The sequence below is a fragment of the Polaribacter sp. ALD11 genome (assembly GCF_002831685.1).
In the GTDB taxonomy this organism is placed as follows: domain Bacteria; phylum Bacteroidota; class Bacteroidia; order Flavobacteriales; family Flavobacteriaceae; genus Polaribacter.
This window is the reverse complement of the sequence record NZ_CP025119.1, coordinates 1533667-1591337: the sequence shown is the minus strand read 5'-3', so window position 1 is coordinate 1591337 and position 57671 is coordinate 1533667. Positions and strand designations below refer to the sequence as shown.

The window sequence follows — 57671 nt, the reverse complement described above, 5'->3', positions numbered from 1 at the left end:
TACAAATTTTGTTAAAGGTTTTTTAACCATCATTGCCATCATTGGGTTAAAATCACCATTAAAACTTAAAGCAACTTCACTTTTGTTTTCTTCAAGCTTCGTAATATCTGCAGACAATGTAAAAGATAATTTACTACTTGCAGCACCTAACGTAATGTTCGAAAAAGGTGTTTTTTCTTTTAAAACCAATCTAATTTCTGGCATACCAGGTAAACCGAATAAGAAAGAATCACCATCAACTTCAAATTTATTGGTGTTTTCTGGCATAATTTGTTTAAAATTATTCAAATCACTAAAAAAGTTGAACAATTCTTCTTGAGACTTTTCTAAGATAACTGTATTTCCTTCAATATTCATTTTATATCTATTTTATTGTTTCCAAGTACTTGGTTCACTTCTCCATTCATGCAATGTAGTCAATTCTTTTTCAGAAATATAATTACTATCTAATGCTTGTTCTAATAAGCTTTCATAATTACTTAAGGTAACTAGCTTTATATTTTTATTCTTAAAGTTTTCAGTAGCAACCTCAAAACCATAAGAAAAAATAGCAACCATTCCTTTAACAACTGCGCCAGCCTCTTTAAGAGCATCAACCGCATTTAAACTACTGTTACCAGTACTTATTAAATCTTCAATAACCACAACATTTTGTCCGCTTTCTAGATGCCCTTCAATTTGGTTTTTTCTACCATGTTTTTTAGGCTCTGGTCTCACATATACAAATGGAACACCTAATTCTTGAGCAACCAAAATACCAATAGCAATGGCACCTGTAGCAACCCCAGCAATAACGTCTGGTTTACCGTATTCTTTCTCTACAATTTTAGCAATTTCTTCTTTTAAGAAAATACGAACTGGTGGATAAGAAAGTGTCACTCTATTATCGCAGTAAATTGGCGATTTCCAACCTGAAGCCCAATTAAATGGGTCATTTGGGTTTAGCTTTATAGCCTTTACTTGTAGTAAAAGTTCAGCTGTTTTTTTTGCCGTATCTTTGTTTAAAATCATACCGCAAATGTATAAAGTTTTTGTAAATGATACCCCAATTATTTTAACATCTTCACAAATAAAAGAGAATAACTATCCTGTTTACATTCTTAAGAATAGTATTACAGAAGAAATTGTTCACAAACTTAAAAACAAGAAGATTAAAGGAGTGAACTTATATACCCCTGATTTAGAGAAGGGTTGGCAAGACTTTTTAAAGACTTTTCATATTGTTTCTGCAGCTGGTGGCTTGGTTTTAAACACTAAAAAAGATATACTATTTATTTATAGATCTAAAAAATGGGACTTGCCCAAAGGTCGAATTGAAATAGGAGAGTCTATAGAAGAAACCGCTATTAGAGAAGTAGAAGAGGAGTGTGGTATTTATGATTTAAAATTGATTAAACCTTTGTTAACAACCTATCATGTCTATTTTCAAGAAGGAATGAAATTAAAAGAAACCTATTGGTTTTTAATGACTTCGGATTATGATGAAGAACTGGTACCGCAATTAGAAGAGGGAATTACAAAAGTGCTATTTAAGAATAAAGAGGAAGTTGTAAAAGCGCTTAAAAATTCATACAAAAATATTGAGTTGGTGTATGATAGCTATCTTAAAATGTGATATTCCCCAAAAAACATTCTATCTTTGCCGACTTCTAAAAAGGCACAAAAAAGATGACTGAATTTATTAAAAAGATATTACCCAATGCAAAAGATGACGTTCTTGCAGGAATAACCGTTTCGCTAGCAATGATACCCGAAGTTGTTGCTTTTGCTTTTGTGGCACAAATTAGCCCAATAGTCGCTTTATTTGGTGCTTTTGTAGTTGGAATTATCTCTGCCGTTTTTGGTGGAAGACCAGGTTTAATTTCTGGAGCAGCAGGAGCAGTAGCTGTTATTTTTGTACATATGATACAAGAAGGACATGCAAAAGGCTTATTATTTGATACGCCTGTAGAAAATATGGGGTACTTTTATCTCTTAGCAGCCGTTGTTTTAATGGGAATTATACAGGTATTTGCTGGTGTATTTAAGCTAGGGAAATTTGTACGTTTAATTCCGCATCCTGTAATGATGGGATTTGTAAACGGATTAGCCATTGTTATTTTTATGGCGCAATTAGGCATGTTTAAAGAAAATAAAAAAGATTTCTTCGGACAAAATATGCGTAAAACCGAATCGAAAGACTTGGTTTACAAAGTATCTGATAACCAGGTAAAAGATTTAGCATCAAATACTGTATTATTTTCTATTGATGGAAATTCAGTAATAAATAGTAGTACAGACGAAGAAGTGTTTTTAGTGTCAGATGGTCAAGTTTTTGATATAAAGACTAAAAAAGTTGTTTATAATGCTTCGGAAGAAGGCTTTTATTCAGTAAAAGATAGTGGCGTTGTAAAATCTTCACTGCAAGGAGAAGCTTTATACACAATGATTGGTTTGGTGTTATTAACCATGTTAATCGTTTGGGGCTTACCCAAAATAACAACAAAAATACCAGCTGCACTAACTGCTATTTTAATTGTTACTTTAATTTCAATTTTTAGTGGTTTGAGCTCTATTAATGTAGGCGATTTTATTAGAGATGGTGGTGGAGCAGGTTTAAACGGAATAGCAGAACTTTCTAAAAATTTAAACGTCTTAGAATTATGGAGCAACCTTCCTTTTAATTTAGATACTTTACAATTTATTGCGCCGTATGCATTTTTAGCAGCATCGGTTGGGTTGATAGAAACGTTAATGACCATGAATTTGGTAGACGAATTAACAGAGTCTAGAGGTAACGGAAACAAAGAATGTGTTGCACAAGGAGCAGGAAATATTCTTAGTGGCGCATTTGGTGGAACTGGTGGTTGTGGTATGATTGGCCAAACAGTTATAAATATTAATGCTGGCGGGCGTGGTCGTTTGTCTGGTGTAATGATGGCGTTAACACTGCTTACCTTTATATTATTTGCAGACAAATACATAGAGCAAGTGCCTATTGCAGCCTTGGTTGGTGTAATGTTTATGATGGTTATCGAAACATTTGCTTGGTCTAGTTTTAGAATTTTAAAGAAAATACCAATGTCAGATGCATTTGTATTAATCATTGTTTCTGCAGTAACCGTTTTCTTCGATTTGGCAATTGCTGTATTTGTAGGAGTTATTATTTCTGCATTGTCTTTTGCATGGACAAGCGCTAAGAAAATTAGAGCGAGAAAGCGTTTTAAAGCAGACGGAACAAAGGTTTACGAAATCTGGGGACCATTGTTCTTCGGAAGTATTACCGATTTTAATGATAAGTTTGAAATTAAAACAGACCCAGAAAATATTGAAATCGATTTTGTAGAAGCACGTGTAACAGATCACTCTGCTATTGAAGCTATTTTTGCTTTGGTAGAAAAATACCAAGCTGCTGGTAAAAAGGTAACGCTAAAACATTTAAGTGAAGATTGTAAAGTACTCTTGTACAAAGCGTCTCCTATTTTTACAGGCATTATAGAAGAAGGAATCGATGATCCTCGCTACCACTTAGCAGCAAATCCAGAAAAGTTTCCCAAGCCATTAGGGGAGTATAAGTTTTAGGGGATAAATATTTTTTTCATAAGAAGTGAGTGCCTTTAATAGCTGTTTTTGCAGAGTATAAAGAAAGAAGTTCTAAATCTTTCAATATATTACCGTACAACGATGCAACTAGATATTTTCTAATTGCATCGTTTTTATTTGTTGCAGTTTCATTTCCTAAATGAATATTCTTCTTGTAAATTGCAAATATTCTAAGTGTTTCTTTTTTCATTTTAATTATCCTATTGATAATTTTGCAGCATCTTTCCATAAATAATGTGGCATTGGCTCGTTTAATTCCCAATTGATACTCATTGGTTTTGAACCTTGATAATCTTTTAAACTTCCTTCTCCAATAAATACATAGCCTAAACTATTACCGTATTCATTTTTTGCTTTTTCTCGCACAAAAAGTAAAATTCGTTTTTCTTGTTCTTTATGTTTTATATATGATAATCCTTTACCCAAATCTGGTCTAGCAGAATTTTGAGTCTGCCAATGAAACAGTAGCTCGTTTACAGCATAATCATCATACATAGTTGTAGGTGAAAAGTTTTCCTCAGACTTTATCAGATTTATAAATAATATTTCTGTCTTTAATTCTTTTTGTTCTGCCGTTCCTTCTCTGTTAGATGATTTTTTTTCAAAACTACTAAATCTAAATGCTGATAAAATTTGGTCTCGGGTATAACGACTGTGCAGATTTAGAGGCTGTTCATAAGGCAGTTTGATGGGGGTTTCTTTAAAATCTATATTCTCTATTAATATTTCTAATACTTCTTTTATTTCTTCAACTAAAATAATGTTTGCTCCTATTTGTTCAATGCTTTTTTCTAATGAATCAAAACCACCTTCTTTTTTCCAAACATCATAATGTAACATTAAAAGCATTGTTTTTTCATTTTCATTTAATTCAGAGATATTTATTTTAAAATTTAGATTTGCAATCTTTAGTATGAAAGAAAAATAGCTTAATGAATTTGTTGAAAACCATTTATTAGAAATTGCCGAAACTATTTGTTTTTCATTTTCAGAATTAAAATCTTCTATTTTTCCTGCTAATTGGCATAAACGCTTCCAACTTCCTCTTCTATAAATAGATTGCAAAGGAATATTGTAAAAAGTACTAAAATTACCAATAGTTAAAGGTAAATTAGTGTCGTACTGAAAACCTTTAATTTTATTAATCAACTTGCTTTTATTTAAAGATGTTGCTGCTGCAATGTTTTTAAGAATAGTTTCTTTTGTCTTTTTTTCTAAGATTATAGAACATCCTAAAGGAAGGTGAGGGAAATCGTCTTCAATTTCTTTTACAACTGTTGTATTTGTTTTTCCTATTAAGGCTCTAAATTTGCTTTCAAAATTGTATTCAGGTTTAGAATTACCCACAAAATCTAAAACGGTTAAACAATCTTTAGATTCATGTAGTCTTAAGCCCCTTCCTAATTGTTGTAAAAAGACAGTTAGACTTTCTGTAGGTCTTAAAAAAAGAACTGTGTCAATTTCAGGAATATCTATACCTTCATTAAACATATCAACAACAAAAAGGTAATTGATTTCTTTTTTTTCTAATTTTTGACGAATTGATACTCTATCGGTGCTATTTTTACTTGTAAGATAATCTGCCTTTAATCCAAATAAGGTGAATTTTTCTGCCATAAACTTGGCATGTTCCATTGAAACACAATAACCTAAAGTACTAACGTCATTTATATCTTTGGTATATTTCTCTAAAGCGTCAATTATTTCTCGAACCCTTCTATCATTTCCCGTATACAAGTTGGTTAACTCACTAGCAACATATTTACCTCTTACCCAATTAACATTAGTTAAATCTACACTATCAGTAATTCCAAAGTATTGAAAAGGACAAAGTAATTTTCTATTCATCGCTTCAGGTAATCTTATTTCTGCCGCAATTTTGTTGTCAAAGTCTTCCAAAATATCGCCACCATCCATTCGTTCTGGTGTTGCGGTAAGTCCAAGAAGTACTTTTGGCTTAAAATAATTGATTATTTCTCTATAACTGTTTGCTGTTTGGTGATGGCATTCGTCAACTATAATATAATCGTAAAAATCAGGTGCTAAATTGAAGTTCTTAAATTGATTTTTTACAGTTTGAATTGAAGCGAAAACAACTTCAAAATTATCAGGAACTTTTCCTCCAACCCATAGTTCTCCAATATTATTGTTTTTTAAGATGCCTTGAAAAGTATAAAGCGATTTTTTAATTATTTCTTCTCTATGAGCAAGAAATAGTAGTTTTGAAGACTTATTATTTTGCTTAAACTGTTTGTAATCAAATGCAGAAATCACAGTTTTTCCAGTTCCTGTTGCTGCAACGATAAGGTTTCTAAATCTATTATGTACTGTCCTTTCTACTTCTAATTTTTCTAATACTTCATTTTGATACGGAAATGGTTTGATATCGAAAATAACAGTGTTGTTTTCATATGGTTTACTAAACTTACTTTGTTTTAAAGCATTTTGAAGCTTTTCTTTATGGATAGAATCATCAAATAACTCGAAATCATCACTTTGCCAATAAGCATCAAATGTTTTCTGAAATTTATCAATTATGTGGCTAACTTCTTTTGTTGTTACTTTTAAATTCCATTCCAAACCATCTGTTAATGCAGACCTAGAGAAATTAGAAGAACCTATATAAGCAGTGTGAAATCCCGTGTTTCTATAAAACAAATATGCTTTTGCATGTAGTCTCTCGTTTGAAGTATTGTAAGATATTTTAACTTCAGTGTTTGGAAGTTTCGAAAGCAATTGTATTGCTTTATAATCTGTTGCACCAATATATGTTGTTGTTATTACTTTTAATTTACCACCGCGTTCAGTGAATTCTCTTAATTCTTTTTCTAGAATAATTATTCCTTTAAACTTTATAAAAGAGACTAATAGATTAATTTTATTAGAAGAAAGAATTTCTTTTTTAAGTTCACTTTCTAATGACAAGCCTCCATTGCCACCAGTAAATAATTCACTTTGTGTTAATCTTGTGTATGGTGTTATTTCTTTTAAATGAAGGTCTAAGTTAGTAAAATAAGCGTCTGTTTTAGAAAAGATAGCTTTTAGAATTTCGCCTTCAATATTAACTAAATCATCATCAAATTCCTGTTTGTTTAGTTCTTTTTTTAATAATTTAATTATTTTATTTGCAATTTTAATTTGTTCGTCTACTTTATTTTTTCCTATAATATTAAAAGCTTGCTTTAACGTTCTTGCTAAATGTTTTGAGAGAACATTCGAAGCTTCTTCCTTATCAATTAAATTTTTCTTTAAATAAAATTTATCATTGTCAAGAGTTTCTAACTTTTCAGATACAAGTTGGGTAATTAATTCTTCGTAAATTCCTTGATTCATAATGTTAAAAATTCTTTTAAAATTGGTAAATCGGCTTCTGCCCAATCTAACTTAAGTAATTCTTCTGTATTGGCTAGAAGGTAATTGACATGTTCTCTTAGTTTTAATTCGCCAGAAAGATACTTAGCAGTGAAAGGAATTAATTTAATCTTGAAGTTTGGGTATTGGTGAGTTACAGGAGTTAGTCTTTCTTTTATCTCAATAGAAATATTTAATTCTTCAAATATTTCTCTTTTAATGCAATCAATTTCAGACTCATCAGGTTCAATCTTTCCTCCTGCAAATTCCCACTTCAAAGGAAGTTTCATTGTTTGACTTCTTTGAACAGCTAAAATTTTATCATCAAAATGAATAATTGCACACGTAACAGTAATTGTTTTATTTTTCAAATTTCTTTTTTCTTATAGCTTTATTAAAATAAAATTTTTTCTAAACAAATGTCTTATTTTTCAACTTTTAATCCACCCATAATTCAATCAAAGTCAAATTTTCCACACGTTCTTCAATTTAACTAAAGATTACGTTGTTGTGTATTGAAAGTTATGTTTAAAGTGAACGGCTATTTTCCGAAGGAAAATAGAAGTATACAGAAATGCAACTACTTTTAATAAAGCACTAATTTAGTAATTTTTATTACACGGTGTTGGCAACTGTTTTTTATTCCGTAATTTCAATTCGTTTTTTTGATATATTATAATAATTCGGCTTATTACTTATGTGATTATTAAGTTTTTCAAAATCCCATTTCAAACTATCTGGAATTTTATTAATTAAATTACTTTTATTGATAATGTTTATTCCGTAATTATTTTCATCAAATACTACTATTGCATTTTGTTTAAAGATAAAATAACCATCAGGGTTTTCCTCTGTAATAATTTCTTCATTACCTTCATTAATTGATGAATTTAATGGGTTAAAACTAACCAAAAATGGATTCAGTCTAATTTCAATAATTGAGTCTAATCCTTTTTTCCAAAAATAAAGATTATATGATGGAGTTGCAGATTTCCTGTCTTCAGTTGTTTCTAAATATTTAGGAATTGGATTTTTTTTGATGTAATCTTCTAAAAATTGTTCAAAATCAGCGTTAATTATGACCTCATTTTTTAAGTTGCATGAGGAAATCAATAATATTATCAGAATCAATAATGCTTTCTCAATTTTCTTCAAACTTTTCATTTGTTATTGTAAATTGTTTCTTTTTAATTTTGAAATTAAACTTTCAGGATTTGAGTGAGTAATAGTTGCCAACAGGTATTATTCCATAAATAATTTGGTAGTTATTACACTTTATCTACAATAGTAAGGTTTATAGTTCCGTTTACAAACCTATTTTAAGAATAAAAAAAACAGGGAAAATAATTTACGAGTACACTTCATAAACAAACCTCAGTAACTTTTTTAACAAAGTATCTATAGTTTTAGAGCAGACCTCAGTATCTTTTTTATAAAAATACTAATATAGTTTTATAAATATACTAGTATATATTTACAAGCATACTAGAATAAATTGAAATAAAATGTAGTATTTTTACAAAGAAGGCAAATAATATGCCGTATATAAGGTAGTACCCTTATAAAGTTAAAGATACAAAAAAAATAAGACAATTATGGCAATTCGTTACAGAATTACAAAAAGAAGCAACAGCATTCAAAATAAAAAAGAGCAGTTTATAATGCAAGCTGTACACACCGGTAAAATAGATTTAGACCATATAAGTAGTGCTATTAGCAATGAATGCACGTTGCATGAAGTAGATGTAAAAGCGGTATTAATGGCGTTGGGCATGAAGCTAGACTTTTACTTACAACAAGGCAATGTGGTAGATTTAGGTGATGTTGGCAAATTTAAAATGGGCTTTAAAAGTACGGCAGAAGAAGATGCATCAAAACTATCACCTAAAAGAAATATTATAAAATACCATATCAATTACCAGCCTTCCGTAAAGTTAAAACGAAAATTGAAAGGAGAAATTACTACCTATAAAGAAGGTAGTAGTAGTGTGTAGTTTGCAGTAAACACCCTTACAATCTATAAAAATTACATCTAAAGTTATTTCACACTATCAGAGTACCATCAAAATTAGGAAGGTACAAGTAAGAATAAATAATAGCATTAGGTTTTAACTTTTTTAGCAGCATTTGTTTTTTAAACCCAACCAGCATCTATTAAAGGCAAACTTCTTACACGTTCTCCCGTAGCATTAAAAAGAGCATTACAAATGGCAGGTGCCATTACAGGAACACCAGGTTCACCAACACCGGTTGGCGGTTCTTTCATAGCATCTACAATATGAATATGAATCTTTGGTGCGTCTTTCATTCTTGCCATTTGATAATCGAAGAAATTATGTTGTTCAACAGCGCCGTTTTTGGTAGAAATTTTACCATACAAAGCCAAAGACATTCCAAAAATAGCAGCACCTTCTAACTGATTTTTAATATTGTCTTTGTTTAAAGCCAAACCACAATCGATGGTTGTCCAAACATTTTCTACTTTTACTTTCTTGTTAAGTACAGAAACTTCTACAATAGTGGCTACATAACTGTAAAAACTATAATGAATAGCAACACCAAAACCATGATTTTTAGTAGGTTTTACACCCCAATTTGCCATTTTAGCAGTGGTAGTTAAAACATTTTTAAAACGTTTAGAATTAAAAGGGAATTCTGATTTTCCTGTAATAATCCGATCTTTTCCAATAAGGTCTAAACGAAACTGTACAGGATCTTTCTGTGCTGCAAACGCCAACTCATCTACAAAAGAATTAATACCAAAACCACTGTGAATATGCACTACAGAACGCAACCAACCAATTCTTAGATTGGCTTCTGCTTTTATACTTTCGAGTCTAAAGTTTTCTAAATCATATGGGTTGTTTACAAAACCTTGTCCAAGTTCAAAACCAGAGGCATAATCAGACAATGGTTTAAATGAAGACACAATAGAAGGAAACCCAACTCTTTGCAGCCAACCAGTAACCTTGCCGTTTTTGTCTAAACCAGCTTTTAAATATTGTGCACTTGTGGCATGGTAAAAACTATGTTGCACATCATCTTCACGCGTCCAAACTACTTGTACAGGCGCATTTATTTTCTTAGAAATGGCAACGGCTTCTACCACAAAATCAGATTTTGATTTCCGACCAAATCCGCCACCTAAAAAAGTAACGTTTACAATAATATTTTCTAACGGAATTTCGAAGAAATGTGCTAATTCGCTTCTTGCCGTTTGCGGATCTTGCACAGGGGCCCAAACTTCTATTTTATCTCCTTGAAACCAGGCAGTAGCATTGGGCACTTCCATAGGCGCATGTACTAAAAACGGAACGTGATACGTTGCTGCTACCGTTTTTTCTGCAGCATTAAAAGCAGTTTGTACGTTTCCGCGACTTCCAGGGACTAATTTTCCCGTCTTGTGTACCCGTTCTGTGAGTGTTTTTTTGAACGCTTCGGTATCAAAAGATTCGTTCTCGCCATTATTCCATTCAATATCTAAGGCTAGCTTTCCTTGAAAAGCAGCCCATGTATTGTTGGCAATTACGGCAACACCGCCAAACATACCAAAGAATTTTCCTGTAGGAGGAATGAGTCTTGGCATTTCAAAAATAGCTTCTACACCGGCAACTTTTTCAGCGTTGTTTTTGGTAAAACTTTTAACCGTACCAAAAGTTACAGGACATCTTGCAATGGCTGCAAATTTCATATCTGGTATGCGAACATCAATTCCGTAGGTTGCTGTACCATGTGTAAAGTCGTTTAAATCGACACTTTTCAAGGTTTTTCCTATGAATTTAAAATCTTCCACTTTTTTTAGTTGGATGGTTTCTTCCGCAGGTATTTCAACTTTAGCAGCAGCTTCTACTAAATCTCCAAAGAATATTTTATCGTTTGTATTTTTATTAATGATGTAATGGTTTTCTGCTTTACAAGCGGTTTCTGCAACATTCCATTTTTTTGCAGCGGCAGTAATCAGCATCATTTTTGCAGCAGCGCCCATGTTACGCATTGGCTCTAATTTTGTTCTTACGCTTCTAGAACCATCAGTATTCTGATTGCCGTATTTCTCATGTCCGATTGCTTGTTTTACAGAAACATATTGCCAATCGGCTTCTAATTCATCTGCAATTGCAGACGCCAAAGACGTTCTAATTCCTTGTCCCATTTCCGAACGAGACGCAATTAAGGTTACGTTACCGTTTTTTTCTAAATGGACAAATAAATTCGGCGCAAAATAATCTTGATCTATGGCAGGTTTAAATTTCTTATCTACTGTGGTAGCTGTACAGCCCAAAATGATGCCACCAGAAGCCAAACCAAATAACTTTACAAAATCTCTTCTGTCTATTTTTAGAATCTTGCTCATATTGTTTCGTTTTTAAGTGCAACTGCTTTGTGAATGGCTTTTTTAATTCTTGTGTAGGTTCCGCATCTGCAAATATTAGCACTCATGGCTTCATCTATATCTTTATCGGTAGGTTTTGCTGTGGAATCGAGTAGGGAAGTAGCAGCGATTAACTGTCCCGATTGGCAGTAACCACATTGCGGTACGTTTCCATCATTCCAAGCTTGTCTAAGAAATTCTAAGTTTTCTGAACTTCCTTCAATCGTAAAAATTTCTTTTCCAACTACAGATACAGCTGCGATGCCACAAGACTTTGTGAGTTTGCCGTCTATGAGCACAGAGCATGCGCCACATTGGCTTACACCACAACCAAATTTGGTTCCTGTTAGGCCAACAATGTCTCTAATTGCCCACAATAAAGGCATGTCTTTTGGTACTTGAACTGCGTACGATTTTCCGTTAATTGATAAGTTTGTTTTCACCTGTAGAAGTTTTGAAACTACAAGTTACGAATAAAATGATTTTAATTGATTTTTTTAACTTTTAATGTTTTCGATACAATTCCGAAGAAAAATCAGAATCACTCGAACTTTCATTGCGTATCAATAATTTTCGTAAACACAATATTACATAGATTCATGTTGCTTTTAGGCAAAATTGTATCGAGGTGTATTTTAAATTTTGTGCCACTTCGTAAAATTCGTGTTTAAAAATTAAAACAAAATACAAACAGGCATTGGCGCCGCAACTTCAGCTACAAAAGTTAATTTTCCTGTGGTGGCATCTCGTTTAAAAGAAATGATATTATCGGTGTCTTGATTGGCAACTAAAAGAAACGCTTCATCTGGTGATAAAGAAAAATTACGAGGATTTTTACCTAAAACCGATTGGTAACCTACCGTTGTTAAAGTTCCGTTTTCTGAATTCAACTTAAAAATAGCGATCGTATCATGTCCGCGATTAGAAGTATATAAGAATTTACCATCTTTAGAAATATGAATATCTGCGGCACTGCTAATACCTGTAAAATTTTCTGGTACTGTAGCAATTGAAGTTTCTACAAAATAGGTGTCATTTTTTTCCTTTACTAAAGAAACGGTGTTATTTAGTTCGTTTAAAACATAAAACCACTTGTTATTCGGGTGAAACGTTAGGTGTCTTGGGCCAGCACCTTCTGCCATTTTTAACTTTTTTTGATCCGTAAAAACAAGTTCCTTCTTGGTAGTATCAAGGGTAGAAAACCACAATTCATTGGTTCCTAAATCTACCGAAATAACTTCATCTTTTGTGGGATGAAACCAAGCAGAGTGCGCATGTGGTGTTTTCTGTCTATCTGTAATTCCTTTACCTATGTGTTGTTGTACAAAAGAAAGTGGAGCAATGTTACCTTTTTTATCTGCTTTTAATAAACCGATATTTCCACCAGTATAATTTGCAGTAAGTAGATAATTATCTTTATTAACAGCAACAAAACAAGGATGAGCGCCGCCAGTTTCTTGTTTGCTTAAGAATTTTAAAGTATCCTTTCTAACTTCATAAGAACTAATAAATCCTGTATTATTTTCATTTGTTTCTTCAACAGCAAAAAGTGTTTTTCCATCTTTTGATTTTGCTAAAAAACTAGGGTTTGTAATTGCAGCAGCTAGCCCTAAATTTTGTAGTTTTCCTTCTTTGGACAGTCTGAATTTATAGATTCCTTTGCTATCTTTTTTAGTATACGTTCCAACATAAAAGATGTTTTCCTTTTCCATTTTGACAGATGGATTTTTACATCCGAAGAAAGTCAATACGAAAAGAATAAAAGATACATATTTCATAAATTAAAAGAGTTTAAAAACGGGTAAATACAAATGAGCAGGTTCATAATGAGGTGAGTTTTTATAGACAAAATCTAACTGAGCTCTTGGGTTCCCTGCAAAAGAGGCATCGTTCTTAAGTTTCTCATCAAATTGCTTTTTAACTTCTGGGTTTTCTGCCAAAAAAGTTTCGGCAATATCTTCGAAAACATAGGCAGAATAGCCTTCCTTTTTTTGTAAGATGGTGTCGAAAAAATTCCAATTAAAAAATGAATCTGTAGCTTCGGCTTCTAGAGTTTCTAATAAATAACGCACTCCATTTTGATTGGTAGGAATCAATAAATCGCCAGCTTTAAAAGAGACTTCTTTGGTGGTTTTAGAAACTTCGGTATTGTAATGTAAATAATGCCCTTCATAAGCAGCACTTCTTGTTTTGTAAGTTGAAATATGTTGTACCTGTACAGTAATTGTGGTGTCTTTTTTAAAACGTGTAAATTCAATATAATTATTTTCTAATCGATCTACAACTGTATGCCACCCTTGCTGTAAAATATAGGCATTCGGAATCGTAATTTCTTTATCGGCTATAAAGTTATTGTAATAGTTGGTTTGCTTTTCAAAAGGTTTTGTGGTGTCATAAAACAAGCGTTTACCCGAAGTAACTTTACTGTTGATTGTTGTTGCTTCATACCCTTTAAAGTTTAAAATTGTTGGGTTTTCCTTATCAACGGTATAAGAAATAGGATATGTTTTCTTCGCTATAATTTCTGCCACTGCTTTTGCACGAAGGTTTTTTATGGTTTCTGAATTTTTTTCTGTAAAATCGATGGCAGAAAACATTAATTCATAGGTTTGCGCTACTCTAATTTTATAGGGTTTTAACATGTGTGTTTCCACCATCATTCCTAAAGTATTAAACAAGGTTGTATAACCTGTAGAATATCTTGGCGAATCGAAAAACTGAGAAAACCCTGCTTCTGGTGTATTACCCCAAACGTTTACATAAGGTGTAATAATTATGTCTTTTTTTAGTAAGGACTTTTCAATTTGAGGGCGCATTTCAGTTTCTATAAAGTTTCCTAAATTTCCACCTAACTTATTGTGCTGCGTAAATAAATGGGTGATGGCATATTGATAGTCTGCGCCATTGCTAACATGGTTGTCTATAAAAACATCTGGATGAACAGCGTGAAAAATCTCAGCAAAAGCGGCTGCATTTTTGGTGTCTTGTTTGATGAAATCTCTATTTAAATCGAAATTTCTGGCATTTCCTCTAAATCCGTATTCTAAAGGTCCGTTTTGGTTGGTTCTGGTATGTGAGTTTCTGTTTAAAGCGCCACCAACATTGTACACAGGAATTACTGCAATTAAAGAGTTTTTATATTTTTCTTGAAGAGAATCGTTTTGCACAATATCTCTTAAAAGCATCATAGAAGCATCAATCCCGTCAGATTCTCCGGGATGAATTCCGTTATTTATTAAGATTCTATTTTTTGTTGAATTGGTAATTTCATCAATATTAAAAATACCTTCTCTGTTATACACCACTAAATGTAAAGGTTCACCAGCATCTGTTTGGCCGAATGAAAACAAAGAAATTTGTGAGTATTCTTCGGCTAATTGTTGGTAATAGGAGATAATGTCTTTGTATTCTGGTGTTTCTTTACCTTTAGATTTTTCGAATTGTGTAGTGAAATCTAGTTTGTCTTTTGAAGATTTATTGCAAGAAATAGTAAAAATAAGCAGGCTTAAAAGTAAAGTTTTTTTCATAAAATGGGTTATTTAACACGCACTGGTTTTGGTACTAATTTTGTGTAATCGCCATTGTTTCTAATAACATCTCTTACAATAGAAGATGAAATATAAGAAGTTTTTGCGGCAGTTAATAAAAAAACTGTTTCTATGGGGGCTAAATCTCTGTTTGTGTGTGCAATGGCTTTTTCAAACTCAAAATCTGAAGGATTTCTAAGTCCTCTTAAAATAAAATCTACATTGTTTTCTTGACAGAAGTGTACCGTTAAACCTTCATAAGCAACTACTTTTACTTTAGGATTGTCTTTAAAACAAGCTTTTATAAAATTTTTACGTTCTTCTAAAGAGAACATGTATTTTTTATCAGCATTTATACCAATAGCAATAATTAGTTCATCAAAAAGGGTGATGCCTCTTTCTATAATATCGAAATGACCTAATGTTATGGGATCAAAAGATCCTGGGAAAATTGCTCTTTTCATTTTTTTTATTTTGATGTTTTAGATTCACGGAACAAGAAAATTGATTAAAATTTTCTAGCGAAGTCATATTTAAAATAATTTATCACATATTTCTAGTCTCAAAAAAATGCTATACAAGAGCAGCCTCAATTGCGCTGTCAAATAATGCTGCTAAAGAAATACCTGCTACTTGTGCTTGTTGTGGCAAAATACTGTTTTCTGTTAAACCTGGTACTGTATTCATTTCTAAAAAATAAGGTTCATCGTCTACAAAAATATATTCAGACCTAGAAAAACCAGACATATTTAAAATTTCATATACTTTTTTAGCTACTTTTTCTACTTTAGCTTGTTGCTCTTCTGTAATTCTTGCAGGTGTAATTTCTTGAGATTTTCCTTCATACTTTGCTTCATAATCAAAGAAATCATTTTCTGATACTATTTCTGTAAGTGGCAGCACTTTTGTTTCTCCTTTGTATTGAATAACACCAACAGAAACTTCTGTACCGTCTAAGAAAGATTCGATTAAAATTTCTGAATCTTCTTTATAAGCAACTTCAATTGCTGGTAAAATAGCTTCTTTGGTGTGTGCTTTTGAAATTCCGTAGCTAGAACCGGCATTGTTCGGCTTAATAAAACAAGGCAAACCAACTTTTTTTATAATCTCATCAAGATGAATTACATCTCCTTTATTTAAGTAAATGGAAGTGGCTGCTTTTACGCCATACGCTTTTACAGCACTTAAAGTATCTCTTTTATTAAACGTTAATGCCATTTGATAAAATGGGGCAGAGGTATGTTTTAAATTGATAAGATCTAAGTAAGCTAATATTTGTCCGTTTTCTCCTGGTGCGCCATGAATTGCGTTAAAAACACAGTCGAAAGTAATTTTTTTGTCATTTTTAATGAAAGAAAAATCATTCTTGTCAATTGTATATTCATTTTCAGATGCATCTAAAACTACCCACTTTTCCTTTAAAATTAATACTCTAAAAGGATTGTACTTTTCTTTGTTTAAGTGGTTGTACACTACGTTTCCACTTTTTATAGAAATGTTTACTTCGGATGAATAACCACCCATTATTATGGCAATATTTTTCTTCATTTTATCAAAAATAATAAAACAAATTTATCAAAATATAAATAGAAATAGCAACGTTTAGTTTTTATATCTTTGTGTGATTAAAAAAATGATTATGAGTTTGGTTCAATTTTTAAAAAGTAAAACCTTTTTTGTTCAAATAGCAATAGCTATTGTTGGTTTATTATTATTTGTTTTTGCGTTGAAATTTTGGTTAGGAGTCACCACAAATCACAACCAAAAGATACAAGTACCAGACTTACAAAAATTATCTTTAGACGAAGTTGAAAGAAAATTGAAAGAATTAGATTTAGATTATAAGATTATTGATAGCGCAAGTTACAACCCAGATTATCCAAAAAAATCTGTGATAGAGCAAACGCCAGAAGTAGGAGATTTTGTAAAAGAAAAGCGTAAAATATACCTGACATTAAATCCGTCTAAATACAGAGATATTTCGATGCCAAATCTAAACGGAAGAACAAAAAGACAAGCCTCATCTCAATTACGAGCAATGGGTTTAAATGTAGGTACAAATTACACCTTTGTAAATGATATTGGTAAAGATGTTGTAAGAGGTTTGCGTTTTAAAGGAAAAATAATAAACGAAGGAGATAAATTACCGCTAAATTCTATTGTAGATTTAGTTTTAGGTGACGGAAGAGGGCGTTAAAATATAGTAAGTGAGCAATTTTAAGTTGTCGCTAGAGTGAATAATAACAGTAATTTAGAAGAACCATTTTGCAAGAAAATCAGAATCAAGATTTAGAGAACGAAGAATTATACGAACACCATAAATTTGTAGCAAGTGTTGGGCAAGAACCATTAAGAGTTGACAAATTTTTAATGAATTTTATAGAAAACGCTACAAGAAGCAAATTACAACAAGCTGCAAAAGCAGGAAATGTTTTGGTGAATGAAGTTGCTGTAAAGTCGAATCATAAAGTTAAACCGAATGATGTTGTTAGAATTGTTTTAGCATATCCGCCAGCAGAAAATTTATTAGTTGCAGAAGACATTCCTTTAGATATTATTTATGAAGATGATGCTGTAATTGTAGTAAATAAACCTGCAGGAATGGTAGTGCATCCAGGACATGGAAATTATTCTGGTACTTTGGTGAACGGTTTAATTCACCACATAGAAAATTTACCTACAAATTCTAATGAAAGACCAGGTTTGGTGCATAGAATCGATAAAGATACTAGCGGATTATTAGTGGTTGCAAAAACAGAATCTGCAATGGCGAACTTATCACGTCAGTTTTTCGACAGAACTACAGAACGTTTGTATTATGCATTGGTTTGGGGGCATGTAGAAGATGATGAAGGTAGAATAGAAGGAAATATAGGTAGAAGTTTAAAAAATCGTTTGCAAATGGCTGTTTTTCCTGATGGAGATTTTGGGAAACATGCAGTTACACATTATAAAGTTTTAGAAAGACTTACCTATGTAACTTTAGTACAATGTAAATTAGAAACGGGTAGAACGCATCAAATTAGAGCACACTTTAAACATATTGGTCATACACTTTTTAATGACGAACGTTATGGTGGAGATGATGTTTTAAAAGGTACAACCTTTACCAAATACAAGCAGTTTGTAAATAATTGCTTTAAAGTGTTACCAAGACAAGCATTACACGCAAAAACTTTAGGATTTACACATCCTACAACAGGAGAGTTTATGCGTTTTAATTCTGAAGTTCCTCAAGACATTACAGATTGTTTAGAGAAATGGAGAACGTATTCTGAGAATTCTAAAGATGTAGAAATAGAGTAATATATTTTTTTTTTGCCAACGATTTATATAACAATGGTTGGCAAAAAAATGAAATTAGTTACTTTTTAATCATTTTCATAAAGTCTTAACCTATTTTTTAGGGAAATTACTTCATTTTTCAACTCTTTTTCTTTGTTTAAAAGGTTTAAAACTACATCTATACCTTCTAAGTTTACATGTAGTTCATTGTAAAGCCTAATAATTTTTTCGAGATTACCAATTTGCTCTTGATGAATGAATTGTTCTTGCTCGATAATTTCAATTTGAATTAGCCCCATTTGGTTTAAAGTATCTACAAAAGATATTTCAATATTATAATGAGTACAAATGGTTTGCGTTGGTATTAAATATTTTTGTATCATTTTGCTTTCATTTTTTGTAGTTCCTTAAACAACTCAATTTCTTCCTTATTTAAGTTCGTAGGTATCTCTATGATATAAGTGATGATTAAATCGCCAAATTTTTCTTCATTTTTGTAAATAGGAAAGCCTTTCCCTTTTAATTTTACTTTAGATTCATTCTTAGTTTCTGGCTTTATATTAAGTTTCACTTTACCATTAAATGTATCTACAGTTAATTCACCACCTAAAATAGATGTATATAAGTCTAAGCTTACATTCTGATATAAATTATTGCCAACCCGTTTAAAATCTGTATGATTATCAATAATAAATGTTAGGTACAAATCTCCATTCGGTCCGCCGTTTGCACCCTTATCTCCTTTGTCTTTAATTTTTATAACTTGCCCGTTTTCTACACCAGCTGGAACAGTTAACCTTATCTTTTTACCATTAACCGTTAAAACTTGCTGATGAGATGTGTAAACGTCTTTAAGATTTAAGTGCAGTTCTGCATTAAAATCCTGACCTTTAAATCTCGGACTTTGTCTTTGTCTTGAAGAACCGTTTGCGCCTCCAAACATAGATTCGAAAAAATCTGAATATGCTTCCTCAGAAAACCCTTGTTGACCAGATTGGTTTTGAGATTGGTGTTGCCTTTGTTGCTGATTCTGGGCTTGTTGGTATTCTGCACCATGTTTCCAGTTTTCACCATACGTATCGTATTTCTTTCGATTTTCTGGATCACTTAAAACTTGGTTAGCCTCATTAATTTCCTTAAATTTTAGTTCAGCATCCTTATTGTCTGGGTTTATATCGGGATGAAACTTTCGAGCGAGTTTACGATATGCGGTTTTAATTTCCTTCTCAGTTGCATTTTTAGAAATGCCAAAAACTTTATAATAATCTACAAACGCCATTATCTAATTTTATTTTTTATTTAGACCTTATCTGTAAACGATTGTCATTTTAATATAAAAAAAAAAGACAAGTCTTTTAAAGCTGAGGTACTTAGCTAAGTTAAGATTTATAAGTTTAAAAACAAGCGAAACTCTTTTTTACTTTGGCTTAAAATTACCTAACAACAGCCAGAACCAGGTTCACAAGAATTACCTTTGGCTACTTCAGCAAAAGCAAGGGTTGGTTTCTCTGACGGAATTCCGCAAGCATCTAAAGCCAAACAAGCTGTTAATTTAGAAGTTAACAAAAAATTAGTTCCGTCAAAATCTAAACCAAATTTACCAATGGTTTCTTTTCCTTGATATTCTACTTCAATTTCTAAATTATCAAACTTAAACATCTTTTCAGAAAGTTCTATGATGTTTACTAATTTCTCGGGATGCAATCTGTGATCATAATCATTTTCTTCCCAAAGCTGAAAGTTAATAACGGTTTCGCTTCTTACTTTACCACCACAATCAATAAAGTCTTTTGTTATTTTACCAACTTCTGTAACGTGAAAGTGTGGTTTAACCATTTCTCCATTTGGTAATTGAAAGCCTATTTTCTCTAAACCTTTTAAGTGATCTTTAATTTCTGATAGTTTCATAATTTTATTTTTTAGCAGCAATTTTATTTTGTTGTTCTGTAAATATTTCTGATTTAGTTAAACTTATTTCAATTTATTTATTGCAATATTACGATTAATAGTTAAAAAAGTATGCATTCATATCTTTTTTAACTTATTTTTTTACATTGTGAAGGATATTTTTAAGCTAAAATTCTAAATATAAAACATCATTTATTCTTGTTTCTGTATCGGAAATAGGGAAGTCGTAAGAAGCAATTTTTTTAAACCCTGCTTTTTTATAAAAGGCAAGAGCTCTGTCATTTTTTATCCAAACATACAACCAAATGCCTTTTTGGTTTTGCTGTTTTACTAATTTTAAATTGTGTTGAAACAATTTTTTTCCTAAACCCAAGCCATAAAAGTCTTCCACTAAATACAAGCGTTCCATCTTGGTTATATTTGTATTGTGTATGTTTTCGTTTTCTTGGTTGATAATTATTTTTGAAAAACCAGCTAAATCGTCCTTAACGTAAATTAAATTATATTGATAATCTGGGTTTGTAATTTCCTTTACTAAGTTCTCTTCACTAAAACTGTTTTCTAAGTACGTCTTCATAATTTCTTTAGGAATTACTTCTTTATGAGGCGTAAAAAATGCTTTTTTGCCAACTATAGAGAGCGCTTTTACATCTTTAATTTTTGCTTTTTTAATTTGAATCATGCTGTTTGGTTGCTTATAAAGAATCTGCGTTAAAAGTATCACCTTGATTTACATCACCTGTTTCATAGCCTTTTTTAAACCAACGCATTCTTTGAGCAGAAGTACCATGTGTAAAAGAATCTGGTACAACGCGACCTGTAGACTGTTTTTGTAAACGATCATCTCCAATAGCATTGGCAGCATTAAGTGCTTCTTGTAAATCACCAGGTTCTAAGATTAAATCTGTTTTTTGAGAGTGATGTGCCCAAACACCAGCGTAAAAATCTGCCTGTAATTCTAACATTACAGAATACCTGTTGTATTCCGTTTGGCTAACTTTACCACGAAGTTGTTGTACTTGTCTGTTTATTCCTGTAATATTCTGTATATGGTGACCAACTTCATGAGCAATTACGTAGGCTTGTGCAAAATCTCCAGGAGCATTTAGTTTTCTACTCATTTCTTGAAAGAAGCTTAAATCTATATATAACTTATCATCACCAGGACAATAAAAAGGTCCAGTTGCACTAGAAGCAGAACCACAAGCAGAGTTTACAGAACCCGTAAAAAGTACTAAAATTGGCTCTTTGTAATTGGGAATTAATTTATTCCAAACATCTTCTGTACTTATTAAAACACGTTTGGTTAAATCTACCAAGTCCTTTTCTTCTGGGGTTCCTTTATAAGAACCTGAAGATTGTATTTGATTATTGGTGTTTCCTGTAAGTAAATTTAAAGGGTTTGTACCTGTAAAGTACATTACAGCACCAACAATGGCTATAATAACTAATCCTTTTTTTGATGTAACTAATTTTAAGATTAAACCGATTAACATTGGGTTTAAACCACCAGAACTTCTTCCAGAAGAGGCGCCTCTTCGGTCATCTACATTAGAACTTTTTCTATTTCCTCTCCACTTCATAATTTTATATTTTAAAAAGATAAAATTACTATTTATTTTCTAGTTGATAAAATTCTGCTTTAAAAGAAGTTTGGTTATTTTTTTAATGAGTTAGAAGTAATTCTTACAAACTAAAAACCTCTTTGAATTAACAAAGAGGTTTTGGTTTTATAAGTCATTTCGAATGTAGTAATGCAATCTTATTATTAAAAAGTAGATTACTTAGTTATTCTTACTCTTAATGACGTTTTTTTAATATATGTAAGAATTTGCTATGAACTATTTAATCAATTCGTAAGAACGTTTGATAAACTTGGTTAACTCTTCACCATGTAAAAGGTTCTGAGATAATTTTGCCAAATCAAAAGCTTGAGAAATTAGATGCTTCTGTGCTGCTTCATCTTTATTATTTAAGATTTCAGAAACTAAAGGGCTATTTGTGTTTACCACTAAATTATACATGTCAGGAAAATTACCCATTCCCATCATGCCACCTCCACCACCAGAAGCTTGCATCTCTTTCATTCTACGCATAAATTCTGGAACCGTAATAATAAACGGAGAAGAAGCAGAATCCATCGCTTCTAATTGAACTGTGTAAGATTTAGAATTAACAGCACCTTCTATAATTGGCTTTAAAGTTGTTATTTCTTCTTCAGATAATTTAGAAATTACGTTCTCGTCTTTCTTAATTAAATTATCTACATGATCAGAATCTACTCTTGTAAATTTTACTTTTTCGCCAGCACCTTCTAACTTCTGCATTAAATGCGAAATAATTGGAGAGTCTAAAACTAAAATTTCATATCCTTTGGCAGTTATATCTTGAATGTAACTGTGTTGTGCTTCTTTATTTGAAGTATATAAAATAACATGATTTCCATCCTTATCGGTCTGAGAACCTTTTGTTTTTTCAATTAATTCATCAAATGTAAAATACGTGTCTGCTACTGTTGGGTACAATGCAAATTTCTGTGCCTTGTCAAAGAATTTATCTTCAGACAACATTCCGTATTCAATAATTACTTTAATATCGTTCCATTTTGTTTCAAAATCTGCTCTGTCTTTTTTGAATAGAGAAGCTAATTTATCACCTACTTTCTTAGTAATGTAACCAGATATTTTCTTTACAGCTCCGTCTGCTTGTAAACCAGAACGAGAAACATTTAAAGGAATGTCTGGAGAATCAATCACACCTTTTAACATTTGTAAAAAGTCAGGAACAATTCCTTCTACATTATCGGTTACAAAAACCTGATTTTGGTACAATTGAATCTTGTCCTTTTGCATATCCATTGACGGACTTAACTTCGGGAAGAATAAAATTCCTGTTAAGTTAAAAGGATAATCAACATTTAAGTGAATGTGAAATAAAGACTCTTCAAATTGCATTGGATACAATTCTCTGTAGAAATCTTCATAATCTTTTTCAGTTAAATCTGTAGGCATTTTAGTCCAAGCAGGTGCTGTGTTGTTTATGATATTATCAACCGTAATTTGTTTGTGTGCTTCTGTAGTCTCTTTACCTTCTGCATCTTTTGTAGTTGCTGGCGTAAACTCAGGATCGTTAATTTCTTCTGTTCCAAATTTAATTGGTACTTGGTTAAAACGGTTGTATTTGTTTAATAAACCACCAATTTTACTTTCTTCTAAGAAATCTAAAGAATCTGCTGCAATGTGCAAGATAATTTCAGTTCCTCTATCAGACTTATCGTGTTCTACTAAAGTAAATTCAGGAGAACCATCACACGTCCAATGTGCAGCTGGTGCATCTTTAAAAGACTTTGTAATTAATTCTACTTTTTCTGCAACCATAAAAGCAGAGTAAAAACCAAGACCAAAATGCCCAATAATTCCTGCTTCGTTGTCTTTATATTTATCTAAAAATTCTTCAGCGCCAGAAAATGCAATTTGGTTGATGTATTTCTCAACCTCATCTGCAGTCATTCCTAAACCTTGATCTTTAATGGTAATTGTCTTCGCTTCTTTATCGATGCTTACTTCAATCTTAGCATCACCTAATTCAGTTTTAGCTTCACCAATAGCAATTAAGTGCTTTAACTTAGAAGTTGCATCTGTTCCGTTAGAAATTAATTCACGTAAAAAGATTTCGTGATCTGAATATAAGAATTTTTTAATCAGTGGAAAAATATTTTCTACCGATACATTAATATTTCCTTTTGCCATTTTATGTCTGTTTTGTTTAATTTATTATTTGTGATATCTAATAGTCAAAAAAAATACCAAACAGGCTATTGTGACAAGATGACAGAAAAGGAACATTTTAGACAGAATATCAATGAAAAGAAAATTCACTATTTTTGCTTTTACAAACAAAAGCAAATAAAATATACACTATGTATAATTCAAAAATAACCGGACTTGGGTATTATGTTCCTGAAAACGTTGTAACAAATGACGATTTAAAGGAGTTTATGGAAACTTCTGATGAATGGATTCAAGAAAGAACAGGGATAAAAGAAAGACGTTGGATTGATCCAAAAACAGGAGATACAACCGCGGTTATGGGCGCAAAAGCTGCTAGAATCGCTATTGAAAGATCGGGTTTAACAAAGGACGACATCGATTTTATTGTCTTTGCAACTTTAAGTCCAGATATGTATTTTCCTGGAGGTGGCGTTCAAATACAAGACATGTTAGAAATGCCAACAATTGGTGCTTTAGATGTTCGAAACCAATGTTCTGGTTTTATTTATGCGATGTCTGTTGCAGACCAATTTATAAAAACCGGTATGTATAAAAATATTTTGGTTATTGGTTCAGAAAATCATTCTGGTGGGTTAGATAGATCTACAAGAGGAAGAAATGTTTCTGTAATATTTGGTGATGGGGCAGGAGCTGCAGTACTTTCTAGAAGTGAAGAAGCAGGAAAAGGAATCTTATCTTCTCATTTACATTCGGAAGGAAAACACGCAAAAGAATTGGCTTTAGAAGGACCTTCTACTCAACGTTGGGTGCCAGAAATTTTAGAAGCAAATGATCCTGATGACGTTTCTTATTATCCTTATATGAATGGTCAGTTTGTATTTAAACACGCTATTACTCGTTTTTCTGAAGCAATTGTAGAGGGTTTACAAGCAAATAATTTAGAGAAATCAGATATCGATATGTTAATTCCGCATCAAGCGAATTTACGAATTGCACAGTTTATACAGAAGAAGTTTCAGTTGTCTGATGACAAAGTGTATAACAATATTATGAAATACGGAAACACTACGGCTGCATCTGTAATTATTGCCTTAACAGAAGCTTGGGAACTTGGTAAAATAAAAGACAACGATTTAGTTGTTTTGGCTGCTTTTGGTAGTGGTTTTACTTGGGGAAGTGTTATAATTAGATGGTAAAAAAATAGTTGTTAGCTTTGGTTTTTTTCCATTTTCTTTTAGATGATATTAAAAAAGGTGCTGCATTTTGTAGCACCTTTTTTACTGTTAGAATATTTTTTTAATAATTTTCGAACGTTTTTGTGTAGGCTTAGTTGCGTGTTTAAGTGAGTAATTAAAGCACGACTGCTAAATGCCGAAAGAGTTTTCTAAATGCGTTATAGCTAGCAATTAATTTTATGCTTTGTTGGCAATAGTATTTAATTCTCTGTTTTCTCAATTGAACTTGCATGGTCTTTAATAATGTACCAATTATTATTTATTTTTTCTAAAGTATAACTAACAATTAGTCTATTAAAATAAGGTTTTCCATTCCTGTCTGGCTCTTTGTACAGAAACTCGGTTGTAGCTACACCAATTCTATCACCAATATCGGTGCTTAATATTTTTATATCAACGGTCCAATTAGGGGCTTCAAACCATTTCTGATGAAATTTCATAAACCCATCTACAGAATATAGAATTTCAGAGCTTGGTTGAATTAATTCCATATTACCTTTTGGAGACATTGTAGCTTTTAAAGCACTTGAGTCTTTACTGGTTACTGCATTTAAGTGTTTTGAAATTGTAGAATTGAATAGCTCTTCATTCTGTTTTTTTGAAGTTTCATTTTTTTGAGTTCTTTTTTCCTTTACCTCACAAGAACTGAAGCTTATTATTAGTAGACTTAGCAATATTAATTTGTACTTTGTATTTATAGTCATTGCAATAATTCTTTTAAGTTTGGGTGTTGCTATATATTATTGGTAACTTAGACTATTATGTGCCTTTTTAATGACTTATAACTGGCGCTAGCGAAGTTCTGTTTTTTAAGCTTAGAAAAAACTAAGCCATCTTCTACAAAACACCACCACTACCTTGGGTTTCGTTGTTTTCTCTATATTTTCTATTTCTTTCTCTGTTTTTCCCACTTCCAAAATCATAAGAAAAGCCAAGATAAACCGAACTGTATTCTAATGTATATTGTCCTGTTTGTGCAAACGGATTTGTTGCTGAGAAATCTAGTTTATAACCATCAAAAATATCAGTTCCTCTTAACGTAATTGCACCATTCCCATCTAAAACAGAAAGTTGTGCAGAAGCATTTACTAAAGCATAAGGTTTCACTTTAAATTGTACGCCTTCACTTTTTCCTCTGTAAGAACTAGATAATTGGAATCTTAATTTTTTTGAAGCTTTAAAACTATTGCTAATTCTAGCACTAAAAAGAGTATTTTTTATACTTTCTTGTTTATTGTTAATTACGCCTTGACTGTCTTGGATGTATAAATTAGCACTTGGTCTAAAGCTCCACCATTTTGTTATTTTAAAACTCGAAGAAAACTCAACGCCATAACTGTTTGCAGTTTCATAATTTGCGTAAGACAATAATTGACGATCTGCATTCGCAGGATCTTTATTAATAATTCTACCAATCTTATCTGAAGTACGTCTGTAAAATGTGCCAAAAGAAAGATATCCTTTTTTAATACTTCTGGTATAATTTGCTTCAAAAGAATTGGTAAATTGTGGTTGTAAAGTTTGGTTACCAATAGAAGTACTTAAAGGGGAGGTCCATTCTTGAATAGGCGTCACTTGCTCAACTCCTGGTCTGTCAACTCTTCTACTATATCCAATCTGGAATTCATTTTTATCTGAAGCATAATACGTAAAATAAGCAGAAGGATAGAGTGTTAAAAACTGGTCTTCATAGGGTTTTATAGCCGCCTGTTCTGTGTTCGAAAATAAGCCATTTACCGTAAAATGTTCGAATCGTAATCCGCCTTGAAAAGCAATTTTTTTAAACTCTTTTGTATAATTTACATAGCCAGAATAAATTTCTCGATCATAATTGAAAGAAGAATTTCCTTTAGGTACAATTGCAGTGTTTCCATTGGTTTCTATTTCTTGATCTGTAATAATGTTATTAAATGTATTTTGAATTCTAGCTTCTAAACCGAACTCTAATTTTCCGCCAGAAAGAGGTTTTGTATAATCGAGGTTTGCTAAAAAAGTATCTGAATTATTGGTGATGTTATTTGTGTAATTGTAGCGTTTAGAACTCTTACTTACAGTTTCTTTATTAAAGTCATTCTGAGGATCTGTAGTTTTTGTATAATTAATTTCTAATTCTATATTTTGCCCTTTGTCATCAATATCTAATTTGTAATCTAAATTGTACGCTTGTTCTTTAGTGTCGAACTGTGATAGATTTAGTGCATTAAAAACTAGATTATTGTTTTCAATAACTTTAGTGTCAATACTAAAATCGGTGTCAGAAAAACTTTGCGAAGTATAAAAAGAGAGCGTATTCTTTTTATTGATGTAAAAATCGATTCCTGTTTTTAAGTAATTGTTAGTAGTATTGTCTGTATAGTTAATGTGTTGGGTAAGGTTTTTATCACTTCGGTCAAAGAAAGCATTCGTTTCAAATTTTCCTAAATCTAAACCATAATTTGCATACATATTTACTTTACCAGTTCTGTAATTAAGGTCTAAAGACCCTGTGGGTCTTGTGTTTTTACTATGTTCTTGGCCAATGTTTATCGAGCCATTAAAACCGATTTTTGTGTTCTTTTTTAGAATGATATTAATAATTCCACTCATACCCTCGGGTGTATATTTTGCAGAAGGGTTTGTAATTAACTCAACACTTTTTACAGAGGAAGAAGGAATTTGTTTTAATAGTTTTGAAGGCGATAAATTAGACGGTTTCCCATCAATTAAAACACGAACATTACTGTTTCCTCTCAAGTTAATAGTTCCTGATTGAAAATTTACCTGAACAGAAGGAATGTTTTCTAGTAATTGCAAAGAGTTTGTGCCAGCAGAAGTTAAGTCTTTACCAACATGAATTACTTTTCTATCAATTTTTTGAACAATTGTAGAGGTTTTCGATTGCACAACAACTTCATCTAGTAGACTACTATCTTCTTTTAAAAAAAGAGTAGAAATATTAACTTGTGATTGATTTTTAGATAATACGATGGTTCTTTTTATCGTTTTATACCCAATAAATTGAATATCAATAAAAATAGAATCTAAAGGAAGTTTTTCTATTATGAAACTGCCTTTTTTGCTTGTAATTCCGCCAGTTATAATGGCTTTTGATTGATCTTTGCAAACAATATTTACATAAGGTAAAGCTTTCTTAGTTTTAAAATCAACAATTTTTCCTGTAATTGTTCCAATATTTTTTATAACGTCTTTTTTAGCTTGAGAGAAAAAAGGAAGTGATAAAAAAATTAGAAATAAGGGGGTATACTTTTTCATAACTTTTTAAATTATGTTTGTAACATTCATAGCAAATAAGTTATTACAAACTTTTATAAAAGTAGTAAAATCTTTTTTAATAAAAAAACCTCAAGTTCTGCGAAGCAAAAAATGAGGTTTTATATCAAATAACTATGTTCGTTTTATTAAAAAGCACCGCCACTTTCTTTGGTGTTATCATCTCTTTGTCTTCTTCTTTTTGCTTTGTTTTTCCCACTACCAAAACGATAATTAAAACCTAGATAAGCTGTTTGACTTTCCCAATTAAAACGCCCGTTTTGAACAAAAGGGCTAGAAGAATTAAAAGCAAATTTCATTCCTTTAAAGATGTCGTTTACTCTAAAGTTAATAGTACCTTTTCCATCTAAAACAGTTAAACTAGCACCTGTATTTACCATCCACATGTTTTCAACTTTCCACTGAATATCTTCAGATGGTCCTCTGTACATTGCAAATAATTGGAATTTTAGGTTTTTAGATGCGTTAAAACTATTGCTAATTCTTGCATTAAAAACTTCATTTGTTATTTCAATTCTTGGCGTGTTTTGTTTTACAATTCCATATTGTTTCTGAGAATAAAAATCCATACTAGAGTTTATTCTCCACCAATTATTTACTTTATAGTTTGCAGAAAATTCTAATCCGTAAGAACTGGTATCTTCAAAATTTGTAAAAGATAAGATTTGTTTTACATTAGGATCTAACGGGTCTGCATAGGTTATACGAGAGATATTGTCATTAATCTTTCTGTAAAAAGTACCAAAAGTTAATGAACCTCCTTTAATTTGACGCGTATAATTTATTTCGTAAGAATTTGTAAATTGAGGATTTAATTCTGGGTTACCAATAGAGGTAATTAAAGGGGTACTCCATTCTCTAATGGGGTTTAATTGCCCAATACCTGGTCTATCAACCCTTCTACTATAACTTACTTGAAATTGATCTTTCTCTGAAGCTTCGTATGTAAAAAAAGCAGACGGATATATCGTAAAAATTTTATCTGTAACCTTTTCTGTTGCAACAGTTTCTTGATTAAATGTTCCGTCTATTTCATATTGTTCTAACCTTGCACCTAATTGCATGTTTAGTTTTCCAAATTTGTGAGCATAGTTTGCGTAACCAGAATATATTTTTCTATCATAATCAAAAGCAGAATTTCCAACTCTTTCATATCCAGTAATTGTTCCAGAAGTGTTTCTTATTTCCTTTTCTTGGTCTGTAAGGTTTGTATTCGCTGTATTGTTAGTTCTATACTCTAAACCTAATTCTAATTTTCCTTCCTTAGAAATTGGGTTTGTATAATCTATATTTATCAACGTATTGTTTCTGTCGTTTACAATATCATTTGTATAATTGTAAATTTTGAAATCATCTTCACTTGGTTTCTTTATAACATCTGTGTTTTCTGCATCTTCAGGTGAATCTGTAGTAGAGTACGTCGCTTCAAATTCTAAATTATGACCTTCTTTTTCAAAATCAATTTTATAATTTAGATTGTAAGTATTCGATTTGTTTTCTTGTAATTGAACGTTTCTAGCGTTGCTAATTAAAACATCATTAGCTGTGTTTACAAGTGTTCTTCCATTTCCATCACCATTAAACCAATTTTTAGTGGTATAAAGAGATAAAGTATTTTTGTCGTTCAAATAAATATCTGCTCCAATTTTTACTAAATGAGATTGATTGTCGTTTATAAAACGAAAATTCTGATTATTTTGTCCAGGTCTGTTTACAAAACCCGTGTTAAAATTATCACCTCCATTGTAACCATAATTTCCAAAGAAATTTACTTTCCCCGTTTTATAATTCATGTTTGTAGACGCATTATATCTAACGTAATGACCAGCAGTAATTCCTGTATCTACAGAGCCATTAAAGCCCATATTTGCGTTCTTGTTTAAAATAATATTAATAATTCCACTCATTCCTTCTGGATTGTATTTTGCAGAAGGATTTGTAATTAATTCGATACTTTTTATAGAAGTTGAAGGAATTTGCTTTAGCAATTGAGCGGCAGAAATGTTAGTTGGTTTTCCATCTACCAAAACACGAACATTATCATTACCTCTTAAGCTTATTGACCCCGTTTGGCTATCTACACTTACAGATTGTACATTGTTTAAAAGTTCGGATGCAGTTGTACCAGCAGCAGTTAAATCTTTACCAACGTTAATTACTTTTCTATCTACTTTTTGTACAACAGTAGAGGTTTCTGCTCTTACTACAATCTCATTTAGAGAGGCATTGTCATCTTCTAAAACAAGGGTTCCTAAGTTAATTTTTTTGTTTTCGTCGGTTATATCAATTTTTTTAGAAATAATCTTAAAACCAATGTACTGAACTTCAACTAAGCTTTTTCCTTTAGGAAGATCCTTAATTTCAAAGATTCCTTTTTCATTGGTAATACCACCAGTAATTATTTTTTTATTTAAATCTCTTACCACAATATTTACATATGGTAAGGATTGTTTTGTTAGTTTGTCTATCACTTTTCCAGTGATAATTCCTGGTTTTAGTAATTTTTCTTTGCTCATTTGTGCAAATGAACTTACAGAGGTGAATAGAATTGCAAAGAGAATTAATTTTTTCATTTTGGATGATTTATTTTTGATTGGATGTTATATAGACGCCTCAATGTTTATATTTGTTACTAGAATTAACTTTGTTTAACATATTGTTAACATAAAAATATTTTAGATAGATGATTAAATTAACATTGGTTTTAGGAGCTTCTCTAAAAGAAGAGCGGTATTCTAACAGAGCGATAAAAAAATTAAAAGCAAATAATATATCAGTTGTTGCAATAGGTTTAAAAAAAGGGGTTATTGCTGGTGTTGCTATTGATACTGAAAAGATTCCGTATGAAAATATAGATACAGTTACGTTGTATTTAAATCCGAAAAGACAAGAAGAATATTATAGCTACATTATCAGTTTGCAGCCAAAAAGAGTCATTTTCAATCCTGGTACAGAAAATATGGAGTTTGTGAAATTGTTACAAGAAAATAATATTGAAAGTGAAATTGCTTGTACGTTGGTTTTATTAGCAACAAATCAGTATTAAAATTTAACCTTGCTACTTTATTTAAGAAGGATAAGCTTGAGTGTGACGTTTTTTTGTAGAAGTATTGATAATTAATTAATAGCAACTATTTTACCGTAAAAATAACACCAGGTTTTGCTAAAGAAACATTTTCAAAAACCGTTTCAGCTTCTTTTTGAAACATAGAAGTATCTGGGTATCTACCCGAATAATGCCCAATTACTAACTGACCAACAGTAGCTTCTTTTGCGATTTTTGCAGCTTCAATAGAAGTAGAATGTTTCGTTTTCTTAGCTAAATCTTGTCTGTCGTTTAGAAAAGTAGCTTCATGGTATAATAAATCTACGTTCTTTATAATAGGCACAATAGAAGGTTTGTAACTTGTATCGCTACAAAAGGCATAGCTTAACGTTTTTGGCGGATCTATTGTTAATTCAGTATTTAATATAACTTCACCAGAAGGCAATGTAACATCTCTACCTGCTTTTATATTTAAGTAATCAGCTTTATCAATTTCTGGATAACCGCTAATATTTAACATGTTCAGTTTTCTTGGTTTCTCTTTTTCTGTAAATAGATAACCATTTGTGTACACTCTATGTGTTAAAGGAATTGTTCTTACAGAAACTCTGTCATCTTCATAAATCAGTTCACTTTCTTTAGAAGACAACTCATGAAAAACCATACTGAAATTCGCATGAGATTCAGAGATTTTTAGCATTTGTAAAGTTGCTTTTTTTATACCTTTCGGTCCAAAAATATGCATTTCTTTCTCTCTGCTTAACATACCATAGGTAGATAATAAACCTACCAAGCCATAAAAATGGTCGCCATGTAAATGAGAAATAAAAATATGATTTATCTTAGAAAAACCGACTTTGTATTTTCGCATTTGGCGTTGTGTACCCTCACCGCAATCTATTAAAAAATGGTTGTTATTAATTTCTAAATATTGTGAAGTTGGAAAAGCGTTTACACGCGGTGTTGCAGAATGACAACCTAGAATAGTAAGGTTTATCATTTAATAACAAAACGTTTAGAAATTACTTTTTTGTTACTTTGTATGCTGTAAATATACATTCCTGTAGACAAATCGTTCTTATAAAACGTAAGGCTGTTTTTGCCAGTTTTAATCTTGTATGTTTTTTTAAAAACTGTTTTTCCTAAAACGTTTCTTACTGTTAGAATTATAGAAGAATCTAACGAAGATTTAAAAGTAATTTTAGTAGAATTTGTAAATGGGTTAGGAGCAGTAGATAAATCTTCTAACGTTTTTTCTTGCGAAAAACCGATAAAAGAAACTGATAGAAGTAAAACAAAAAGTATTTTTTTAATCATTCACTTGCTTTTTAAAAGTCTAATTCTCTTTCTATTGCTTCCATTTCTAAAATATCTTCTGCTTCTTGTAAAGTAGGCACGATATTTAGGTTTTCAGGAAAATCATCTACATTAACAGTTGAATTAACCACTACAAACGATGTGCCATTTTGTAGTTTTTGTTCAGCTGTATCCAAAAATAGTAAAAAATCTTTGTTTTCTATGTTAATATCTTCAGAAATTTGAAGTATTAAGTTCTCTTTTTGAAAACTATTTATTTTTTCGAACAGTACGTTTTGAAATTCTTTGAACGAATTTTCATCCGAAGAAATTAACGTGTACTTAGGTTTTTTACTAACAATCATGTTATCTTTTTATTTGTTGGGCCAATAAATAAATAACAGCCATTCTTACAGCAACACCATTTTCTACTTGATTCAAAATAATAGAATCGTTAGAATCTGCAACGTCGCTTGTAATTTCTACTCCTCTATTTATAGGACCTGGATGCATAATTACAATTTTCTTGCCAAGGTTGTCTAAAATATCTTGATTGATACCGAAAAGTTGCGTGTATTCTCTAGTAGAAGGAAAGTACTTAATATCCATTCTTTCATGTTGTACACGTAAAACATTGGCAACATCACACCATTCTAGAGCTTTTTTTAAATTGGTTTCTACTTCTACGCCTAAGCTAGTAATGTGTTTTGGTATTAAGGTTGTTGGGCCACAAACTTTTACTTGTGCACCTTGTAATTGCAGTGCAAAAATGTTAGATAGAGCAACCCTAGAATGTAAAATATCACCAACAATTACTATTTTTTTGCCTTTAACAGTGCCTAGTTTTTCTCTAATAGAATACGAATCTAATAAGGCTTGTGTTGGGTGTTCATGGGTACCATCACCTGCATTTATAATTTTAGCATCTACATGTTTAGAAAGAAAAACACCAGCACCTACATTTCCATGTCGCATCACAACAATGTCTACTTTCATAGCTAAAATGTTGTTTACGGTATCTATTAAGGTTTCTCCTTTTTTTACGGATGACTGACCAGCAGAAAAGTTAATTACGTCTGCAGAAAGTCTCTTTTCTGCAAGCTCGAAACTAAGTTTTGTTCTTGTGCTATTTTCAAAAAATAAATTAGCGATGGTAATATCTCTTAAAGAAGGTACTTTTTTAATAGGCCTATTAATTACTTCTTTAAAATGATCTGCAGTTTTAAAAATAACATCAATGTCATTAGGTTTTAAGTACTTAATTCCCAGTAAATGTTCTACGCTTAATTCTGACACATCAACGTTTTTAAGTTAGATATTTGTTTATTCTTCTTCATTTTTTCTTTTAAAATATTTTTGAAAGAATTATTTAAGTTCTATAAAAACAGCATCTTTTTCATGAGTTTCTTTCCAAGTTACTAAAACTCTTTCCTCATTAATTGCATCTACTTGTCTACCTCTATAATTTGGCTGAATTGGTAAATGCCTACTAAAACGTCTGTCTATTAAAACTAATAATTCAATACTTTCTGGTCTTCCGTAAGATTGAATTGCAGTTAATGCAGCTCTAATACTTCTTCCAGAGAATAAAACATCATCAATTATAACAACTTTTTTATCTTCAACAAGAAAATTCATCTCTGTAGTTTCTGCTGCTAAAGGAGTCTCTTTTCTTCTAAAATCATCCCTATAAAAAGTAATATCTAAAAGACCTAATTCTAAGTTTTTAATATTGTAATCTGTTTTTAATAAATTGGCTAATCTATTGGCTAAATAAGAACCTCTAGGTTGTAAACCAATTAAAACAGTATTAGAAAAATCATTATGGTTTTCAATTAGCTCACAAGCCAATCGATGAAGAATAATTTCAATATCTTTTGAGTTCAATAAGGTTTTTCTGCTCATAAGAATGCTACCAATTTAAGATGATAGTTATTGAAAATCAAAATTAGCGTAAATTTATGTATGCACAAAATTATTTAAGGCTAAATAAAATACGCTTTTTTGTTAATTAAATTGTTGAAAACAAAAAGAGCAATTCTATATAGAGTAAAAGAGTTACAGTACCTTTAATCTACTAATTCAAATATCATAGTTATGTCTCTATTAAAATTTGAATCCATGCTTAAAACCAACAATATCTATTTTTTTGATTTGGTTGAGTTTGAAGAAATCATTGTACATTATTTAGATGTTGGTAAAACATCTTTAGCAAAAAAAGCAATAAAATTGGGGTTAGAACAACACCCAGAATCTATTGACTTAAGGTTGTTAATGGTAGAGTTACATTTGATTGAAAATGAAGTTGATAAGGCGTCTGTTTTGTTGAAGAAAATTGAACTTTCTTCACCCAATAATGATGAAGTTTTTATTCAAAAAGCAACCATAGATTCTAAAAAAGGTTTTCATAAAGAAGCAATTTTAAACCTAGAAAAAGCACTTACTTTTACAGATGATAAGATAGATGTTTGGTCTTTAATGGGAATGGAATATTTGTATTTAGATGACTTTAGAAATGCACGAATAAACTTTGCAAATTGTATTGAAGCAGATTACGAAGACTATTCTGCGCTTTATAATATTGTGTATTGTTTCGATATGCAGAAAGAACATGAAGAAGCTATCAATTATTTAAACTCATACATAGATAAAAATCCATATTGCGAGGTCGCGTGGCATCAATTAGGAAGGCAATATTTTGTTTTAGAAAACTATAAAGAGGCTTTAATTGCTTTTGATTATGCTGTTTTAATTGATGAATCTTTTTTAGGTGGTTACTTAGAAAAGGCAAAAACGTTAGAACAATTAGGCAATTACCAAGATGCGATAGATAATTATTTAATTACTATAGAATTAGATGATCCTACGGCATACGTGTACATAAGAATTGGAGAATGTTATGAAAAATTAGAGAAATTAGAAGCAGCTGTTTCTAATTATAAAAAAGCGGTTCATGAAGACCCTTTGTTAGATAAAGGGTGGATTTTGTTAACCAATTTATATTTCGAGCAAGAGCATTATCAAAAAGCAGCATATTACCTTGCAAAAGCTTTAAAGATTGATGAGGATAATGCTTTGTATTGGAGGCGTTATGCAGAGATAAATTTAAAGTTAAGCTTTTTTGAAGAAGCCGTTATAGGTTTTAATAGCTGTTTGAAACTAGGCGATACTTCTCCAGAAATTTACATAGGTTTAACAGATGTTTTGTCTTTCTTAGGTGAGTTTAATGATGCTTTAAAAGTTTTGTTAGAAGCTCAGAAACTGCATAAAAATTTTGCCGAAATAGAGTACAGGTTGGTTGGTTTATTTTTTATACTGAATAAAGAGAAATATGCTTTAACTCATTTAATTAAAGGAATGAAGATAGATTATGAGTACCATATGATTCTAAACGAACTATACCCATCTGTTTATGATAATGTAGCTGTGCAAAAGCTATTGACAAATTATAAAAAAGCGATAGAATAATTACTTTCTACTGTATATAAAAATTAAAAACCTGAATTGTATAATTCAGGTTTTTCTGTTTTGTAGTATTAAATTTTAATTGAAAAAGTAAGCGCTGTTTTTTACAAAACAGCGTCTTACCAAGTAAACTAATAAAACCAAGTATTAGTAACTATATTAGAAGTTAGCTTTCTAATAATTTTATATTTTTTAATGAAGACTAATTACTTTAGTCATTTTCCAATTTTCATTCTCTTTTTTCCAAACAACAATAAACTTACTAGGAATAGCAATTGCATTTGGTTCTTGTTTGTTATAAAATTTATGATATCCAATTTGAATTGCACCGTAATTATTTATAGGGTATACTTCTACACTCCCTTTAATAAGTGTTCTTGTAACTTTATTACAAATATTCTCTTTTAAGGATTTTAAAAGCTCTTTTTTATCAGTAGACAAACCTCCTTTATCATGAAAGAATTCTAGATCATCATCATACAAAGAAGCTTGAGTTTTTAAGTCGCAAGTATTATAAGCTGTAAAATAAATGCTATCCATTTTTACAATCTCTTTGTGCATCTCAATATTTGATACTTTATAACTAGGTATCTCATTTACCTGTGCACTTGTAACCCAAGTATATAGAAACAAGACAATTGCCATTAAAATTTTAAAAATGAGAGAATTTCTAAACGGTTCTAAGAATGAATTCATAGTTTATTTTTTACAAATTATTTAGGCTTTTATGACACAAATAAATCATTACTTTTGGTTGGTTGCTCTTTTTTTAATCTTTAGAAACGCTTCCGCCAGAAGAAGATTTTTTGTTTACCGTTGTTGGGTTTCCTTTAAAATCTACATCTCCACCACTTGTTGCTTTTGCATCAATTTTTTTAGATGCGTAAATATTTATGTCTGCACCACTTGTTGCTTTTACAATAACATTTTCGCTTTTTAAATTATATGCATCAATAGAACTTCCACTTGTTGCGTTAGAGGCGTGATTTACTGTTGTTCCATAAATTTCAATATCAGAGCCACTTGTAGCGTTTGTCTCTACACTTTCTGCTTCCACTTCAATTTTAATATCTGCACCACTTGTTGCGCTAATAGAAATTTCATTTGTTTTTATACTTGTTTCGCTATACACATCGCTTCCACTTGTTGCCTTTAAAAGGGTAAGGTTTTCTACAGTAACATATACCTTTCTTGCTTTGGCTCTCCAAATATTTTTATCTGTATATATTTTTAGAACACCATCATTTACTTCTGTAATAATTAGATCGTGTAAATTTTCATCAGCCTCTACTGTAATAGCGTTTTTGTTTCCTTGACTAATATATAAATCGATTCCTGTACTTACTTTTATACCTGAAAAATTGTCTTGTGGTTTGCGTTCTTTTACTACAACATTTCTGTTGCCGTTCACTTTATTTAGCATGTCTACGCCACAAGAGGTAAAAATGGTTGCTATAAAAAGAACTATTAAAAATTGGTTGATTGATTTTTTCATGATGTTGGTTTCAATTTAGATCGTAAATATCTTTTAATAGACGCAAACGATCTAAATTTGGTTGCTCAGTTGTTGTTTCTTTAGGTTGAATTGTATTAAATAGTTTTTTCGTCTATATCGTTTTCTTCAATTTCTTGTATGCAATCTGTACACTTTAATGTTTTATCTGTCATTATAAAGTGTTGATTGACCATGTCTCTGTCATCAATTCTAGTCTCATTTTTAACATCATTTAAAAAGGTCTTTACAGAATAATCAAAATAAACATTGGTTGTTTCTGGTATAAAAATAGTAATGTCTATTTCTTCATCTTTAAAAATGTTTTTTATATCAGATAAAAAGAAAGCATCTAAAATTATTTCATTGTCTTTAATGGTGTATTTATATTGAATTTTCTCAGCGTTTTTACTTGCTTTTACACTGCTGCTTCCATAAGATTCTTTTTGCACAACAATGTATGCAGTACCAGAATTGCTCTTTTTTATATCTAAACGAACATCATTTGTATAAACAAATTGTTTATTATCAATTTCCACTTCGTGTTTTCTAGAAGTTCTTCTTAAGTTATGCTGATAATAAATAGTGTCGTCATTTTGCATTTTTAAAACAAGTGTGTCGTTTTTAGCAATATTTAAAGTGTTTTTTTCAACATGTTTACCATAATTTGCATGTGTTGCTCCGAATTCTATTCCAGTAAATATGATTGTTAATAAAGCGATAATCCAAATTCCTAATAGCGTTAAAGAGGTGGCTTTACTAAATTGTTTTACGTTGCTAGATAAAATTCTAAGTCCTAAAACAAACAATACTAAAAACGGAATTCCAACTAAAGTAAAAATAGAAAGCGTTAATAGCCATCTAGGTAAAGTTGCTTCGTAGAAAAATTGTGGATAACTTATAAAGTTGCTATCAATATTTAAAAATTCTAAACTTCCAACAGAAAACCCTCCAACAATTAGAGATAAAATAACAGCAGCAGCTACAAATACTAAAATTACTCCTATAAATTTCCCTAAAATTTTAAAGAAGACAAGAATAATTTTACCAATAGCATTTAAAAAATCTTGTAAGCCGTTATTTTTTTTTGTCTTTGCTGAAAAAGTTTGATTCATTTTTTCTGAAAACTCATTTGCGCCATCTTTAAATTTTTCTGAAGCTTGGTTTGCTACATTTCTAACATTTTCTGAAACATTTGTAAACTCTTTACGAATCTTTTTTTCAATGTTATCGATGTTTACGGGTTCTCCTTCCATCTGTAATTTTTCTGCAGTAGTTTTAGCTTCAGGTAACAAAATCCAAAGAATTATGTACAAAAGAATTCCAAACCCTGCTCCGAAAAATAAGGCTAATAACCCCAAACGAATCCAAATAGTGTCGATATCAAAATAATGAGCAATACCAGAAGCAACACCTCCTAAAAACTTATCATCGCCATCTCTAAATAACTTTTTTCCAGAAGAACTGTTTCTTGTATAAGAATAACTAGCATCTGAATACGCTTCTTCTGCTTCTGTATAATCTTCTGGTTGGCCCATAATTACAATAATATCTTCGATATCGCTTTCATTTACAACTTGTCTAGCGTCTGTAATTTTTTCTGACAAAAGCTCGCTAATACGTGCTTCTATATCTGCGATAATTTCGTTTTTTCCTTGTGGGTCTTCGCTTAAAGATTTAGAAATAGATTCTAAGTATCTTCTTAATTTTTGGTAGGCAATTTCGTCTATGTGGAAGAAAAATCCGCCTAAGTTAATATTTATTGTCTTATTCATCTGAAGTTGGTTTTGTGCTAATTACTTGGTTAACTGCGTTTACTAAATTACCCCATGTTTTGTCTAATTCTTTTATAAACAGGACTCCGTTTTCGGTTAAAACATAGTATTTTCTTGGTGGTCCTGAGGTTGACTCTTCCCATCTATATGTTAATAATCCTGCGTTTTTTAAACGCGTTAATAACGGATAAATGGTTCCTTCAACCACAATCATTTCTGCACTTTTTAGTGTCGAAAGAATTTCAGAAGTATATGCATCTCCATTTTTTAAGATGGATAAGATACAGTACTCTAAAACACCTTTTCTCATTTGTGCTTTTGTGTTTTCTATCTTCATGTATTCTGGTTTATTTTATAAATTTTATGGTAAAAGGATATTTATAATTCTCTCCTTCTTTTGCTTTTAACGAAGCAATTATTACCAAAGCAATTCCTACTAAATAGATAATTCCTGTTGCAGTTCCAAAACCAATAAAACCTAAAATATTATTGGTGTTAAAATCAAAATCCATGTGGAAATTATCAAAATTATTAAAGTTTCTAAAAAAAGTGCCGAGTGCAAACGGAATAAATGTAAGCGTTAAAATAAAAGAGTATAAGGTGTAACTTAAATTGAAGTTTACAGCTTCCTTGCCCTGTTCATCTAAAAACGGACTTCTTTCTTTTAAAGTTTGCCACGCAATAAGTGGTGTAATTATATGACCAAAAGGGAATATAAAACCTGCAAATGCAGAAATATGTATTAAAAAGGCGTTGGTGTTTTGATTGTTTTGTTTCATAATTTATAAAGTGTATAATACTTTCTTATGCAAATATATATCTTATAAAAGGTATTGTGCAATGCATAGTACTATATTTAACATTTATTTAACATTTGTATTCGTGGTAAAAAGTAAGAGGAAAGGCTTTGTATCTATTATTCTTATTAGGTTTTTGTGTCATTTATTTAACTATATTGCATTCGATATAGTTTTTTATAAAAATTATTTACCTTAATAAAAATGAAATTCACACCGTTTAAAGTCAATTTTTTTAATCTAATAAAGCTTCCTTTAGCATATTTTGGAGGAGTTAGAGTACTTACAATTACAGATACTGAAGTTATCGTTTCTATAAAACATAGATGGATAAATCAAAATCCGTTTAAAAGTATGTTTTGGGCAGCTCAAGGAATGGCCGCAGAAATGCCAACAGGTATTTTAATGATGAAAGCAATTGACGATTCTAAACGAAAAGTTTCTATGTTAGTTACACGCCAAGAGGCACAATTTTTTAAAAAAGCAACAGGAACAATCCTCTTTTCTTGTACTGGTGGAAATGAAATTAGAGAAGCAATTCAAGAATCGATTAAAACAAGTGAAGGGCAAGTTGTTATTTTAGTTTCTGAAGGAAAAAATAAAGATGGAGTGGTGGTCTCTAAATTTACTTTTGAGTGGAGTTTAAAAGTGAAGTAAAAAAAATATCCACTGCAAAACCAGTGGATACTTAATAGTGTTATGAAAATAAACTTAATTACTTATTTTCTTTAGCTTTAATATCACCAATAAATTTATCTAAGCGTTGCCCGTAAATAGATTTTTTAACATCTATAGATAAAGAGTTGTTTATCGTGTCTAGTAATTTAATATTAGCATCGTATAGTTCTGTTAAAGCAATATAAGGTGCAGCTTCAGAGTTTGGGTTATTCAAAGCAAAATTAGTTGTGTACAAATATTTTCTTCGAATCATTCTATTAAAATCATTTTGTACTTTCTCAATTAAATCTGCATCTTTAGATTTTACAGCATCAAATTCTTTTTTGATGAACTCTAAACGTTGATTTTTAAATTGATTATTAATTTTCATGAAATTATTTAAAACCAATTGATTTTCGGAACCTATAATTTCTGGATTAAATCCAAATATATCAATATTATCGTTAATAGTAATGGTTCCTTTATTTCCAAAGAACAAGATTCTTTTATCAGTCGTATTTCCATCAAAAGTTAGATAGTACATTACAGGAGATTCTACATTGTCTGTTAATTTATAATTTCCATCACCAAAAACAGTTACAGAATCTACAGAAACCAAAGCAGTATCATTCATTTTCTGAAGATATAACGTTCCTTTTTTTAATCCTTTAATGTTTCCTTCAACAATCATATTCCCATCTTTCTTAGAGGAACAGGCAATCATTAAAATTGATACTAGTAAAACTGCTATAATTTTCTTCATTTATTCTAAATTTAGTCTGCAAATATGCCTTATTTTTTTAAATGGTTGAAGCTAATTCCATTAAAATTGTACACAAAATTGCGCCAACAGTACCAATTGCATAGCCAAAAACCGCTAATAAAACACCTACACTTGCTAAAGAAGGATGAAATGCTTGTGCAACAATTGGTGCAGATGCTGCACCACCAACGTTTGCTTGACTACCAACTGCTAAAAAGAAATAAGGTGCTCTAATCATTTTAGCAACAAGAATTAGTAAAAGAGCATGTATGGTCATCCAAACAAAGCCAATTGCTATTAAACCAGGGTTTTCAAAAGCCTGATTCAAGTCCATTTTCATACCAATAGTTGCTACTAGAATGTAAATGAAAATGCTACCTAATTTACTTGCACCTGCACCTTCATAATTTTTCGCTTTTGTGTAAGATAAAATAACCGCAACAATGGTAGAAATACTAATTAACCAGAAAAAACCAGAGCCTAAAAATGAAAATACATTTCGCCAAGTTTGTGAGTTAATAGAAGCTACAAATTCAGAGAAAAATGCACTTAAATACTTTGCTGCAAAATGGCCAAAACCAACAGTTCCGAAAGCAATTGAAAGCATAATCATGAAGTCTGTTAAAGTAGGGTTTCTTTTTACTTTTTGTGTAAAAGTGATTACTTTTTCTTTTAGCTCTTCAATAGCAGAAGTGTCTGCTTTTAACCATTTATTAATCTTATCTTTTCTACCAATTCCTATTAGTAAAATTGCCATCCAAACATTTGCAATTACAATATCTACAATAACCATTCCTCCGTATTTTTCAGGATTGTATTTGTAGATTTCTAACATAGCAGTTTGGTTTGCACCACCACCAATCCAGCTTCCTGCTAAGGTAGAAAGTCCTCTCCAAACAGCATCAAAATCTGCACCACCAACGGTTTCTGGAGAAAAAATAGAGATTAATAAAATAGCCAAAGGACCACCAATAATAACACCTACAGTTCCTGTAAAGAACATAATTAATGCTTTAGAGCCCAAATTAAAAATTGCTTTTAAATCGATGCTTAACGTCATTAAAACTAATGAAGCCGGTAATAAAAAACGACTTGCAACGTAGTATAATTGAGAAGAATTACTTACAACTTCGCCTGTAGCATTTGTTGTTTTCCATTCTGGAGAAATAATGCCAACTGTTGTAAAAATAGCAGGAATAAAATATGCCATAAATAAACCTGGTACTATTTTGTAAAACTTAGGCCAAAAACCAGTTTTTAAACTTTCTGTGTAAAAAACGAACCCTAAAGAGAGCATTAAAATACCAAAAACAATTGCATCATTTGTAAATATTGGTTCCATAGTTAAATTGTTTTTTTAGTAAAATTTGTATTTACAATAATACCTAATTGTAATCTTTTTAGAATTAGGTTTGGTGTTTTAATTTGAAAATAACCTGCTTTTAATTTGATGGCATTATTCAGTTTGTATAAAAAACCTGCACCAGTCCAATTTTGAGCAAACCTTTTAGATTGATTCAAGTGCAAGAATAATTCATTAAAAGCATAAACACTCCAGGTATTAGAAAGCGGATAACCAACATTTAAATTATAACGAACCCAATTTACAAACTGATCTGTATTTCCGTTTTTATGAATAAAACGTTGTTCTAATCGAATGCGATGTTTCCCTGTAAATTCACCCCAATTAGATTTCAAGTTTAAATCTTCATAAAAGCGAGATTCATATAGGTTCTTAGAAGAAGCATCATATTCTAAATCTCCTGTAGCATAACTTAAACCAAGTGTTAAATTGGTTTTTTGGTTGAAGGTGTAATTTACACCTAATCTGTAAATTTCTTGTTGAAATTTGCTTGTTAGTTCATAATATCTAAAATGAGCCATTGTTTTAAGTGCATATTTTTTAGATAATTTATGTGAACCATTATACATGTACCAAGTACCTAGTTGGTCTTCAGCAGATTTTTGAGCTTGAGTTTTATTTATAATAAAACTCAAGCAAAGTAATAGAATTATTTTACGCATATTTTTAATTAGTTCAATAGATTTTTATTCGAATAAGTTTGTTGATTTTTATTAATGGCGAACAAGATACAAAATAGAAAACGCTCAATAAAAATTGAACGTTTTTTTTTAACAATATTCTATTTTGTCATTGCGAAGTATGAAGTAATCTGCTTGTTAATTGAAAGATTGCTTCGTGCCTCGCAATGACACCTTTAGTATTACTCTTCTTTCTTTTTAGGTTCTCTTTTTGCATCTTTTAATGCCTGCATTAACATCCATTCTATTTGTCCGTTTGTAGAACGAAACTCATCTGCAGCCCATTTTTCGATGGCTTTTATCATATCTTCATTAACTCGCAATGCGAAAGCTTTCTTTTTTGCCATTTTATTTTTTTACAAATTGAACAATTGCTTCAATTAGTTTTTCTGAAATTGGGAATTCTGATGAATAGTAAGATTTTAAATTATCTTCCTCTTTTTGAATCTCTTTTAAAACATGATTCATGTTTTCTATAATAGCTAATCTAGAATTTTTATTTACAGCGTGTAGTGCTTTGGCATCTTCAATTTTTACTTGTAAATCTTTATCACCATTTATAATTAAAATAGGAATTGTTAGTTTTTTTATTTCTTCTAAAGGGTTCAGTTGCATCCAAGAATATAAAAATGGCTGATTTTGTTTTGCAAACACGCTCATTAAAAACGGATGTATAACTTCAATTTTTCCTTTAATTCTTAACGTATCAAATTGTTGTTGTGCGGCTTCACCTAAAGTAGGGTTGTTTTTACTAATTTGTTTTACAATTGTTTTGTCTATGGTTTCACCTGCGCCAGCAAGAGAAATGTATTTGTCTGCATTTTTTGGAGCTAACATTGCAATTAAAGAACCCTGACTATGACCAATTAATATGATTTCAGAAAAACGTTTTTCATTATGAAAATGATGAACAACTTTTTCTAGATCAAAAGCAAAATCTCTTACTTTAGTATCTTTTAAAAAATCTTGATTGTTTTTATTTGCTGTTCTTTTATCATAACTAAAAAAGGCAATATTTTCTTTATTTACTGCATCTCTAAATTGTTTAATATAATTTGCTTTTACGTTTTGTGCTGGCTGATTCCCGTTTCTATCCACAGGGCCAGAACCATGAACCCAGATAATTAAAGGCGTGTTTTCTTTAGAAAAGGTTAGTGTTCCAGGTAATTCAATTGCTTCATTATGTATTATAATTTCTTCGGACTTCACTTGTGCGATAGCAACTGAAATTCCGAATAAATAAATAACGAAATAGATTATAATTCTAGTCATACTATTTTCTTTTTGTACGTATTTAAAACACTGGTTGCTTCTTGTTTTTTCTGTGTTCCAATTAATAATTTCTCTCCATTCTTAAGCACCAGTTGAATACCAATATCACCAGAAACATTTACTGCTTTTTCTTTTCCTTTATTGAAAAAAAAGCCACCTCTTAATCCCCAACCACCAAACTCACTAATAGGAAGATAAGTTCTAATACCTACTTTCGAAATTTCATTCCAAGAAATTGTTTTTAAGGAAAAATGAAAAGGAAAAAACTGATAGTGAATGCCTTTTTCATCAATTCTAGTTATCAGTTTAAAGGAAAAAATAATAGCAACAGAAACTAAAATCCCTGTTAAAGTCAGCACAAATTTAGTAGTAGACAAATTCGAATTTTCTTCTAAATACTTTTTAACCACAACTGTAATAGGTACAATTATACTAACCGCTAAAAGAACGATTAACCAAGTTTGTGTAAAACGTTGTTCTTCTTTAAAAACTTTCATTTTATCTATTTTTATTTCTTTCTAGAATAACTGCAGACCAACCTTGGTGAACATCAACAACACGCCAACCTTCTCTTGCGTAAAGGTTTAATAAGTCTTCAAAATTTTGAAAACGATTTCTAAATCCTAATTTTGGTTGTACTACTTTATATTCTTTCATTTATCTATGTTTTAGTTTTTAAGCTTAGAGGTTTTTATTAATTTAATGGCTTAAAGTTCCTGCATTTACAATAGGAGAAGCTTCTTTATCTCCACATAAAATAACCAGTAAATTACTAACCATTGCAGCTTTACGTTCATCATCTAACTCTACAATTTGTCTTTTGTTTAATTCATATAAAGCCATTTCTACCATTTCAACAGCACCTTGTACAATTTTATGTCTTGCGGCAACAATTGCAGTAGCTTGTTGTCTTTTCAACATAGCAGAAGCAATTTCGTTCGCATATGCTAAATAACCAATTCTTGCTTCTAAAACTTCAATTCCTGCAATGGTTAAACGCTCGTCAATTTCCTTTTCTAAGGCCTCAGAGACTTCATTTACGCTAGAACGTAGAGTAATATCTTCATCATGACCTTCATCTGCAAAATTATCATAAGGATACATACTTGCTAATTTTCTAACAGCAGCATCCGTTTGTACACGTACAAAGTTTTCATAATTATCTACATCAAAAGCAGCTTTGTAGGTGTCTGTAACCCGCCAAACTAAAATAGTAGAAATCATAATAGGGTTTCCTAACTTATCATTTACTTTTAAACGTTCACTATCAAAATTACTTGCTCTTAAAGAAATTGCTTTCTTTCTAAAAAAAGGATTTGCCCAATACAAACCATTCTCTTTAATGGTTCCTACATATTTTCCGAATAATAAAACAACTTTAGAGGTATTGGGATTCACTAAAATAAAGCCGAAAAAGCCGATAAAACTAATGACTGTAATTAAGATATAAATTGGATTTTCTTGTTGAATAGAAAAAACGATACTTCCAAAAAATAAGATAAGCACAATTACTAACATTAAATACCCGTTAGCTGGTTTGATTATTTTTTCTGATTTCATTATAATTGGTTTAGTTTGATATTAAATTGATATCACAAATATATCGAATCATTTTACTGATTTCCAAATAATTTGACATTTATTTTTTATAACTTCGCAGCAACTTATATAAAATATCACAGATGAAACTTAAATTACTTTTATTGATATCTTTCTTTTTTGTAGCGAAACCAACAACAGAAGAGGTCGTTTTTTGGGGGCAAAACGGACATAGAGCAACGGGTAAAATTGCTGAAAATCATTTAAAGAAAAAAGCAAAACGAAAAATAGATAAACTATTAAAAGGGCAAAGTTTAGCATTTGTGTCTACGTTTGCAGACGAAATAAAGTCAGACAAAGCGTATAGAAAATATTCTTCTTGGCATTATGTGAATATGAATATCGATGAGTCTTATGCAGATGCAGCGAAAAACCCAAAAGGAGATGTTGTTACAGCAATTAATAAATGTATCGAAGTTTTAAAAGACAAAAACAGTTCAGATGAAGATAAATCTTTTCATTTAAAAATGTTAGTTCACTTTGTAGGAGATTTACATCAACCGATGCACATTGGGCAAAGAGAAGATAAAGGTGGTAATTCGATACAAGTTCAGTGGTTTGGTAAAGGAACCAATTTACATGCTGTTTGGGATACAAAAATGATTGAAGCATGGAATATGGGGTACCTAGAATTGGCAGACAACGCGAAAGATTTATCTAAAAAACAAATTGAAGCTATTGAAGCAGGAACTTTAGTGGAATGGGTAGATGAGGTTCATGAAGTAACAAAAAAGGTGTACAATTCTGTAAAAGCTGGTGATAAGTTAAGCTACAGGTATTCGTACGATCATTTTGGTATTGTTAGAGATCAGTTACAAATAGGAGGAATTCGTTTGGCGAAAATATTGAATGATATTTTTTGCTAATAGTTAAGTGTAAAAACCTTACTAAATAATTATCAATAGGTTTTTTAGAATCAGTTAATTACTTAATTAATATCTAATTTTATAAAATGAAATTAAAATCAATTCTTCTCTGTCTTATTTTTTTAGGAATTGTTTCTTGTAAAAAAGAAGTTGCTAAAAATGAAAAACAAGCAGTAAATACTTCAGAAATTAGCATAAAAACATATACTTATAATGAGTTAAAGCCTTTGCTAGAAAAAAATGATGGCAAAACCTATGTTGTTAATTTTTGGGCAACTTGGTGTGCACCTTGTGTTAAAGAGTTGCCAGCTTTTGAAAAGTTACATAAAGAATATGCTTCTAAAGATGTAGTAGTGTTATTGGTGAGTTTAGATTTTCCGAAGCAAGTAGAGCGTAAATTAATTCCTTTTATAATCAAGAAAAATATACAATCTAAAGTAGTTTTGTTAGATGATGTAAATGAAGATATTTGGATTAAAGCAATCGATAAAAATTGGTCTGGAGCCATACCAGCAACCTTAATTTACAATACTAACAAACGTACGTTTTACGAGGAATCTTTTACGTATGAAACTTTAGAGGTAGAATTACAAACCTTTTTAAAACAATAAAGAATAGAATATTCTTTGTTTTGAATATTAAAAACCCCAAACAAGTTTATTTTGTTTGGGGTTTTATATTTTTTGTAGAGGTTGTTATTTAAAGTTGGTTGTGAGTTTATTAAGCGGGTAAAAACTAAAAATTAATTTTATATGGTGTTACAGATAAGTCCTATTCTGTCCATATTCCATTTTTAAATAATTGAAACCATTTCTCTATATCAATTTCGCTATGTAATTCTATTTTTTTTGAAGACTTCACGAGCAAATTCAATTGGTCCAATTCCATTCGCAGTAATTAAATTGGTATCGGTTACAGCAAGTTCGTTTATATAATTATCAGCTCCGTTGTAGTCTTTTGCAAAATTTTGAAGATAAAACAAAGCATTACTCGTATGATTTAAATTGTCTAAATAACCTTTGCCTGCAAGGTATGTTGTCGCTCCGCAAATCGCTCCGATTACCTTGTTTTGGGCATGTAATTTTTCAATAAGTCCATCTATTCCATTTATTGATTTGTTTTCCCAAGCTGTACCTCCGGGAAGTATAATTGCTGAAACTTGATTTGAGTCAACTTGATCAATTGAAAATTCTGGGGTTATATTCATTCCACCCATAGATTTTATACTTTTCCCGTCAATTGAAAAATACTTTAATTCTATTTTTTCGCTTTTCTGTAGCTCAGGCGTCAAATATGAAATTTCCCAATCAGAAAATCCATTGAATAGAAATATGTAGATATTTTTTTTAGTCATAATTTTTATTCTTAGTCAGTTATTTTTAGCTTTTGGTTACGTTAATACTATAAGTCTTTATTTTAATAACCTATATAAGTAGTTAGCGAAGTTAAATTTTTTAATGAGAAAACTGAGAGCGAAAACACTTGTTTTATAACAAAAAAAAACCAAGCTTTCGCTCGGTTTTTCTATACGCTATTTAAAGAATTTTTATTTTCTAATAATTGCGGCACAACCAATTCTTGGTCCTGCTGCACCAGAAGGTTGAGAACTAAAATCATCTGGACCTTCGTGAATAATTATGGCATGCCCAACAATGTTTTTGTTTACGTCTTTACCACCAACAGACCATAAATTAGTTTCTCTTTCGATGGTTCCTGTTCCGTCTTTACCTACTACTAAATTTCCAATATCACCAATATGAAAAGGTTCTTGCATCCATTTTCCGTGATTCTTTTCTGTAGGATTCCAATGACCTCCAGCAGATTTTCCGTCAGGAGCAGAACAATCTGCAATTTCGTGAATGTGAATGGCGTGGTTTCCTTCAGAAAGACCAGAAAGTTCAGCTTTCATGGTTACAACTCCATCTTTTTCTATAAAAGAGACAGTTCCAGAAACGTTACTTCCGCTTTTTGCTTCAATTTTAGCAACAGCTTTTTTTTCGTTAACACTACAAGAGGCTAAGATTATTGTTGAGAATAAAAGAATTCCGAATTTTTTTAAGGTTTTCATCATTTAATATTTAAAGTTAATCTATCAAAGGTAAGGACTATAAAATTCCTTTTAGGTTAACTTTTTTTTATCTTTTTCTTTTTTAAAATTTTGTTAAACAATATCTAAAAATAGTATTAAAAAAGATATTTTTTTTATCTTTAAAGATTAATAATTGGAGGGATGGATATAGGGAAATATAAGATTTCAAGCAGCATTAAATTAGAGAATTTTGATACAAAAGAAGTTTTAGAAGATGCCGATAAGAGGCTAAAAAAACTTCGTAAAAAGTTAAGTAAAACACAAAATACTATGTATGCAGAAGGCAAATATAGTGTGTTGGTTTGTTTGCAAGGAATGGATACTTCTGGTAAGGATAGCTTAATTAGAGAGGTTTTTAAAGATGTAAATGCTCGTGGTGTTGTTGTACATAGTTTTAAGGTGCCAACAGAATTAGAGTTGAAGCATGATTTTATGTGGAGGCATTATATTGCGTTGCCAGCAAAAGGGAAAATTGGTGTTTTTAATAGAACCCATTATGAAAATGTGCTGGTAACAAGAGTGCATCCTGAATATGTTTTTGGCGAAAATATTCCAACGATTAAAAAAATAGAAGATTTAGACGATGCTTTTTACCATGATAGAATGGATAGAATAAATGATTTTGAAAGTCATTTAGCAAAAAACGGAACCATTGTTCTAAAGTTCTTCTTAAATCTATCTAAAGACGAACAAAAAAATAGATTATTAAGAAGATTAAACATTCCAGAAAAGAATTGGAAATTTTCTGCAAATGACTTAAAAGAACGTAAATTGTGGGACAAATACCAGTTCTGTTATGAAGATTTATTAAACAGAACTTCCAAAGAAAATGCGCCTTGGTTTGTAATTCCTGCGGATGATAAAGATTCAGCTAGATATATTTTAGCAGAAATTTTACAAAAAGAATTAGAAAAGTACAATTTTAAAGCACCAGAATTACCAGAAAAAGTAGCAGTAAGAATAGAAGAATTTAAAGAACAATTAAATAAAGAGTAATTTTTAACTTTTCTTGAATAGACAATTACATCTGTCTTTTCGAGCGAAGTTGAAAAGTTTATAAATTTCACGAACAATAAATAATGAACTTAAATTTAACAAAACCAATTGTATTTTTCGATTTAGAAACTACAGGTGTAAATATTGCAACAGACAGAATTGTAGAAATTGCTGTTTTAAAAGTGTTTCCTAACGGAAATAAAGAAAGTAAAACGTGGTTGGTAAATCCGGAAATGGAAATCCCTCAAGGATCGATTGATGTTCATGGAATTACAAATGAAAAAGTAGCTTCAGAACCAACTTTTAAAGAGTTGGCACAACAGGTAAGTGATATGGTTGCAGGATGCGATTTGGCTGGTTTTAATTCTAATAGATTCGATATTCCTTTGTTAGCAGAAGAGTTAATGCGTGCAGGAATTGATTTTGACATGAAAGATCGAAAAGCAATTGATGTTCAAGTTATTTTTCATAAAAAAGAACAAAGAACTCTAAGTGCGGGGTATCAATTTTACTGCGGAAAAGAATTAGAAGGCGCTCATGGTGCAGAAGCAGACACCAATGCAACGTATGAAATCTTATTAGCACAATTAGATAAATATGAAGATATAGGAAACTCTGTAGACGCTTTAAGTGAATTTTCTACACACGGAGAAAGAGCAGATTTTGCTGGTTTTGTTTTGATGAATGATGAGAAGCAAGAAATTTTTTCTTTCGGAAAATACAAAGGAAGAACGGTAGAAGAGGTTTTTAAAGAAAACCCAGGGTATAATAATTGGATGCAGAATGCAGACTTTCCGTTGTATACAAAAAAGGTATTGAAAGAGATTAAAGATAGAATGACGGTGCCTAAAAAGAAAATGTCTGACAAAGATAAATTACAGGCTTTACAACAGAAATTTAATTTGCGATAGGTTATTTATGATTTTGAAAGGAGTCTTTTAGGCGATTGAGAAATCTAAATATCTAATTAATTAAAAAAGTAAAATTATGTTTACAGAATATAAAAATTTACCGAGTAATTCTCGTGTTTGGATTTACCAAGCAGATAGAGAATTTACAAATAAGGATATGGAATTTATTGCTTTAAAAGCAGAAGACTTTATAAACCAATGGACGCGTCATGGAGACGATTTAAAAGGTTCGTTTACTATTAAATACAATCAGTTTTTAGTATTGGCAGTAGATGAAAGTTTTAACAATGTTTCTGGTTGTTCTATAGATAGTTCTGTCCGTTTTATACAAGCTCTAGAAAAAGAACTTTCTTTAGACTTAATGAATAAAATGAACGTTACTTTTAAAGATAATAACACTATTAACTTAGTGAAGTTATCAGATTTTCAAAGATTTGCTAAAGAACAGAAAGTAACACCAGATACTATTGTTTTTAATAATATGGTAGCAACGAAAGAAGATTTTGAAAATAATTGGGAAGTTGCAGCAAAAGAAAGCTGGCATAAACGCTTTTTGGTATAACTATTGATTTTAAGTTATCGTATTAAGACTGCAGAAAGTTGCGTTAAGGATTGAAACGGCATCCTTTTTAAATTCTTTTTAATCTGCGTCATTACGAGGAAGAATGACGAAGTAATCTGTTTTAGTAAGAAATTACTATGATTTAGAGACTCGTAGTTTCTGAAGTAGTATTTAAAAAGATATAGTGGAAAGCCTGTTAAAACGCCCAAAAAATATTCAAAAAATTAGAATGAAAAAAAGTATATTATTACTATTATTAATTGCTGTTGGCCACAATTTAAACGCACAAAGATTAGATCCGTTAAGGACGAATGATTTTGTTGCGCAAGAAATTTGGGTAGATAGTATTATGAATGGCATGTCTGTAGATGAAAAAATAGGACAGCTATTTATGATACAGGCCTATTCTAATTTAGATGAAAAACACGAGGATTTTGTTGCTAAAATGATTACAAAGTATCATGTTGGTAATTTGATATTTATGCAAGGAACACCTAGAAAGCAGGCAGAATTAACAAATAAATATCAAGATTCTGCAAAAGTGCCTTTATTAATTGGTTTTGATGGTGAATGGGGTTTAGATATGCGTTTAAAAAATACGTATCGTTTTCCTTGGAACATGACTTTGGGGGCAATTAGAAATGATTCTTTGGTAGAACAATTTGGAAAACATCTTGGTCAGCATGCAAAAAGAATAGGAATTCATGTCAATTTTGCACCAGTAATAGATATTAATGTAAATCCAGAAAATCCGATTATTGGTAATCGGTCTTTTGGTGAAAGCAAAGAAAATGTTACCGAAAAGGCAATTGCGTTTATTAAAGGAATGCAAAGTGAAGGTGTTTTAGCAAATGGAAAGCATTTTCCTGGTCATGGAGATACAGCTGCAGATTCTCATCACACATTACCGCTTTTAGATTTTGATGTTGCACGCTTAGATTCCATAGAACTATATCCGTATAGAAAAACATTTGATGTTGGTTTGGCAAGTGTTATGACCGCGCATTTGAACATACCAAGTCTAGAACCAGATCCTAATTTACCAACATCGCTTTCTAAAAATGTAGTCACCCATTTGTTGCAAGAAAAGTTAGGTTTTCAGGGTTTAATTATTACTGATGGTTTAAACATGAAAGGTGCAAGTAATTATGCAACTTCTGCACAGATAGATTTAGCGGCATTGCAAGCGGGTAACGATTTGTTACTGATTCCGCAAGATGTACCAGGTTCCATAGCGTTAATTAAAAGGGCTTTAGAAACAAAAACCTTAACAGAAGAGCGTTTGAATTTTTCTGTGAGAAAGATTCTAAAATCTAAATATTGGGCAGGTTTACATCATTACAAACCAATTGTTTTAGAAAACATTGAAGAAGATTTAAATAGAGTCGAAGATGAGTTGTTGCACAGAGAATTGGTAAAGAACTCATTAACTTTAGTTAAAAACATTAATGGTAATTTGCCAATTAGAGATCTAGAGAAGCAAAAGATTGCTTATGTGAAATTAGGCGATGCAGAGAATACTTCTTATGTAAATATGCTAAAGAATTATACAAAAGTAACTGTTGTTTCTGATAAAAATCTAGACAAATTAATTTCAAAATTAAAACCGTATAATTATGTAATTATTGGTTTTCATAAATCGAATCTAAATCCTTGGAAAAGTTATAAGTTTTCAAATAAGGAATTGGTTTGGCTACAAGAAATTGCGAGGGAAAAATCTGTTATTTTAGATGTTTTTACGAGTCCGTATAGTTTGTTGCAAATAAAAAGTTTTGCCAATATAGAAGGTTTAATTGTTTCTTACCAAAACAGTAAATTGGCACAAGAAATTTCTGCACAATTATTGTTTGGCGCAACTACTGCAAAAGGGAAATTACCAGTTTCTATCGGCTCTCGGTTTAAAGAAGGATTTGGCCTTTTAAGTTCTAATTTAAGTAGGTTCGAGTACACAATACCAGAAGCGGTAGGTATGTCTTCTAGAAAATTAGCTTTAATAGATAAAATGGCAGATACTATTATCAATCAAAAAATGGCCCCTGGTTTTCAGGTTTTTGTGGCTAGAAATGGTAAGGTAATTTTAGAAAAAAGCTATGGGTATCATACACATGATAAGAAATTAAAAGTGCAAAATTCTGATATTTATGATTTAGCTTCTCTTACCAAAATTTTAGCTTCTTTACCTTTAATGATGAAAGCAGAAGAAGAACATAAAATACCCTTAACAGCAAGTTTAAGAGATATTTTACCAAGTTTTTCTAATTCAAATAAAGAAAAAGTAACCGTTAAAGAAGTACTTTCTCATTTTGGTAGATTAAAAGCGTGGATTCCTTTTTATATAGATACTCAAGACAGTGTAACTCATAAAAATTTAGCTACCTTTTACAGGAAAAAGAAGACGAGTAAATTTAGCATCAAGGTGGCAGAAAATCTTTTTATTAACCATAACTACAAAGACAGTATTTATAAATACATAAAAGATGCAGATCAAAGAAAAAAAGGGGGTTATAAATATAGCGATTTAGGCTATTATATTTTTAAAGAAGCATTAGAATTAAAATATGAAAAACCATTAGAAACATTGGTAGACGAACAGTTTTATCAATCTTTAGGAGCAGACAGAACAACCTATTTACCCTTAAAGAAGTTTCATAGAAACCAAATTGTACCAACAGAAAGAGACGATTATTACCGCAACCAATTATTGCAAGGTTACGTGCATGATATGGGTGCAGCAATGTTAGGCGGTGTTGGTGGTCATGCAGGTTTATTTGCCAATGCAAATGACGTTGGTAAAATTATGCAAATGTATTTACAAAAAGGTTTTTATGGCGGCAAACGATATTTAAAATCAGAAACTATAGATAAATTTAATCATAGATATTTTTCTGATGAAAAAGTAAGAAGAGGTTTAGGGTTTGACAAGCCACAACTAAATCCGCGTATAAAAGCTACTTGTGGTTGTGTTTCAGACGAGAGTTTTGGTCATTCTGGTTTTACAGGAACGTATACTTGGGCAGATCCAAAAAGTGGATTAGTGTATGTGTTTTTATCAAACAGAGTCTATCCTAACATGAATAACAGAGGGTTGATTAGAAGTAATATGAGAACTAAGATTCAACAAGTAATTCAAGATGCAATTATAGATTAGAAGCTATTTCCTGCTTTTCGCACTCGCTTTTTTTGTAAAAGACAAAAAAGAGCTCAAACAAATGCTACAATCAGGGCTAGATTTATTTGCTAGCTTCTACAAAATCGATGTGTTTTTTAGCATTTGTAGGTGCTGTTTTTACGTAGATTAGAATTAGTAAAGCAGAAATTGTTAAGTAAAAGAAACCAATTGTGTTTCCGTAATAAATACTTAGAATATGCGCTTGTAAGCAATAAAATAAACTACAAATAAATAGGTTTATACTAAATCGAAATGTATCTATAAATTCAATTTCATCAATTTTTTGAGAAGCTTTTTTCCAAAGTAAAAATGGAATAATACTGTTTAAAATAATTAAATAAAGTAGTGGTTTTAAGTAGTTTTTCTTAGAATTTTTTTTAGAAGGAAATGAGTTGTTTTTAATCATTTCATTTACGTTGTCTACTGCTGTAAAATCTACCTGAGCATCATTTAGTTTTTGTAAAATTGTTTCGTAATTCTCATCATCAGAAATATGAACCGAAACTATTTTTAATTGGTCTGTTACTTTCTTTTTTAAGATATTAATTGATTTTGCTAATGAGTTTTCTTCAAAAATGGCTCTTGTAGTAATTGGTTTTCCATAGTTTATAGCCACTTTTGAAGGAAAGTGAGAAGGGTGTTGGTAAGTAACCCCTACAGGAATTACGGTTATTTCTAAATCTTTATATTTCTCTAAAGCACCAAAAACAATTCTTGTAAATCCTTTACTTAAAGGTCTAATCGTTCTTTTTTTATCGTGACTTCCTTCAGGGAAAATCATTAAAGTTTCTCCTTTTTTTAAAATATTAAAACATTTTTCAAAAATCTCTTGATTGTTAGCTAATTGTTGAATGCCATCTCTAATTCTATAAATGGGCATTAAATACAACGACTCTAAGATTTTTTTTACAATCGGGTTTTTAAAAGAAGCAGCCCTTACTAAAAAATGATTCTGTCTCCTATTAGTTGTGGTAACATATAGTGGGTCTACCAATCCGTTTGGGTGATTTACAGCAAATAAAACAGCACCTTTCTTCGGGATATTTTCTTTACCTAAAACGGTTATTTTTTTAGTGTAAAAAAACAAACCAAATTTTATATAAACCCAAACAAGTGTAAACCAAATTTTCTGAATCATGAATTATAGTATTTTATTGTCTCTTTTTATGAGGTTTTCTGCCCCAGTAGGTTGCTAGCAGAATTCCCGAAAAGACATCCCAAATCCCCCAAAAAGCTGCAAGTAAAGCCATTCCTCCTAAACCATCAAAGAAACCAAATATTAGTAATAAACCTAAACCGCCGTTTTGTATACCTGTTTCCATTGCAATCGTTTTAGTGTCTTGTTTGTTTAAACCAAAACTTTTAGCAGTATAAAAACCGAGAATAAATGCAAAAATATTATGAAAAATTACCAAGAAAATAACATGATGAATATGATTTGCAAACACGTCTAAATTTTGAGAAAAAGCAATAAAAATTAATGCAATAAAAACCAACATAGATAAAGGTTTTAATACTTTCTCTATTTTTCGTGCCATTTCAGAATGGTAGTGTTTTATCAACATTCCAAAAAATAAAGGGATTCCTAATATTAGAGAAACTAGCTTTAACAAATCTATCCAATTTAATTCTACAGTTTCTAAAATTACATTTGTTGGTTCGTATAAACTTCCCCAAAACTGTAAATTGAAAGGCGTCATAAAAATGCAGATTAAGGTTGCAAAAGCAGTTAAGCTAACAGATAAAGCGGCATTTCCGCCTGCCATTTTACTAAAGAAGTTAGAAACATTTCCGCCAGGGCAAGCAGCAATCAACATCATTCCTAGAGCAAAACTTGGGTGCGGTTCTATAATTAATATTGCAATAAAAGTAAATGCAGGTAGTAAAATAAACTGAGATAAAAGACCTACAAAAAGTATTTTAGGTTTTTCTAAAAGGCGTTTAAAATCATTTATAGAAATACCTAAAGCTACACCAAACATAATAATACCAATTGCAATATTTAAAACCCACAATCCGCTAGCGTCGAAGTTTATTTTTATGGAATCTATGTCAATTTGGTTTTGCATTCTTCTTTATTTTGAAATGTCTGGTCGAGCGCAGATGAGATGCTAATTTAGGTTCAACAAGACATTGCTATTTAATTCTTAAAAGCGTATTCAATAATGTTACACCCCATTTTTAAAGCTTTTTCTCTTACACTTTTAGGGTTGTTGTGTATAATTTCATCTTCCCATCCATCGCTTAAATCGGTTTCATAATCGTAAAAAACAACCAATCTGCCTTCATAGAAAATGCCAAAACCTTGTGCGGTTTTTTTATCGTGTTCATGAATTTTTGGCATTCCGTTGGGGAATTTAAAAGTTTGGTTATAGACGGGATGATTACTTGGTATCTCTTTAAATTCTAATTTTGGAAAAACTTTTTGTATTTCTTTTCGAATGAATTTATCCAAACCATAATTATCTGAAATGTGTAAAAATCCCCCAGAAATTAAGTAGTTTCTTAGGTTTTCAGCTTCTTCATCAGAAAAATATACATTTCCATGTCCTGTCATAAAAACCATTGGAAAGTTAAAAATATCTTGATTCCCAACTTCTACAGTTTGCGGATTT

Annotated in this window: 59 protein-coding genes (2 of these 59 only partly in view); 15 read left to right on the top strand and 44 right to left on the bottom strand. The window is 30.9% G+C overall.

Going from position 1 to position 57671, the window contains the following annotated elements:
- Positions 1–357, bottom strand: partial view of an orotate phosphoribosyltransferase gene (locus CW731_RS07080; RefSeq protein WP_100946059.1) — the 5' portion only. It extends 33 nt beyond the left edge of the window; only the first 357 of its 390 coding nucleotides appear in the window; its start codon is at positions 355–357; its stop codon lies off the left edge, out of view.
- A gap of 12 nt (positions 358–369) precedes the next feature.
- Positions 370–1011 (bottom strand): orotate phosphoribosyltransferase, encoded by a 642-nt coding sequence (pyrE, locus tag CW731_RS07075; protein WP_100946058.1) that lies wholly within the window; start codon positions 1009–1011, stop codon positions 370–372.
- A gap of 7 nt (positions 1012–1018) precedes the next feature.
- Between pyrE and CW731_RS07070 the strand changes: the two genes are divergently transcribed.
- The gene (locus CW731_RS07070) at positions 1019–1615 is read left to right on the top strand and encodes an NUDIX hydrolase (RefSeq protein ID WP_100947650.1); all 597 of its coding nucleotides are present in this window, start codon (positions 1019–1021) and stop codon (positions 1613–1615) included.
- A gap of 53 nt (positions 1616–1668) precedes the next feature.
- Positions 1669–3561 carry a SulP family inorganic anion transporter gene (locus CW731_RS07065; RefSeq protein WP_100946057.1) on the top strand — a complete coding sequence of 631 codons (1893 nt, stop codon included), beginning with the start codon at positions 1669–1671 and terminating at the stop codon, positions 3559–3561.
- A gap of 16 nt (positions 3562–3577) precedes the next feature.
- Here the strand turns inward: CW731_RS07065 and CW731_RS07060 are convergent, their stop codons facing one another.
- The 4 genes from CW731_RS07060 to CW731_RS07045 form a co-directional block, all read right to left on the bottom strand.
- On the bottom strand, positions 3578–3772 hold the full coding sequence (locus CW731_RS07060; protein WP_100946056.1) for a hypothetical protein: 195 nt from the start codon (positions 3770–3772) through the stop codon (positions 3578–3580).
- A gap of 5 nt (positions 3773–3777) precedes the next feature.
- Positions 3778–6915, bottom strand: coding sequence for a DUF3427 domain-containing protein (locus CW731_RS07055; protein ID WP_100946055.1), 3138 nt, complete (start codon positions 6913–6915; stop codon positions 3778–3780).
- The gene (locus CW731_RS07050; RefSeq protein WP_100946054.1) at positions 6912–7304 is read right to left on the bottom strand and encodes a (deoxy)nucleoside triphosphate pyrophosphohydrolase; all 393 of its coding nucleotides are present in this window, start codon (positions 7302–7304) and stop codon (positions 6912–6914) included. The genes CW731_RS07055 and CW731_RS07050 overlap by 4 nt, the downstream gene beginning before the upstream one ends.
- Positions 7305–7572: 268 nt before the next feature.
- Positions 7573–8088: a hypothetical protein gene (locus tag CW731_RS07045; RefSeq protein WP_157812202.1), complete on the bottom strand. Its 516-nt coding sequence runs from the start codon at positions 8086–8088 to the stop codon at positions 7573–7575.
- Between the two features lie 440 nt (positions 8089–8528).
- Between CW731_RS07045 and CW731_RS07040 the strand changes: the two genes are divergently transcribed.
- Complete coding sequence (locus CW731_RS07040; RefSeq protein ID WP_100946052.1) at positions 8529–8927, top strand: DNA-binding protein; 399 nt, start codon at positions 8529–8531, stop codon at positions 8925–8927.
- A gap of 140 nt (positions 8928–9067) precedes the next feature.
- Here CW731_RS07040 and CW731_RS07035 read toward each other — a convergent pair whose 3' ends face one another.
- From CW731_RS07035 to CW731_RS07010, 6 genes are all read right to left on the bottom strand, one after another.
- Complete coding sequence (locus tag CW731_RS07035) at positions 9068–11284, bottom strand: molybdopterin cofactor-binding domain-containing protein (protein ID WP_100946051.1); 2217 nt, start codon at positions 11282–11284, stop codon at positions 9068–9070.
- Complete coding sequence (locus tag CW731_RS07030; RefSeq protein ID WP_100946050.1) at positions 11281–11745, bottom strand: (2Fe-2S)-binding protein; 465 nt, start codon at positions 11743–11745, stop codon at positions 11281–11283. The genes CW731_RS07035 and CW731_RS07030 overlap by 4 nt, the downstream gene beginning before the upstream one ends.
- Positions 11746–11976: 231 nt before the next feature.
- Positions 11977–13014 (bottom strand): lactonase family protein, encoded by a 1038-nt coding sequence (locus CW731_RS07025; protein WP_232734743.1) that lies wholly within the window; start codon positions 13012–13014, stop codon positions 11977–11979.
- A gap of 69 nt (positions 13015–13083) precedes the next feature.
- Positions 13084–14829, bottom strand: coding sequence for a M14 family metallopeptidase (locus tag CW731_RS07020; protein WP_100946048.1), 1746 nt, complete (start codon positions 14827–14829; stop codon positions 13084–13086).
- Between the two features lie 8 nt (positions 14830–14837).
- Complete coding sequence (coaD, locus tag CW731_RS07015) at positions 14838–15293, bottom strand: pantetheine-phosphate adenylyltransferase (RefSeq protein ID WP_100946047.1); 456 nt, start codon at positions 15291–15293, stop codon at positions 14838–14840.
- A 109-nt stretch (positions 15294–15402) separates the two neighbouring features.
- Positions 15403–16377, bottom strand: a complete 975-nt coding sequence (locus CW731_RS07010) for a D-alanine--D-alanine ligase (protein ID WP_100946046.1) — start codon at positions 16375–16377, stop codon at positions 15403–15405.
- 91 nt (positions 16378–16468) lie between these two features.
- Here CW731_RS07010 and CW731_RS07005 point away from each other — a divergent pair, with 91 nt between their 5' ends.
- Complete coding sequence (locus CW731_RS07005; protein ID WP_100946045.1) at positions 16469–17026, top strand: PASTA domain-containing protein; 558 nt, start codon at positions 16469–16471, stop codon at positions 17024–17026.
- A gap of 68 nt (positions 17027–17094) precedes the next feature.
- Entirely contained in the window at positions 17095–18135 is a 1041-nt protein-coding gene (locus tag CW731_RS07000; RefSeq protein WP_100946044.1) for an RluA family pseudouridine synthase, read from the top strand.
- Between the two features lie 65 nt (positions 18136–18200).
- Here the strand turns inward: CW731_RS07000 and CW731_RS06995 are convergent, their stop codons facing one another.
- The 6 genes from CW731_RS06995 to htpG all read right to left on the bottom strand — a co-directional run bounded on the left by CW731_RS06995 (position 18201) and on the right by htpG (position 23771).
- Complete coding sequence (locus CW731_RS06995; protein ID WP_100946043.1) at positions 18201–18497, bottom strand: chaperone modulator CbpM; 297 nt, start codon at positions 18495–18497, stop codon at positions 18201–18203.
- A complete protein-coding gene (locus tag CW731_RS06990; RefSeq protein WP_100946042.1) occupies positions 18494–19393 on the bottom strand; it encodes a DnaJ C-terminal domain-containing protein in 900 nt (299 codons plus the stop codon). Before CW731_RS06990 ends, CW731_RS06995 begins: the two co-directional genes overlap by 4 nt.
- 158 nt (positions 19394–19551) lie before the next feature.
- The gene (locus CW731_RS06985; RefSeq protein WP_100946041.1) at positions 19552–20022 is read right to left on the bottom strand and encodes a DUF6428 family protein; all 471 of its coding nucleotides are present in this window, start codon (positions 20020–20022) and stop codon (positions 19552–19554) included.
- A gap of 166 nt (positions 20023–20188) precedes the next feature.
- Positions 20189–20704: a GNAT family N-acetyltransferase gene (locus CW731_RS06980; RefSeq protein ID WP_100946040.1), complete on the bottom strand. Its 516-nt coding sequence runs from the start codon at positions 20702–20704 to the stop codon at positions 20189–20191.
- Between the two features lie 13 nt (positions 20705–20717).
- Positions 20718–21605 (bottom strand): neutral zinc metallopeptidase, encoded by an 888-nt coding sequence (locus CW731_RS06975; RefSeq protein ID WP_100946039.1) that lies wholly within the window; start codon positions 21603–21605, stop codon positions 20718–20720.
- A gap of 258 nt (positions 21606–21863) precedes the next feature.
- On the bottom strand, positions 21864–23771 hold the full coding sequence (gene htpG, locus CW731_RS06970) for a molecular chaperone HtpG (protein WP_100946038.1): 1908 nt from the start codon (positions 23769–23771) through the stop codon (positions 21864–21866).
- A gap of 170 nt (positions 23772–23941) precedes the next feature.
- Here htpG and CW731_RS06960 point away from each other — a divergent pair, with 170 nt between their 5' ends.
- A complete protein-coding gene (locus CW731_RS06960) occupies positions 23942–24949 on the top strand; it encodes a 3-oxoacyl-ACP synthase III family protein (RefSeq protein WP_100946036.1) in 1008 nt (335 codons plus the stop codon).
- A gap of 239 nt (positions 24950–25188) precedes the next feature.
- On the opposite strand, the gene CW731_RS06955 is transcribed toward CW731_RS06960, so the two are convergent.
- The 3 genes from CW731_RS06955 to CW731_RS06945 form a co-directional block, all read right to left on the bottom strand.
- Entirely contained in the window at positions 25189–25692 is a 504-nt protein-coding gene (locus CW731_RS06955) for a nuclear transport factor 2 family protein (RefSeq protein WP_100946035.1), read from the bottom strand.
- A 133-nt stretch (positions 25693–25825) separates the two neighbouring features.
- Positions 25826–28240, bottom strand: coding sequence for an outer membrane beta-barrel family protein (locus tag CW731_RS06950; RefSeq protein ID WP_100946034.1), 2415 nt, complete (start codon positions 28238–28240; stop codon positions 25826–25828).
- Positions 28241–28386: 146 nt separating this feature from the next.
- Entirely contained in the window at positions 28387–30831 is a 2445-nt protein-coding gene (locus CW731_RS06945; protein WP_100946033.1) for a TonB-dependent receptor, read from the bottom strand.
- Between the two features lie 110 nt (positions 30832–30941).
- Between CW731_RS06945 and CW731_RS06940 the strand changes: the two genes are divergently transcribed.
- Positions 30942–31304: a CoA-binding protein gene (locus CW731_RS06940; protein ID WP_100946032.1), complete on the top strand. Its 363-nt coding sequence runs from the start codon at positions 30942–30944 to the stop codon at positions 31302–31304.
- Between the two features lie 85 nt (positions 31305–31389).
- On the opposite strand, the gene CW731_RS06935 is transcribed toward CW731_RS06940, so the two are convergent.
- From CW731_RS06935 to pyrR, 5 genes are all read right to left on the bottom strand, one after another.
- A complete protein-coding gene (locus CW731_RS06935) occupies positions 31390–32304 on the bottom strand; it encodes a ribonuclease Z (RefSeq protein WP_100946031.1) in 915 nt (304 codons plus the stop codon).
- Positions 32301–32621, bottom strand: a complete 321-nt coding sequence (locus tag CW731_RS06930) for a T9SS type A sorting domain-containing protein (protein ID WP_100946030.1) — start codon at positions 32619–32621, stop codon at positions 32301–32303. The genes CW731_RS06935 and CW731_RS06930 overlap by 4 nt, the downstream gene beginning before the upstream one ends.
- 11 nt (positions 32622–32632) lie before the next feature.
- A complete protein-coding gene (locus CW731_RS06925; protein WP_100946029.1) occupies positions 32633–32965 on the bottom strand; it encodes a hypothetical protein in 333 nt (110 codons plus the stop codon).
- 1 nt (position 32966) lies between these two features.
- Complete coding sequence (locus CW731_RS06920; protein WP_100946028.1) at positions 32967–33896, bottom strand: aspartate carbamoyltransferase catalytic subunit; 930 nt, start codon at positions 33894–33896, stop codon at positions 32967–32969.
- A gap of 69 nt (positions 33897–33965) precedes the next feature.
- Entirely contained in the window at positions 33966–34505 is a 540-nt protein-coding gene (pyrR, locus tag CW731_RS06915; protein ID WP_100946027.1) for a bifunctional pyr operon transcriptional regulator/uracil phosphoribosyltransferase PyrR, read from the bottom strand.
- 192 nt (positions 34506–34697) lie between these two features.
- Between pyrR and CW731_RS06910 the strand changes: the two genes are divergently transcribed.
- The gene (locus CW731_RS06910) at positions 34698–36068 is read left to right on the top strand and encodes a lipopolysaccharide assembly protein LapB (RefSeq protein ID WP_100946026.1); all 1371 of its coding nucleotides are present in this window, start codon (positions 34698–34700) and stop codon (positions 36066–36068) included.
- Positions 36069–36257: 189 nt separating this feature from the next.
- Here the strand turns inward: CW731_RS06910 and CW731_RS06905 are convergent, their stop codons facing one another.
- From CW731_RS06905 to CW731_RS06885, 5 genes are all read right to left on the bottom strand, one after another.
- Entirely contained in the window at positions 36258–36761 is a 504-nt protein-coding gene (locus CW731_RS06905; protein ID WP_232734742.1) for a nuclear transport factor 2 family protein, read from the bottom strand.
- A gap of 73 nt (positions 36762–36834) precedes the next feature.
- Positions 36835–37560, bottom strand: coding sequence for a head GIN domain-containing protein (locus CW731_RS06900; protein ID WP_100946025.1), 726 nt, complete (start codon positions 37558–37560; stop codon positions 36835–36837).
- A gap of 95 nt (positions 37561–37655) precedes the next feature.
- Complete coding sequence (locus CW731_RS06895; protein ID WP_100946024.1) at positions 37656–39332, bottom strand: PspC domain-containing protein; 1677 nt, start codon at positions 39330–39332, stop codon at positions 37656–37658.
- Positions 39325–39669, bottom strand: a complete 345-nt coding sequence (locus tag CW731_RS06890) for a PadR family transcriptional regulator (protein ID WP_100946023.1) — start codon at positions 39667–39669, stop codon at positions 39325–39327. Before CW731_RS06890 ends, CW731_RS06895 begins: the two co-directional genes overlap by 8 nt.
- 10 nt (positions 39670–39679) lie before the next feature.
- The gene (locus CW731_RS06885; protein WP_100946022.1) at positions 39680–40111 is read right to left on the bottom strand and encodes a DUF4870 domain-containing protein; all 432 of its coding nucleotides are present in this window, start codon (positions 40109–40111) and stop codon (positions 39680–39682) included.
- Between the two features lie 222 nt (positions 40112–40333).
- On the opposite strand from CW731_RS06885, the gene CW731_RS06880 reads away from it, so the two are divergent.
- On the top strand, positions 40334–40786 hold the full coding sequence (locus tag CW731_RS06880) for a DUF4442 domain-containing protein (protein ID WP_100946021.1): 453 nt from the start codon (positions 40334–40336) through the stop codon (positions 40784–40786).
- A gap of 58 nt (positions 40787–40844) precedes the next feature.
- Here CW731_RS06880 and CW731_RS06875 read toward each other — a convergent pair whose 3' ends face one another.
- From CW731_RS06875 to CW731_RS06840, 8 genes are all read right to left on the bottom strand, one after another.
- Positions 40845–41549, bottom strand: a complete 705-nt coding sequence (locus tag CW731_RS06875) for a DUF4369 domain-containing protein (protein ID WP_100946020.1) — start codon at positions 41547–41549, stop codon at positions 40845–40847.
- A gap of 37 nt (positions 41550–41586) precedes the next feature.
- Positions 41587–42891 (bottom strand): DUF819 domain-containing protein, encoded by a 1305-nt coding sequence (locus CW731_RS06870; RefSeq protein WP_100946019.1) that lies wholly within the window; start codon positions 42889–42891, stop codon positions 41587–41589.
- Positions 42892–42893: 2 nt separating this feature from the next.
- Positions 42894–43574, bottom strand: a complete 681-nt coding sequence (locus CW731_RS06865; RefSeq protein ID WP_100946018.1) for a DUF2490 domain-containing protein — start codon at positions 43572–43574, stop codon at positions 42894–42896.
- A 200-nt stretch (positions 43575–43774) separates the two neighbouring features.
- Complete coding sequence (locus CW731_RS06860; protein WP_081817061.1) at positions 43775–43939, bottom strand: Arc family DNA binding domain-containing protein; 165 nt, start codon at positions 43937–43939, stop codon at positions 43775–43777.
- A gap of 1 nt (position 43940) precedes the next feature.
- Entirely contained in the window at positions 43941–44864 is a 924-nt protein-coding gene (locus CW731_RS06855) for an alpha/beta hydrolase (protein ID WP_100946017.1), read from the bottom strand.
- The gene (locus CW731_RS15655; protein WP_198519863.1) at positions 44861–45361 is read right to left on the bottom strand and encodes a hypothetical protein; all 501 of its coding nucleotides are present in this window, start codon (positions 45359–45361) and stop codon (positions 44861–44863) included. The genes CW731_RS06855 and CW731_RS15655 overlap by 4 nt, the downstream gene beginning before the upstream one ends.
- 1 nt (position 45362) lies before the next feature.
- Positions 45363–45521: a DUF4177 domain-containing protein gene (locus CW731_RS06845; protein WP_100946016.1), complete on the bottom strand. Its 159-nt coding sequence runs from the start codon at positions 45519–45521 to the stop codon at positions 45363–45365.
- A 42-nt stretch (positions 45522–45563) separates the two neighbouring features.
- Positions 45564–46424 (bottom strand): SPFH domain-containing protein, encoded by an 861-nt coding sequence (locus CW731_RS06840; protein WP_100946015.1) that lies wholly within the window; start codon positions 46422–46424, stop codon positions 45564–45566.
- A gap of 122 nt (positions 46425–46546) precedes the next feature.
- Between CW731_RS06840 and CW731_RS06835 the strand changes: the two genes are divergently transcribed.
- Positions 46547–47329, top strand: a complete 783-nt coding sequence (locus CW731_RS06835) for a S1/P1 nuclease (RefSeq protein WP_100946014.1) — start codon at positions 46547–46549, stop codon at positions 47327–47329.
- 86 nt (positions 47330–47415) lie between these two features.
- On the top strand, positions 47416–47940 hold the full coding sequence (locus tag CW731_RS06830) for a TlpA family protein disulfide reductase (protein WP_100946013.1): 525 nt from the start codon (positions 47416–47418) through the stop codon (positions 47938–47940).
- Between the two features lie 218 nt (positions 47941–48158).
- Here the strand turns inward: CW731_RS06830 and CW731_RS06825 are convergent, their stop codons facing one another.
- Positions 48159–48683: a type 1 glutamine amidotransferase family protein gene (locus CW731_RS06825; RefSeq protein WP_198519862.1), complete on the bottom strand. Its 525-nt coding sequence runs from the start codon at positions 48681–48683 to the stop codon at positions 48159–48161.
- 192 nt (positions 48684–48875) lie between these two features.
- A complete protein-coding gene (locus CW731_RS06820; protein WP_100946012.1) occupies positions 48876–49397 on the bottom strand; it encodes a superoxide dismutase family protein in 522 nt (173 codons plus the stop codon).
- Positions 49398–49559: 162 nt separating this feature from the next.
- Between CW731_RS06820 and CW731_RS06815 the strand changes: the two genes are divergently transcribed.
- From CW731_RS06815 to CW731_RS06800, 4 genes are all read left to right on the top strand, one after another.
- On the top strand, positions 49560–50414 hold the full coding sequence (locus CW731_RS06815) for a PPK2 family polyphosphate kinase (protein WP_100946011.1): 855 nt from the start codon (positions 49560–49562) through the stop codon (positions 50412–50414).
- A gap of 83 nt (positions 50415–50497) precedes the next feature.
- On the top strand, positions 50498–51325 hold the full coding sequence (locus CW731_RS06810; protein ID WP_100946010.1) for a 3'-5' exonuclease: 828 nt from the start codon (positions 50498–50500) through the stop codon (positions 51323–51325).
- 76 nt (positions 51326–51401) lie between these two features.
- Positions 51402–51887 (top strand): ABC transporter ATPase, encoded by a 486-nt coding sequence (locus CW731_RS06805; RefSeq protein ID WP_100946009.1) that lies wholly within the window; start codon positions 51402–51404, stop codon positions 51885–51887.
- A gap of 229 nt (positions 51888–52116) precedes the next feature.
- Positions 52117–55035, top strand: a complete 2919-nt coding sequence (locus tag CW731_RS06800) for a glycoside hydrolase family 3 N-terminal domain-containing protein (RefSeq protein WP_100947647.1) — start codon at positions 52117–52119, stop codon at positions 55033–55035.
- 82 nt (positions 55036–55117) lie between these two features.
- Here the strand turns inward: CW731_RS06800 and CW731_RS06795 are convergent, their stop codons facing one another.
- The 3 genes from CW731_RS06795 to CW731_RS06785 form a co-directional block, all read right to left on the bottom strand.
- Positions 55118–56194: a lysophospholipid acyltransferase family protein gene (locus CW731_RS06795; RefSeq protein WP_100946008.1), complete on the bottom strand. Its 1077-nt coding sequence runs from the start codon at positions 56192–56194 to the stop codon at positions 55118–55120.
- 13 nt (positions 56195–56207) lie between these two features.
- A complete protein-coding gene (locus CW731_RS06790) occupies positions 56208–57125 on the bottom strand; it encodes a bile acid:sodium symporter family protein (protein ID WP_100946007.1) in 918 nt (305 codons plus the stop codon).
- Positions 57126–57196: 71 nt separating this feature from the next.
- Positions 57197–57671: the 3' portion of a DUF4159 domain-containing protein gene (locus tag CW731_RS06785; RefSeq protein WP_100946006.1), read on the bottom strand. Its footprint extends 167 nt past the window's final position; 475 of the gene's 642 nt are visible here — the last part of the coding sequence; its start codon lies off the right edge, out of view; it ends in the stop codon at positions 57197–57199.

What these genes read in the sequence shown, in the direction of transcription:
- pyrE (WP_100946058.1), bottom strand. Translation starts at nt 1,011, where the DNA reads ATGATTTTAAACAAAGATACGGCAAAAAAAACAGCTGAACTTTTACTA.
- CW731_RS07070 (WP_100947650.1), top strand. Translation starts at nt 1,019, where the DNA reads ATGTATAAAGTTTTTGTAAATGATACCCCAATTATTTTAACATCTTCA.
- CW731_RS07065 (WP_100946057.1), top strand. Translation starts at nt 1,669, where the DNA reads ATGACTGAATTTATTAAAAAGATATTACCCAATGCAAAAGATGACGTT.
- CW731_RS07060 (WP_100946056.1), bottom strand. Translation starts at nt 3,772, where the DNA reads ATGAAAAAAGAAACACTTAGAATATTTGCAATTTACAAGAAGAATATT.
- CW731_RS07055 (WP_100946055.1), bottom strand. Translation starts at nt 6,915, where the DNA reads ATGAATCAAGGAATTTACGAAGAATTAATTACCCAACTTGTATCTGAA.
- CW731_RS07040 (WP_100946052.1), top strand. Translation starts at nt 8,529, where the DNA reads ATGGCAATTCGTTACAGAATTACAAAAAGAAGCAACAGCATTCAAAAT.
- CW731_RS07035 (WP_100946051.1), bottom strand. Translation starts at nt 11,284, where the DNA reads ATGAGCAAGATTCTAAAAATAGACAGAAGAGATTTTGTAAAGTTATTT.
- CW731_RS07025 (WP_232734743.1), bottom strand. Translation starts at nt 13,014, where the DNA reads ATGGAAAAGGAAAACATCTTTTATGTTGGAACGTATACTAAAAAAGAT.
- CW731_RS07020 (WP_100946048.1), bottom strand. Translation starts at nt 14,829, where the DNA reads ATGAAAAAAACTTTACTTTTAAGCCTGCTTATTTTTACTATTTCTTGC.
- coaD (WP_100946047.1), bottom strand. Translation starts at nt 15,293, where the DNA reads ATGAAAAGAGCAATTTTCCCAGGATCTTTTGATCCCATAACATTAGGT.
- CW731_RS07010 (WP_100946046.1), bottom strand. Translation starts at nt 16,377, where the DNA reads ATGAAGAAAAATATTGCCATAATAATGGGTGGTTATTCATCCGAAGTA.
- CW731_RS07005 (WP_100946045.1), top strand. Translation starts at nt 16,469, where the DNA reads ATGAGTTTGGTTCAATTTTTAAAAAGTAAAACCTTTTTTGTTCAAATA.
- CW731_RS06995 (WP_100946043.1), bottom strand. Translation starts at nt 18,497, where the DNA reads ATGATACAAAAATATTTAATACCAACGCAAACCATTTGTACTCATTAT.
- CW731_RS06990 (WP_100946042.1), bottom strand. Translation starts at nt 19,393, where the DNA reads ATGGCGTTTGTAGATTATTATAAAGTTTTTGGCATTTCTAAAAATGCA.
- CW731_RS06985 (WP_100946041.1), bottom strand. Translation starts at nt 20,022, where the DNA reads ATGAAACTATCAGAAATTAAAGATCACTTAAAAGGTTTAGAGAAAATA.
- CW731_RS06980 (WP_100946040.1), bottom strand. Translation starts at nt 20,704, where the DNA reads ATGATTCAAATTAAAAAAGCAAAAATTAAAGATGTAAAAGCGCTCTCT.
- CW731_RS06975 (WP_100946039.1), bottom strand. Translation starts at nt 21,605, where the DNA reads ATGAAGTGGAGAGGAAATAGAAAAAGTTCTAATGTAGATGACCGAAGA.
- htpG (WP_100946038.1), bottom strand. Translation starts at nt 23,771, where the DNA reads ATGGCAAAAGGAAATATTAATGTATCGGTAGAAAATATTTTTCCACTG.
- CW731_RS06960 (WP_100946036.1), top strand. Translation starts at nt 23,942, where the DNA reads ATGTATAATTCAAAAATAACCGGACTTGGGTATTATGTTCCTGAAAAC.
- CW731_RS06955 (WP_100946035.1), bottom strand. Translation starts at nt 25,692, where the DNA reads ATGACTATAAATACAAAGTACAAATTAATATTGCTAAGTCTACTAATA.
- CW731_RS06950 (WP_100946034.1), bottom strand. Translation starts at nt 28,240, where the DNA reads ATGAAAAAGTATACCCCCTTATTTCTAATTTTTTTATCACTTCCTTTT.
- CW731_RS06945 (WP_100946033.1), bottom strand. Translation starts at nt 30,831, where the DNA reads ATGAAAAAATTAATTCTCTTTGCAATTCTATTCACCTCTGTAAGTTCA.
- CW731_RS06940 (WP_100946032.1), top strand. Translation starts at nt 30,942, where the DNA reads ATGATTAAATTAACATTGGTTTTAGGAGCTTCTCTAAAAGAAGAGCGG.
- CW731_RS06935 (WP_100946031.1), bottom strand. Translation starts at nt 32,304, where the DNA reads ATGATAAACCTTACTATTCTAGGTTGTCATTCTGCAACACCGCGTGTA.
- CW731_RS06930 (WP_100946030.1), bottom strand. Translation starts at nt 32,621, where the DNA reads ATGATTAAAAAAATACTTTTTGTTTTACTTCTATCAGTTTCTTTTATC.
- CW731_RS06925 (WP_100946029.1), bottom strand. Translation starts at nt 32,965, where the DNA reads ATGATTGTTAGTAAAAAACCTAAGTACACGTTAATTTCTTCGGATGAA.
- pyrR (WP_100946027.1), bottom strand. Translation starts at nt 34,505, where the DNA reads ATGAGCAGAAAAACCTTATTGAACTCAAAAGATATTGAAATTATTCTT.
- CW731_RS06910 (WP_100946026.1), top strand. Translation starts at nt 34,698, where the DNA reads ATGTCTCTATTAAAATTTGAATCCATGCTTAAAACCAACAATATCTAT.
- CW731_RS06905 (WP_232734742.1), bottom strand. Translation starts at nt 36,761, where the DNA reads ATGAATTCATTCTTAGAACCGTTTAGAAATTCTCTCATTTTTAAAATT.
- CW731_RS06900 (WP_100946025.1), bottom strand. Translation starts at nt 37,560, where the DNA reads ATGAAAAAATCAATCAACCAATTTTTAATAGTTCTTTTTATAGCAACC.
- CW731_RS06895 (WP_100946024.1), bottom strand. Translation starts at nt 39,332, where the DNA reads ATGAATAAGACAATAAATATTAACTTAGGCGGATTTTTCTTCCACATA.
- CW731_RS06890 (WP_100946023.1), bottom strand. Translation starts at nt 39,669, where the DNA reads ATGAAGATAGAAAACACAAAAGCACAAATGAGAAAAGGTGTTTTAGAG.
- CW731_RS06885 (WP_100946022.1), bottom strand. Translation starts at nt 40,111, where the DNA reads ATGAAACAAAACAATCAAAACACCAACGCCTTTTTAATACATATTTCT.
- CW731_RS06880 (WP_100946021.1), top strand. Translation starts at nt 40,334, where the DNA reads ATGAAATTCACACCGTTTAAAGTCAATTTTTTTAATCTAATAAAGCTT.
- CW731_RS06875 (WP_100946020.1), bottom strand. Translation starts at nt 41,549, where the DNA reads ATGAAGAAAATTATAGCAGTTTTACTAGTATCAATTTTAATGATTGCC.
- CW731_RS06870 (WP_100946019.1), bottom strand. Translation starts at nt 42,891, where the DNA reads ATGGAACCAATATTTACAAATGATGCAATTGTTTTTGGTATTTTAATG.
- CW731_RS06865 (WP_100946018.1), bottom strand. Translation starts at nt 43,574, where the DNA reads ATGCGTAAAATAATTCTATTACTTTGCTTGAGTTTTATTATAAATAAA.
- CW731_RS06860 (WP_081817061.1), bottom strand. Translation starts at nt 43,939, where the DNA reads ATGGCAAAAAAGAAAGCTTTCGCATTGCGAGTTAATGAAGATATGATA.
- CW731_RS06855 (WP_100946017.1), bottom strand. Translation starts at nt 44,864, where the DNA reads ATGACTAGAATTATAATCTATTTCGTTATTTATTTATTCGGAATTTCA.
- CW731_RS15655 (WP_198519863.1), bottom strand. Translation starts at nt 45,361, where the DNA reads ATGAAAGTTTTTAAAGAAGAACAACGTTTTACACAAACTTGGTTAATC.
- CW731_RS06845 (WP_100946016.1), bottom strand. Translation starts at nt 45,521, where the DNA reads ATGAAAGAATATAAAGTAGTACAACCAAAATTAGGATTTAGAAATCGT.
- CW731_RS06840 (WP_100946015.1), bottom strand. Translation starts at nt 46,424, where the DNA reads ATGAAATCAGAAAAAATAATCAAACCAGCTAACGGGTATTTAATGTTA.
- CW731_RS06835 (WP_100946014.1), top strand. Translation starts at nt 46,547, where the DNA reads ATGAAACTTAAATTACTTTTATTGATATCTTTCTTTTTTGTAGCGAAA.
- CW731_RS06830 (WP_100946013.1), top strand. Translation starts at nt 47,416, where the DNA reads ATGAAATTAAAATCAATTCTTCTCTGTCTTATTTTTTTAGGAATTGTT.
- CW731_RS06825 (WP_198519862.1), bottom strand. Translation starts at nt 48,683, where the DNA reads ATGACTAAAAAAAATATCTACATATTTCTATTCAATGGATTTTCTGAT.
- CW731_RS06820 (WP_100946012.1), bottom strand. Translation starts at nt 49,397, where the DNA reads ATGAAAACCTTAAAAAAATTCGGAATTCTTTTATTCTCAACAATAATC.
- CW731_RS06815 (WP_100946011.1), top strand. Translation starts at nt 49,560, where the DNA reads ATGGATATAGGGAAATATAAGATTTCAAGCAGCATTAAATTAGAGAAT.
- CW731_RS06810 (WP_100946010.1), top strand. Translation starts at nt 50,498, where the DNA reads ATGAACTTAAATTTAACAAAACCAATTGTATTTTTCGATTTAGAAACT.
- CW731_RS06805 (WP_100946009.1), top strand. Translation starts at nt 51,402, where the DNA reads ATGTTTACAGAATATAAAAATTTACCGAGTAATTCTCGTGTTTGGATT.
- CW731_RS06800 (WP_100947647.1), top strand. Translation starts at nt 52,117, where the DNA reads ATGAAAAAAAGTATATTATTACTATTATTAATTGCTGTTGGCCACAAT.
- CW731_RS06795 (WP_100946008.1), bottom strand. Translation starts at nt 56,194, where the DNA reads ATGATTCAGAAAATTTGGTTTACACTTGTTTGGGTTTATATAAAATTT.
- CW731_RS06790 (WP_100946007.1), bottom strand. Translation starts at nt 57,125, where the DNA reads ATGCAAAACCAAATTGACATAGATTCCATAAAAATAAACTTCGACGCT.